Annotated in this window: 46 protein-coding genes, 1 tRNA gene and 1 pseudogene (1 of these 48 running past the window's edge); 13 read left to right on the forward strand and 35 right to left on the reverse strand. The window is 62.7% G+C overall.

Translation table 11 applies throughout. From position 1 onward, the window contains the following. Positions 1-793 (reverse strand): pitrilysin family protein (locus K0M74_RS10570; protein WP_293971632.1); only part of this gene is annotated, 793 nt, incomplete at its 3' end. A gap of 101 nt (positions 794-894) precedes the next feature. Then, positions 895-3051 (reverse strand): acylase, encoded by a 2157-nt coding sequence (locus K0M74_RS10575; RefSeq protein WP_293971635.1) that lies wholly within the window; start codon positions 3049-3051, stop codon positions 895-897. 144 nt (positions 3052-3195) lie between these two features. Here K0M74_RS10575 and K0M74_RS10580 point away from each other — a divergent pair, with 144 nt between their 5' ends. Beyond that, positions 3196-4770 (forward strand): leucyl aminopeptidase, encoded by a 1575-nt coding sequence (locus tag K0M74_RS10580; RefSeq protein WP_293971638.1) that lies wholly within the window; start codon positions 3196-3198, stop codon positions 4768-4770. 170 nt (positions 4771-4940) lie between these two features. After that, entirely contained in the window at positions 4941-7520 is a 2580-nt protein-coding gene (gene clpB, locus K0M74_RS10585) for an ATP-dependent chaperone ClpB (RefSeq protein WP_293971641.1), read from the forward strand. Between the two features lie 54 nt (positions 7521-7574). Here the strand turns inward: clpB and K0M74_RS10590 are convergent, their stop codons facing one another. From K0M74_RS10590 to K0M74_RS10605, 4 genes are read right to left on the reverse strand one after another with little or no spacing between them, the layout of a single operon-like run. After that, positions 7575-7889, reverse strand: coding sequence for a hypothetical protein (locus K0M74_RS10590; protein WP_293971643.1), 315 nt, complete (start codon positions 7887-7889; stop codon positions 7575-7577). A gap of 16 nt (positions 7890-7905) precedes the next feature. Further along, positions 7906-8256 carry a hypothetical protein gene (locus K0M74_RS10595; RefSeq protein ID WP_293971646.1) on the reverse strand — a complete coding sequence of 117 codons (351 nt, stop codon included), beginning with the start codon at positions 8254-8256 and terminating at the stop codon, positions 7906-7908. A 16-nt stretch (positions 8257-8272) separates the two neighbouring features. Then, positions 8273-8599, reverse strand: a complete 327-nt coding sequence (locus K0M74_RS10600) for a hypothetical protein (RefSeq protein ID WP_293971649.1) — start codon at positions 8597-8599, stop codon at positions 8273-8275. Positions 8600-8644: 45 nt separating this feature from the next. Next, positions 8645-9652, reverse strand: a complete 1008-nt coding sequence (locus K0M74_RS10605) for an aspartyl/asparaginyl beta-hydroxylase domain-containing protein (RefSeq protein ID WP_293971652.1) — start codon at positions 9650-9652, stop codon at positions 8645-8647. A gap of 39 nt (positions 9653-9691) precedes the next feature. Here K0M74_RS10605 and K0M74_RS10610 point away from each other — a divergent pair, with 39 nt between their 5' ends. Then, complete coding sequence (locus K0M74_RS10610; protein ID WP_293971655.1) at positions 9692-10693, forward strand: hypothetical protein; 1002 nt, start codon at positions 9692-9694, stop codon at positions 10691-10693. Between the two features lie 80 nt (positions 10694-10773). Here K0M74_RS10610 and K0M74_RS10615 read toward each other — a convergent pair whose 3' ends face one another. The 4 genes from K0M74_RS10615 to xseA all read right to left on the reverse strand — a co-directional run bounded on the left by K0M74_RS10615 (position 10774) and on the right by xseA (position 16724). After that, on the reverse strand, positions 10774-13809 hold the full coding sequence (locus K0M74_RS10615; protein ID WP_293971658.1) for a TonB-dependent receptor: 3036 nt from the start codon (positions 13807-13809) through the stop codon (positions 10774-10776). A 266-nt stretch (positions 13810-14075) separates the two neighbouring features. Further along, entirely contained in the window at positions 14076-14987 is a 912-nt protein-coding gene (locus K0M74_RS10620; RefSeq protein WP_293971661.1) for a M23 family metallopeptidase, read from the reverse strand. 23 nt (positions 14988-15010) lie between these two features. Then, on the reverse strand, positions 15011-15223 hold the full coding sequence (locus K0M74_RS10625; protein ID WP_293971664.1) for a DUF2093 domain-containing protein: 213 nt from the start codon (positions 15221-15223) through the stop codon (positions 15011-15013). 76 nt (positions 15224-15299) lie between these two features. Further along, positions 15300-16724 carry an exodeoxyribonuclease VII large subunit gene (gene xseA / locus K0M74_RS10630; RefSeq protein ID WP_293971667.1) on the reverse strand — a complete coding sequence of 475 codons (1425 nt, stop codon included), beginning with the start codon at positions 16722-16724 and terminating at the stop codon, positions 15300-15302. Here xseA and purD point away from each other — a divergent pair. Next, positions 16723-18000 carry a phosphoribosylamine--glycine ligase gene (gene purD / locus K0M74_RS10635; protein ID WP_293971669.1) on the forward strand — a complete coding sequence of 426 codons (1278 nt, stop codon included), beginning with the start codon at positions 16723-16725 and terminating at the stop codon, positions 17998-18000. The genes xseA and purD overlap by 2 nt on opposite strands. A 62-nt stretch (positions 18001-18062) precedes the next feature. After that, complete coding sequence (locus K0M74_RS10640) at positions 18063-18764, forward strand: hypothetical protein (RefSeq protein ID WP_293971671.1); 702 nt, start codon at positions 18063-18065, stop codon at positions 18762-18764. Between the two features lie 146 nt (positions 18765-18910). Here the strand turns inward: K0M74_RS10640 and K0M74_RS10645 are convergent, their stop codons facing one another. Next, complete coding sequence (locus K0M74_RS10645; RefSeq protein WP_293971674.1) at positions 18911-20236, reverse strand: hemolysin family protein; 1326 nt, start codon at positions 20234-20236, stop codon at positions 18911-18913. 213 nt (positions 20237-20449) lie between these two features. Between K0M74_RS10645 and K0M74_RS10650 the strand changes: the two are divergent. Then, positions 20450-21139: pseudogene (locus tag K0M74_RS10650) on the forward strand (OmpA family protein). Between the two features lie 52 nt (positions 21140-21191). On the opposite strand, the gene K0M74_RS10655 reads toward K0M74_RS10650, so the two are convergent. The 6 genes from K0M74_RS10655 to K0M74_RS10680 are packed head-to-tail and all read right to left on the reverse strand — an operon-like array spanning position 21192 to position 25323. Beyond that, the gene (locus K0M74_RS10655; RefSeq protein WP_088443293.1) at positions 21192-21821 is read right to left on the reverse strand and encodes a MarC family protein; all 630 of its coding nucleotides are present in this window, start codon (positions 21819-21821) and stop codon (positions 21192-21194) included. Beyond that, positions 21818-22492 (reverse strand): hypothetical protein, encoded by a 675-nt coding sequence (locus tag K0M74_RS10660; protein ID WP_293971679.1) that lies wholly within the window; start codon positions 22490-22492, stop codon positions 21818-21820. Before K0M74_RS10660 ends, K0M74_RS10655 begins: the two co-directional genes overlap by 4 nt. Then, positions 22492-23397 carry a bifunctional methylenetetrahydrofolate dehydrogenase/methenyltetrahydrofolate cyclohydrolase FolD gene (gene folD, locus K0M74_RS10665; RefSeq protein WP_293971682.1) on the reverse strand — a complete coding sequence of 302 codons (906 nt, stop codon included), beginning with the start codon at positions 23395-23397 and terminating at the stop codon, positions 22492-22494. Before folD ends, K0M74_RS10660 begins: the two co-directional genes overlap by 1 nt. Further along, positions 23397-23696 (reverse strand): YggT family protein, encoded by a 300-nt coding sequence (locus K0M74_RS10670; RefSeq protein ID WP_088443299.1) that lies wholly within the window; start codon positions 23694-23696, stop codon positions 23397-23399. The genes folD and K0M74_RS10670 overlap by 1 nt, the downstream gene beginning before the upstream one ends. Before the next feature lie 44 nt (positions 23697-23740). Then, positions 23741-24640, reverse strand: coding sequence for an acetylglutamate kinase (gene argB, locus K0M74_RS10675; RefSeq protein WP_293971684.1), 900 nt, complete (start codon positions 24638-24640; stop codon positions 23741-23743). A gap of 5 nt (positions 24641-24645) precedes the next feature. After that, positions 24646-25323 carry a queuosine precursor transporter gene (locus tag K0M74_RS10680; protein WP_293971687.1) on the reverse strand — a complete coding sequence of 226 codons (678 nt, stop codon included), beginning with the start codon at positions 25321-25323 and terminating at the stop codon, positions 24646-24648. 115 nt (positions 25324-25438) lie between these two features. On the opposite strand from K0M74_RS10680, the gene K0M74_RS10685 reads away from it, so the two are divergent. From K0M74_RS10685 to K0M74_RS10695, 3 genes are all read left to right on the forward strand, one after another. Continuing rightward, the gene (locus tag K0M74_RS10685) at positions 25439-26791 is read left to right on the forward strand and encodes a NupC/NupG family nucleoside CNT transporter (RefSeq protein ID WP_293971690.1); all 1353 of its coding nucleotides are present in this window, start codon (positions 25439-25441) and stop codon (positions 26789-26791) included. A 105-nt stretch (positions 26792-26896) separates the two neighbouring features. After that, positions 26897-27508, forward strand: coding sequence for a beta/gamma crystallin-related protein (locus tag K0M74_RS10690; protein ID WP_293971694.1), 612 nt, complete (start codon positions 26897-26899; stop codon positions 27506-27508). Positions 27509-27519: 11 nt separating this feature from the next. Further along, complete coding sequence (locus K0M74_RS10695; protein ID WP_293971697.1) at positions 27520-27840, forward strand: MliC family protein; 321 nt, start codon at positions 27520-27522, stop codon at positions 27838-27840. Between the two features lie 7 nt (positions 27841-27847). Here K0M74_RS10695 and K0M74_RS10700 read toward each other — a convergent pair whose 3' ends face one another. The 8 genes from K0M74_RS10700 to gluQRS form a co-directional block, all read right to left on the reverse strand. Further along, positions 27848-29005 carry an epoxide hydrolase family protein gene (locus tag K0M74_RS10700; RefSeq protein ID WP_366932650.1) on the reverse strand — a complete coding sequence of 386 codons (1158 nt, stop codon included), beginning with the start codon at positions 29003-29005 and terminating at the stop codon, positions 27848-27850. A 10-nt stretch (positions 29006-29015) separates the two neighbouring features. After that, entirely contained in the window at positions 29016-29516 is a 501-nt protein-coding gene (locus K0M74_RS10705) for a hypothetical protein (RefSeq protein WP_293971700.1), read from the reverse strand. 37 nt (positions 29517-29553) lie between these two features. Beyond that, the gene (locus tag K0M74_RS10710) at positions 29554-30420 is read right to left on the reverse strand and encodes a 3-hydroxyacyl-CoA dehydrogenase NAD-binding domain-containing protein (RefSeq protein WP_293971702.1); all 867 of its coding nucleotides are present in this window, start codon (positions 30418-30420) and stop codon (positions 29554-29556) included. Between the two features lie 55 nt (positions 30421-30475). Continuing rightward, the gene (gene egtD / locus K0M74_RS10715) at positions 30476-31462 is read right to left on the reverse strand and encodes an L-histidine N(alpha)-methyltransferase (protein WP_293971704.1); all 987 of its coding nucleotides are present in this window, start codon (positions 31460-31462) and stop codon (positions 30476-30478) included. Between the two features lies 1 nt (position 31463). Further along, the gene (egtB, locus tag K0M74_RS10720) at positions 31464-32741 is read right to left on the reverse strand and encodes an ergothioneine biosynthesis protein EgtB (protein ID WP_293971707.1); all 1278 of its coding nucleotides are present in this window, start codon (positions 32739-32741) and stop codon (positions 31464-31466) included. A gap of 215 nt (positions 32742-32956) precedes the next feature. Next, on the reverse strand, positions 32957-33538 hold the full coding sequence (locus tag K0M74_RS10725; RefSeq protein WP_293971710.1) for a cob(I)yrinic acid a,c-diamide adenosyltransferase: 582 nt from the start codon (positions 33536-33538) through the stop codon (positions 32957-32959). A gap of 26 nt (positions 33539-33564) precedes the next feature. After that, positions 33565-33789 carry an HIG1 domain-containing protein gene (locus K0M74_RS10730; RefSeq protein WP_088443329.1) on the reverse strand — a complete coding sequence of 75 codons (225 nt, stop codon included), beginning with the start codon at positions 33787-33789 and terminating at the stop codon, positions 33565-33567. Between the two features lie 9 nt (positions 33790-33798). Further along, positions 33799-34650 carry a tRNA glutamyl-Q(34) synthetase GluQRS gene (gluQRS, locus tag K0M74_RS10735; protein WP_293971717.1) on the reverse strand — a complete coding sequence of 284 codons (852 nt, stop codon included), beginning with the start codon at positions 34648-34650 and terminating at the stop codon, positions 33799-33801. A 169-nt stretch (positions 34651-34819) separates the two neighbouring features. Between gluQRS and K0M74_RS10740 the strand changes: the two genes are divergently transcribed. Beyond that, positions 34820-35386, forward strand: coding sequence for an HNH endonuclease (locus tag K0M74_RS10740; RefSeq protein ID WP_088443334.1), 567 nt, complete (start codon positions 34820-34822; stop codon positions 35384-35386). A gap of 63 nt (positions 35387-35449) precedes the next feature. Here K0M74_RS10740 and K0M74_RS10745 read toward each other — a convergent pair whose 3' ends face one another. Further along, complete coding sequence (locus tag K0M74_RS10745; protein WP_293971756.1) at positions 35450-35701, reverse strand: excalibur calcium-binding domain-containing protein; 252 nt, start codon at positions 35699-35701, stop codon at positions 35450-35452. A gap of 139 nt (positions 35702-35840) precedes the next feature. Here K0M74_RS10745 and K0M74_RS10750 point away from each other — a divergent pair. Then, positions 35841-35967: transfer RNA gene (locus K0M74_RS10750), tRNA-OTHER, on the forward strand. A gap of 148 nt (positions 35968-36115) precedes the next feature. On the opposite strand, the gene K0M74_RS10755 is transcribed toward K0M74_RS10750, so the two are convergent. Beyond that, the gene (locus K0M74_RS10755) at positions 36116-41242 is read right to left on the reverse strand and encodes a RecQ family ATP-dependent DNA helicase (protein ID WP_293971720.1); all 5127 of its coding nucleotides are present in this window, start codon (positions 41240-41242) and stop codon (positions 36116-36118) included. Positions 41243-41622: 380 nt separating this feature from the next. Between K0M74_RS10755 and K0M74_RS10760 the strand changes: the two genes are divergently transcribed. Together K0M74_RS10760 and K0M74_RS10765 are read left to right on the forward strand one after the other, a co-directional pair. Further along, the gene (locus K0M74_RS10760) at positions 41623-41946 is read left to right on the forward strand and encodes a hypothetical protein (RefSeq protein ID WP_293971723.1); all 324 of its coding nucleotides are present in this window, start codon (positions 41623-41625) and stop codon (positions 41944-41946) included. Positions 41947-41976: 30 nt separating this feature from the next. After that, entirely contained in the window at positions 41977-42582 is a 606-nt protein-coding gene (locus K0M74_RS10765; protein WP_293971726.1) for a hypothetical protein, read from the forward strand. A gap of 2 nt (positions 42583-42584) precedes the next feature. On the opposite strand, the gene K0M74_RS10770 is transcribed toward K0M74_RS10765, so the two are convergent. The 8 genes in view from K0M74_RS10770 to K0M74_RS10805 are tightly spaced (at most 50 nt apart) and all read right to left on the reverse strand, a layout consistent with a single transcriptional unit that may run on beyond the window. Further along, positions 42585-43487 (reverse strand): DUF429 domain-containing protein, encoded by a 903-nt coding sequence (locus K0M74_RS10770; RefSeq protein ID WP_293971729.1) that lies wholly within the window; start codon positions 43485-43487, stop codon positions 42585-42587. After that, complete coding sequence (locus K0M74_RS10775; RefSeq protein WP_293971732.1) at positions 43423-45846, reverse strand: hypothetical protein; 2424 nt, start codon at positions 45844-45846, stop codon at positions 43423-43425. The genes K0M74_RS10770 and K0M74_RS10775 overlap by 65 nt, the downstream gene beginning before the upstream one ends. Beyond that, positions 45843-47363, reverse strand: coding sequence for a hypothetical protein (locus K0M74_RS10780; protein WP_293971735.1), 1521 nt, complete (start codon positions 47361-47363; stop codon positions 45843-45845). The genes K0M74_RS10775 and K0M74_RS10780 overlap by 4 nt, the downstream gene beginning before the upstream one ends. A gap of 50 nt (positions 47364-47413) precedes the next feature. Continuing rightward, the gene (locus tag K0M74_RS10785) at positions 47414-48208 is read right to left on the reverse strand and encodes an HNH endonuclease (protein WP_293971738.1); all 795 of its coding nucleotides are present in this window, start codon (positions 48206-48208) and stop codon (positions 47414-47416) included. After that, entirely contained in the window at positions 48205-48720 is a 516-nt protein-coding gene (locus K0M74_RS10790) for a hypothetical protein (protein ID WP_293971741.1), read from the reverse strand. The genes K0M74_RS10785 and K0M74_RS10790 overlap by 4 nt, the downstream gene beginning before the upstream one ends. A gap of 18 nt (positions 48721-48738) precedes the next feature. Continuing rightward, the gene (locus K0M74_RS10795) at positions 48739-52776 is read right to left on the reverse strand and encodes an N-6 DNA methylase (protein ID WP_293971744.1); all 4038 of its coding nucleotides are present in this window, start codon (positions 52774-52776) and stop codon (positions 48739-48741) included. Continuing rightward, positions 52776-55574, reverse strand: a complete 2799-nt coding sequence (locus tag K0M74_RS10800) for a DEAD/DEAH box helicase (protein WP_293971747.1) — start codon at positions 55572-55574, stop codon at positions 52776-52778. The genes K0M74_RS10795 and K0M74_RS10800 overlap by 1 nt, the downstream gene beginning before the upstream one ends. Next, positions 55571-57671, reverse strand: partial view of a DEAD/DEAH box helicase gene (locus K0M74_RS10805; protein WP_293971750.1) — the 3' portion only. The gene runs 2987 nt beyond the window's last position; 2101 of the gene's 5088 nt are visible here — the last part of the coding sequence; its start codon lies beyond the right edge, outside the window; the stop codon is at positions 55571-55573. The genes K0M74_RS10800 and K0M74_RS10805 overlap by 4 nt, the downstream gene beginning before the upstream one ends.

Genomic DNA, 57671 nt, shown 5'->3' on the forward strand with positions numbered 1-57671 from the left:
GGGGGGGTTGGTTGGCGGCCCCGCGCGGGATGCCGCCTACCCACTCGTCCCCCTGGGCGTGGGCGGTGCCCCCGCCGACGGCCCCCGCCAGCACCAGCACCGCATTGTTCGGGCCGTAATTATCGGTGAACCACTTCTTCACATCGTCGAGGCTCGCCGAATTGAGGTCGGCCATCGAACCGATGGTGCTGTGGTGATAGGGATGCCCCTTGGGGAACAGGTTCTCGAAAATCTCGTAGCGCAGCAGGCCATAGGGGTTGTTGTCGCCCTGGCGCTTTTCGTTCTGGACGACGCCGCGCTGGTTATCGAGCTTTTCCTGCGTCACCGCGCCGAGCAGATGCCCCATGCGGTCGCTTTCGAGGAAAAGCGCGCGGTCGAGCGCGCCGGTCGGCACCGTCTCGAAATAATTGGTGCGGTCGACGTTGGTCGTGCCGTTGCTGTCGGTTGCGCCGACCTGTTGCAGCGGTTCAAAGAAATCGCCGGGGGCGTTCTCCGACCCGTTGAACATCAGATGTTCGAACAGGTGGGCAAAGCCCGTCTTGCCCTTGGGTTCATGCTTCGACCCGACGCGGTACCATACCGACACCGCGACGACGGGCGCCTTGCGATCCTCGTGCACGATCACGCGCAGGCCGTTGTTGAGGGTGAAGGCCTCGTAGGGAATGTCGACCGCCTTCACCAGATCGGCGATCGGCGCCGGATCGGCGGCCTTGGCCTTGGCGAGCGCGGGGCCGGCGGCGACGAGCGAGGTGGTCACCGCCAGAGCAAGGGCGAAACGATGGAAACGTGGCATGGGCATCCTCTGGGATAATTGCGGCAGACGCGGGATGGCCTGCTTACGACCGGGTACCGGACGGCACTGTATCAACGGTCTAGGACAGGCTTTCGCAGCTTTCAAGGCCGATAGAAGCGCGCCCCGCTGGCTTTCAGCGCCGCTGGATCGAACAGCACGGGTTTCAGCTGATGGCGCACGAACAGCGGCGCCTGATCGTTATAATGCGGGCTTTCGGGCCGCGTCGTCGCCGAACCAAAGGGCTGGATCGATTTCGAGCGGACCCGCCCCTGTTTGTCCCAGGTCATGAACATGATGAAACTGTCGCCGTGGCGCACCTTCAACCGTCCGTCGGGTTCGGCATCCCACAGGGTCGACGCGCGCACTGTATCATTGCCGCCATCAAGCGGTAGGTCGATTCGGTAGGCGCCTTCCCCATGGCGCAGCCGCAGGACGGTACCAAGTTTGGGGTCGAGCCCGCCAAAATGTGTCTGCAAATGCGTCACGGTCTCGGCCAGCACTGTGCGGGGATCGGGACCGGCCCGGCGCTGGTAATGGCGGCCGTTCGCGGGGCGCAGCACCATCAGCGCCAGCGCATCGCCCTTCCCCTTGCCGTCGAGGTTCCAGTCCCAGCGGCGCAGCAGGTTCTGCGCGTCGACCAGGGCCGGGTCGTTCTTGACGTTCAGCGCCAGCAAGCGATCCATCCACGCCTTGGCGTAACCGGTCTTTGCATAGGCCGTGTCATATTTGATCGCCTTTAGTCGCGCCTCGTCGATCTGGCCCGATGCTTCGAACAGGTCGATCAGCCGCGTCGCGCGATTGGTCATGTCATCCTCGACCCCGAGCAGCGGCGAGAAGGCCGCCGCGTCGAGTTCGTCGCCCGGTCCCGCTGCGACCCACGGCGTGTTGTTGGCGTTCATCACATAGCCCGAGCGCGGATTGACCAGCGCCGGGCCGCGGTCGAACGGCAGCGTTTTTGTCCATAGCGCCGCCGATGTGTCACCCGGCAGTAAGCCGCGCCAGTTGAACCCGTCGGGTCGATCGGGGAACATCGCGTTATAGAACAGGGCGATATTGCCCTTGGCATCGGCGTAGATGAAATTGGTCGCGGGCACGCCCTGACCCGCCATCGCAGCGCGCCATTCGGTGAAATTCTTTGCCTTGTTCAGCCGGTAATATTGGGTGACCATCGCCGACTGGTCGATGCCTGCGTAACGGATCGCAAAGGCACCCTTCTCATTCTTGACCACCGGGCCATGGACCGAGCGATAGATGGTGCGCGGGATCGGCAGCACGAACGGACCGAACTTTACCTTCAGCCAGACGCTCTTTTCTTCCAGCGGCCGCCACGCGCCGTCGTAGCGATATTGGTCTCTGTTCTCATTCAGCACGAGCTTGTACACATCGATCAGGTCGGGTCGATTGACCGTATTGGTCCAGCCGAGATATTTGTTATGCCCCAGGAAAGGATAGGGCGAGCCGGGAAAGTTCGCGCCCGCGAAATCCCAGCCTTCCTCGCTATGGACCACCAGCTCGTACCAGGCGACGCCGCCGGTCCACGGCTGGTGCGAGTTCGACACCAGCCGGGTCTCGCCATCGGTCGAGCGCGCTGGCGCCACTGCCATCGCGTTCGATCCGTTCGACGCCGGGTCGCTGCCCACCGGCGTGTCAGCTCGCGGCACGATCTTGCCCGTCGCGTCGAGCGCCGGACCGCCCTCGCGATTCAGCGGCTTGCCCTCGACCAGCGATCCGAGCACCGAGTCGAGCCCGAAGAAAAAGGGCGAGCGCAGCACAAAGCCCGCGACGACATCTTCGCCGGTCACCGGGAACAGCCCCGACAGTCGCACTTCACCGGGATGCTTGTCGGCGTAACGGTTGAGTCCCGCCGCATAAGCGGTGAACAGCGCTTTCACATCGGCGGGCAGGCGCGGCCAGTCGCGCGCGGTCGTCGCGCGGACATCGAGCAGCGCCGCGGCATAATCGACCTTCGCACCATCCTCACCCAGCATCGCCCCGGCGCGCCCGCGCGTCATCGCGAGCACTTCCTGCAAGGTCGCAAAATCATCCTCGGCGTGGGCGTAGGCGACGCCATAGGCGACGTCGGCGTCGGTTTTGCCAAAGACATGCGGCACCCCGAACTTGTCGCGCGCGATGCGGACATCCTGCGGCTTGAATGCTGGCGCAGCAGGCGCCTCGGCGATCAGCGGCTCCCAAAGCGCCAGCGACGCGGCGGTGACGATCAGCAACAGCAGAAATCCGAGCAAAATCCGTCGCAGCATCTCTGGTCCTCTTCATGCGCCCGATCCGCGCCTGTCTGACCGCCATGTCGTCCGATGGCAAGCGACTGTCGTTCGTCGAGCAGAATTTGCGAACTGTCGTCGGCAGGCTATGCAACATGTCATAGTATTAATCGGGGAATTTCCATGAATCACAAAAGCCTGCTTCTTGCCGCGTGCCTTTCGTTCGCTTTCGTTCCGCCCGCCTTTGCGCAGACGGTGACGGGATCGGGCGTCGTTCCCGCGACCGCCGCCAACAGCGCCGAACGCGCGATCGGCTTTGCGGCCAACGCGCCAGCGAGCGGCGCGCTCGTCATCATCATGACCGACGCGACGTTGCCGCCGCTCGATGGCGTCGCGTTCAGCGCCCCCGAGCGTCAGGCCGTGGCCGCAGCCATTGCGGCAGCGACGTTTGATGGCAAGGCCGGATCGACGCTGTCGCTGCGCGGAATCGGCGCGCATTCGCGCATCCTGCTCGTCGGCGCTGGCGCCACCCCGACATCGCTCGCCCTCGCCGAAGCAGGCGGCAAAGCGGCGCAGGAACTGAAAAGCGAAGCCCAGCCGGTCGTGATCGCGGGAGCGTTCGGCGACACGTCAGCAGCCGACGTCGCTTATGGCTTCGCGCTTGGTCAGTATCGCTTCGACCGGTACAAGACCGTTGACAAAAAGGCACCGCCGACCGGTGCGGTCACCCTGGTCGGCGCCGATCCGGCTGCGGCCGAAGCCGCCTTTACGTCGCGGTGGAAACCGCTGGCCGACGGCGTCCGCCTGTCGCGCGACCTTGCTAACGAGCCCGCCAACGTCATCTACCCCGAAAGCTTTGTCGCCCGGGTGCGCGAGGCCTTCGCCAGCACCCCCGGGGTCAGCATCGAAGTGCTCGACGAAGCCGCGATGCGCAAGCTCGGGATGGGGACGCTGGTCGGTGTCGGCCAGGGCAGCCCGCGCGGATCACGGCTTATGCTGGTCCGCTATCGCGGCGCAAACGCTCCTGCAGCGCCCATGGCGTTCGTCGGCAAAGGCATTACCTTCGATTCGGGCGGCATTTCGCTGAAACCCGGCGCGGGCATGTGGGATATGAAAGGTGACATGTCGGGCGCCGCTTCGGTGATGGGCGCGGTGCTCTCGCTCGCCAAATCGCGCACATCGACGCATGTCGTCGGCGTCGCGGCGCTCGCCGAGAATATGCCCGACGGCAATGCTCAGCGCCCCGGCGACGTCACCCGCACGATGTCGGGCAAGACGATCGAGATGCTCAACAGCGATGCCGAGGGACGCCTCGTTCTTGCCGACGCCAACGAATATGTCGCGCAAGCGTACAAACCGCGTGTGATCATCAATATCGCAACGCTGACCGGTGCGATCGTCGGTGCGCTCGACGATCAATATGCCGGACTGTTCGCGCGTGATGAGACGCTGGCGGCTAACCTGCTCGCTGCCGGGAAGGTCAGCGGTGAGGAATTGTGGCGGATGCCGCTGCACAAAAACTACGCCGAAAAGATCAAGTCGGACATCGCCGACATCCGCAACATCGCGCCCGGCCAGGGGCCGGGCGCCAGCATCGGCGCGCATGTCATCGGCTATTTCGTCGATGAAGCGACCCCTTGGGCGCACCTGGACATAGCCGGGGTGAATCAGGCGGACAAGGCGACATCGCTGGTCCCGAAAGGCATGACGGGCTTTGGCGTGCGCTTGCTCGATCAACTGGCGCGCAGCGGGGAATAGCGAACTCCGATCCCGTTCGGGTCGAGCGACATCGAGACACCCTGAAGGCGCGCGCGTCCGATGGACATCTTGATGTCGGTCAATGCGAACGGGAACGCGAACGGGTAACAACCCCTTGTGTTGCCAAATAGCAACACTATCTTGTCAGACAAGAAAGGGGCTGATCCTCCATGAACCTCGAAAAATTCACCGACCGCGCCAAGGGCTTCCTGCAAGCCGCGCAGACGATCGCGATCCGCATGAACCATCAGCGGATTTCGCCCGAACATATTGCGAAGGCACTGCTCGAAGACAGCGAAGGCATGGCTGCGGGTCTGATCACCAAGAGTGGCGGCGACGCCGCGCGCGCAGTCCAAGGCATTGACGCGCTGCTCGCCAAGGTACCCGCGGTGTCGGGATCGGGCGCACAAGCGACCCCCGGCCTCGACAATGACGCAGTGCGCCTGCTCGACCAGGCCGAACAGGTCGCGACCAAGGCGGGCGACGGCTATGTCACCGTCGAGCGGCTGCTGCTCGCAATGGTGCTGTCGGCGGCGACACCCGTCGGCAAAGCCTTTGCCGACGCGGGGCTCAAGGCCGACGCGCTCAATGCCGCGATAAACGACCTGCGCGGCGGCCGCGCCGCCGACACCGCAACCTCCGAAGACCGCTACGAAGCGCTCAAGAAATTCGCTCGCGACCTCACCGAAGTCGCGCGCGAGGGCAAGCTCGACCCGGTGATCGGCCGCGACGAAGAAATCCGCCGCACAATCCAGATCCTCGCGCGCCGGACCAAGAACAATCCGGTGCTGATTGGCGAACCCGGGGTCGGCAAGACCGCGATCGCCGAAGGACTCGCGCTGCGCATCGTCAATGGCGACGTCCCCGACAGCCTGAAGGATCGCCGCCTGCTCTCGCTCGACATGGGGTCGCTGATTGCAGGGGCCAAATACCGCGGCGAGTTCGAAGAGCGCCTGAAGGGCGTGCTCGACGATGTGAAGGCCGCCGAGGGCGAGATCATCCTGTTCATCGACGAGATGCACACGCTCGTCGGCGCCGGCAAGGGCGAGGGCGCAATGGACGCGTCGAACCTGCTCAAGCCCGCACTGGCGCGCGGTGAGCTGCATTGCATCGGCGCAACCACGCTCGACGAATATCGCAAGCATGTCGAAAAAGACCCCGCGCTTCAGCGGCGCTTCCAGCCGGTGTTCGTCGGCGAGCCGACGGTCGAGGATTCGATCTCGATCCTGCGCGGCCTCAAGGAAAAATACGAACTGCACCATGGAGTGCGGATCACCGACGGCGCGATCGTCGCCGCGGCAACCCTGTCGAACCGCTATATCTCCGACCGCTTCCTCCCCGACAAGGCGATCGACCTGATGGACGAGGCCGCGAGCCGCATCCGCATGGAGGTGGAATCGAAGCCCGAAGAGATTGAGACGCTCGACCGCCGGATCATCCAGATGAAGATCGAGGAATCGGCGCTGAGCAAGGAAACCGACGCCGCGTCGAAAGACCGGCTGGCAACCTTGCGCGCCGACCTCGCCAACCTCGAACAACAGTCGGCGGAAGTCACCCAGAAATGGCAGGCCGAGAAGGACAAGATCCACGCCGAGGCGAAAATCAAGGAAGAGCTCGATGCCGCGCGCAGCGCGCTCGAGCAGGCGCAGCGCGCCGGCGATCTCGCGAAAGCAGGCGAGCTTTCCTATGGCACCATTCCCGGCCTCGAAAAGCAGCTCGCCGACGCTGAAGCCGCGGCGGGCAATGCGATGCTGCGTGAGGAAGTCACCGCCGACGACATTGCCGCGGTGGTCAGCAAATGGACGGGCATTCCTGTCGATCGCATGCTGGCAGGCGAGCGCGAGAAATTGCTCGCGATGGAAAGCACGATCGCGAAGCAGGTGATCGGCCAGGACCATGCCGTCCATGCCGTCTCAACTGCAGTGCGTCGCTCGCGTGCGGGCTTGCAGGATCCCAACCGCCCGCTCGGCAGCTTCCTCTTCCTCGGCCCCACCGGGGTCGGCAAGACCGAGCTGACCAAGGCGCTCGCTCGGTTCCTGTTCGACGACGACAATGCGATGGTCCGCATCGACATGTCCGAATTCATGGAAAAGCACAGCGTGGCGCGGCTCGTCGGTGCGCCCCCGGGCTATGTCGGTTATGAAGAGGGCGGCACCCTTACCGAAGCGGTGCGCCGCCGCCCCTATCAGGTCGTGTTGTTCGACGAGGTCGAAAAGGCGCATCCCGACGTCTTCAACCTATTGCTCCAGGTGCTCGACGACGGGCGGCTGACCGACGGGCAGGGCCGCACGGTCGATTTCACCAATACGCTCATCATCCTGACCTCGAACCTCGGCAGCCAGGCGATCGCCGCGCTACCCGACGACGCGTCCGTCGAACAGGCCGAACCTGCGGTGATGGAAGTCGTTCGCGCGCATTTTCGGCCTGAGTTTCTCAACCGGCTCGACGAGATCGTGCTCTTCAACCGCCTCGCCCAGCAACATATGGGCGGCATCGTCGATATCCAGGTCGCGCGGGTTCAAAAACTCCTCACCGACCGCAAGGTCACGCTCGAACTGACCGATGCCGCGCGCGCGTGGCTCGGCCGCGTCGGCTATGACCCGGTCTATGGCGCCCGGCCGCTGAAACGCGCGGTGCAGAAATATCTGCAGGACCCGCTCGCCGACCTGATCCTGAAGGGCGAAGTGAAGGACGGTTCGACGATCAAGGTCGATGAAGGCGACGGCGCACTGGTGCTGATCGCAGAATAACCATCCGTCCCGGCCGACTGAAAAGTCAGCCGGGGCGCGGTTCAGCAAGTCGGGTCAGTTGCTCGAATTGACGGGGGCCCGCGTCATCGCTTCGGCGGTGTCGCGCGCATTCTGGTTGCCCTGCGCCCAGGCCTGCTTCCACTGCTCGTTGGTGCGGCACACGCGCGCCTTTTTCACCCATGAGCCGCTTTCCTCGATCTTGCGGCACTTTATGTAGTAGGGGTGGGTCATCGCCAGCCCCTCGTTATACGTCTTGATCTCGCTGTTCGTCATCGACGACGGCGCCTTGTCGGGCGGCGTGCGATCGTCGGCCGGGACGGCGGCCGCCGGAGTGGCGGCGAGCGCGAGTAGGGTAAGGATATGCAGCATCGGGAAAGGTCTTTCGTTATTGCGGCTGGTTTGCCGGCATCAGTTGTTCCTGGGGTTCCTGCGAATTGCTCCAGCCGCGCGCCAGCGTCTCCATCGAATCGCGCGCGTCCTGGTTGCCCTTGTCGGCAATCCGCTTCCACTGGAGGTTGGTGTTGCACACGCGCAACTTCCTGACGAGCGAGCCGATCTGCTCGATCCGGCGGCACCGGATATAGCCGGGGTCGGACATTGCAAGGCCGCTGTTATGCGCGTCGATTTCGTCGCCCGTCATCTCCGACGGCGTGCGCGCGAGCGGCATATCGTCGCGCGCCAGCACGGGAGTCACGACCAGCCCCGCCAACACCAAAAGCATCACCGTCTTGCGCATCGCTTCCCTCCCCGGCTCAGTTCGAATTGCCCGCCTTGCTCGTCATCGCCTCGGCAGTATCGCGGGCGCTCTGGTTGCCCTTTTCGGTCACCACCTTCCACTGCTGGTTGGTGTGGCAGACGCGGTTCTTCTTCACCAGCGACCCGATCTCGAGCGTCTTGCGGCATTTGATATAATAGGGATGGGTCTGCGCCAGCCCCTCGTTATACGCCTTGATCTCTGTCGGCGTCATCGCCGACGGCGGCTGGGTCGGCGGCGCGCGATCGATGGCCGCGCCCTCGTCGGCGGCCGCGGGGGCGGCGATCAGGGCGGCGGCGATCAACGCCGGGAATAATCTGGCCATGGGGTTCCTCCATGCCACCCGGCACGGGGCGGCGACATGGCTGCATCATATGTCCTTCCGACCGCCTTCGCCAAGCGGAAAATCGGCCAATGGCCGATGGTTGCCGACCGGCGCGCGCGTGTTGGTGACCCCCGTGTGCGGCGGGATGCGCGTGCGCGGTTTCAGCATCGAGAAAAAGGCGCTCGGCGCCCGCCCCGGAATCCGCGCGCCGGGAACCGCCGCGAGTGCTGCGGCGGTTGCCGGGCAGCGGTCGAGCACCGGCTGGTTCGGCTCGCCATATTCCCAAGGGAAGCAGGCGCCCCAGTCGAGCTGGCCGTCGAGCGGCGCCCAGATCGTATCGGGGGTGCCCGCTTCCATGCGCACATAGGGGCGCAGCGCCTCGCCCGGATCGTCCACAAGCGCGAGCAGTTCGGCGCGGATCGCGTTGGTCTGCGCTTCGATCGCCGTCATCCACGGGAAGTGTTGCCGGTCGAAAAATTCGTCGCCAGGCAGGAAGGGGTAACAGACCCCGGCGCATTCGTTGCAATAGACTTGCCGGCACCCGAGCGCGCTCGCGACGAAGGCGTCGCCGCGGCGGACCTCGGTTTCGGGCAATGTGCTGCGCAGCGGCGAAAGAGCGTCGGTGACCGCGGCGAACATCGTTTCGGCGGCCCCGCCAACGAAGGCCTGACCGTGCGCGAGCAACGGCGCAAGCGGCGTCGGCAACGGATCGAGTTGCTGCCCGAGCGCCACCGCAGCGCTCCACGCGGCGAGCGCGGCGCCCTTTTCCTCCAGTGCTTCGTGGCGTTCGGCCTTGCGAATCCACGCGATGACGTCGCGGCGATCAGTCGCGAGCGCGGCGTCGCACGGCGCGCGCCATGCCGAGGCAAGGTTTCGCTGCAACACGCCCGACGCCGGATCGGCAGCGACAGCTGCGGCGAAATGCATGGTCGCGGCCGCCGGGTCGCCCGCCTCCAGCGCCGCCACCCGCGCCGGTTCTCTTCGAACACCGGCGCGGGTGGCGATGTGCTGGCCAAATGCCCGATGCTTGCCATTGCCCAGTGCAATGGGCAAGGTCGATCGGTGAGCGCAACCCCTTCCGTTTCCCGCATCATGAGTGACGCCGAATGGCTCGCGCACCGCTACGATCCGGGGCACGACGCCTTCCATTTTCGTCGCGTCTCCCGCGACCGCCGCGCCGCCGTCCCCTTCCTCACCGACCTCCATCTCGGCGAGGAAAATGCACCGGCCATCCTCCGCCGTTCCGACTGCCGGGCGGCCGCGAGCGACGCCCGCGCGCCGCTGCATTTCCTCTTCCACTCTGCCTATTGCGCCTCAACGATGCTCGCGCAATTGCTCGACCAGCCCGGGGTCGCGACCAGCCTCTCCGAACCCGTGCTGCTCAACGATATGGTCGGCTGGCGGCGGCGCGGCGCGGCGCTCGGCGATCATGCGCGCGCAATGGACGACGCGCTCGCGCTGCTCGGTCGCAGCTTCGCACCCGCCGAGGCCGTCGTGATCAAGCCGTCGAACGTCTTTAACCCTCTGGCGCGCGGCGCGATGACACTGCGCCCCGATTCGCGCGCGATCCTGCTCTATGCACCGTTGCGCACCTTCCTGCTGTCGGTGGCGCGCAAGGGCTTGTGGTGTCGCTTGTGGTGCCGCGAACTGCTCGAGGGTTATCTCGCCGACGGTTTCGTCCAATTGGGCTTCGAACCGCGCGACTATTTCCGCCAGTCGGATCTGCAGGTCGCGGCCATCGGCTGGCTGGCGCAGCAACAGGCCTTCGCGGCGTTGCTCGCTTGGGCACCCGATCGCATCGCGACGATCGACAGCGAAACGCTGACCCGCGACCTCGTCGCGGTAGCCGCGGCGGCAATGGAACATCTCCGGCTCACTGCCGACCCCAAAAAACTCGCTGCGCACCCCGCGATCGGTCGCAACAGCAAGTCAGGTTCGGACTTTGCGCCCGGCGAGCGCCAGCGCGACATGGCCGCCGCCGAGGCCTCCTATGGCGAAGAGATCGAGCAGGTCGTCGGTTGGGCCGAAGTCGTCGGCGAGCAGGCGGGCATCCCGCTTACCCTGTCGCAGCCACTGCTGCCGCCAAAGCGCTGAGCCCGGCGAAGGGCAAAATGACATAGAAAAAGGGGCAGACATTGCTGTCCGCCCCCAATTCTTGCCGAAGCGCGAAGCGACTAGAACTTCAACTTCGCCGACACCGCATAGCGGCGTCCGAGCGCGTCGTACGTCGACGGGAAGGTATTGCCGCTGTTGAAGGTGGTCGAACCGATCGTATTGCCGACAACCTTGGGCTGGTTGTCGAGCAGATTCTGGACCGTCGCAGTGAACACCAGATTCTCGCTGACGTTGAAACGCGTCGTCAGGTCGAAATAATGCTCTGCCGGAATGCGGCGGAACAGCGGATCGACCGAAGCCGCATCGCCACCATCGTCGATGATCGCCTGCGGTTCATATTCGACGGCATCAATCCAGCGCCACAGCAACGACACATCGACCGCATCGAAGCCCAATGTGAAGCGGTTCGAGAACTGGAACTCGGGCTGGATCGAACCCGTGAACGAGCAGTTGATCGAGTAATAGCCGACGCATTCGCGGTTCAACGAAGCCGGATCGGCTGCGTTTGCCTTGAACTTCGAGCTGCGTGTCCAGTTACCAACGAACGACCAGTCGAGGCTCGCGAAGCCCAGATCGGTGTTGTAGTTCATCAGCAAGTCGACACCGTCAGTGAACAGACGACCGAGATTGTTGGTCGTACCGAACAAGCCGCCGGTGGTGGCCGGATCGCCGTCGAGACCGCCGGTGAGCGGGTTACGACTGATCACTGTACAGGCCGGGTCGCTTGCGCTCGACGCCGTTACATTGTCGAAACAGGCGTTGATGATGTCGCCCGGCAGCGGGGTGCCCAGCACGTCGTCGATCTTGATGTTGTAATAGTCAATCGACATGTTGAAGCGCGGCAGGAAGTCGGGCTGGAAGACCACACCCGCCGTCCAAGTGTTAGCCGTTTCCGGCTGCAGGTTCAGGTTGCCGCCCACAGTAATATTCGCCTGACCTGCCGTCGGCTGGGTGATCGAACCGATCTGGCCGGCGGTAGCACCTTGCGCAAGACAGATCGCACGGAAATCCGCATTCGCCAGATTGGCGTTGAAATCCGGACCGGCGGTCGTCGTCCCAGCGCAGGGATCGACGCCAAGGTTGGTCAGGCCGACCGTCTGCGGCGTGAACAGCTCACCGATGTTCGGTGCGCGAACCGCACGGCTGTAGTTACCACGGAACTTGACGCCTGCGCCCGGTTCCCAGCTGCCGCCGACTTTCCAGGTCCAAGTGTCATATCCGACAGCCCCTTCGATGCTGTAATCCGAATAGCGGACACCGGCTTCGAGGGTCAGACTTTCGAAGAACGGCTTGTCCTCGATCAGCGGCGCGACGATTTCGGCATAGGCCTCGTAAACGTCATACTTGCCGTCGATCGGCGGGGCCGCACCGCCCGCACCGCCGAGCTCGCCCGGGGTCTGGGCCAGCAAATCGGCAACCTGCTGCGCGCGATACTTGCGATATTCGGCGCCCAGCGCGAAGCCGATCGGGGTCACCGCGCCCGGCGAAGCAAAGCCGAGGTCACCCGAAATGATGCCGCGAACCTGAGCCAGCGACGTGCGGTTGGTCGTGCTACTGTCTGCCGAAAGGAAATCAGCCGCAGCGTCCGAAATCGAACCCTCCGGGCCGAAGATGTCAATCGGGACACAGCCGTTGGCAGCATTCTCGCAGACCGGGTTGGCCAGCGTGCCATTGACGAGCGAACCCTGGCGCCAGCGCGACTGCAGAGTGTAGTTCTTGATCGTCTGGATATTCTCGGACTCGCCATAGGCGCCTTCGATGTTCCAGTCGATCGTGTCGGTGATGCCGCCGCGGGCTCCGACGCGATAGTCGAAGAAGGTCGTCTGATAGTCGCTGATGCGCGGGCCGACTTCGGTCGTGCGCCGCGAAAGAGCCGTCGTCACAGTACGATAGTTCGGATCGCTGGCGTCGGTCGCTGCTGCGGCCGCGTCACACTCGGCTTCAGAGAAGCGCGGAGTATACAGGCCGGAGTCCGGCGTCGCCGTGTTGAACGCGCAGAACTGACGGCGCAGGGCTTCGGGCAGGAACGGGTTGTTGAGGTTGATGTCAACCGAACCGCCGAACGAACCCGACGGCGCGATGATCGTCGAAACGGTCTGTTTCGAGAACATGCCGCGCGCATAGACCTCGACTGCGTCCGACACTTCATAATTGGCCTGGCCATAGATATTGAAACGCTCGAACGGCGTCTGAAAGATGTTGAACGGGTTGAAGTTGAAGCTCGCGTAGGGCGCGACCGCCGAACCAGTTCCGTTGTCGATCTGACGCACGCCGCCGTTGCCGACAGTGGGATCAATGCTCGGCAGGCCGGTCAGTGGATCGATCGGGCGCGTACCCGAGAAACGCGACGGGATCGCGGTGCCCGAACCGAAAAAGGTGTTCGAATAGCTGTCAAGCGTGTTGTCCGAGAAAGGACGGGCGCCTTGATAAACCGGATCGGATTCCTGATAACCGATGCTCAGCACGGCGTTACCGCGGCCATCGTCGAAGTTGGCGCCGATGGTCGCGTCGATGCGGAAGACGTTGCCATCGCCCTGTTCGGTGATTTGCTGCGAAGCCGTGACTTCCAGACCCGCGAAATCGCGCTTGGTGATGAAGTTGACAACGCCGGTGATGGCGTCGGCACCATAAGTGGTCACCGCAGCGCCGGTCAGCGCATCAACGCGCTCGATCAGAGCCAGCGGAATGTTGTTAAGGTCGACACGGCCGTTGACGTCCGACGGAGCAACTCGATTGCCGTTCAGCAGCACAATGTTGCGGATCGAGCCAAGACCGCGAAGATCGACGTAAGAGGCGCCGCCGTTACCGTTATTGACGGCCGAACCGATATTCGGAACGACCCCAGGCAGTTCGCGCAGAACTTCTTCGGCGGTGTTCGACTGCTTGAGTTCGATTGCGTCCGACGTCGTCACGTTGACGGGCGTCGACTGCTCGAGGTTGGGGTTGCGGATCAGCGTACCGGTCACGACGATTTCGCCGCCGGTTGCCGCGCCATCTTCGGCGTCCTGCGCATAGGCAGGAGCAGAAACCAGGGCCACGCTCAGTACGAGCGGCGCGGCGCCTAGCTTCAGCTTGGAAAATTGGGTTTTCTTCACAGTGCAGTCCCTTGCTACTGGTGGATTGGATTACCCGAGCCCCTGCTTCGACGACACTTTGGCCGACGCGCAAACACCCTGATAGCGTGCGGAATGATCCTTCGCGGGTGGCGAGTAAAGGCAATTTGCCGACCAATCCGCCGTTTCAGGACGCATTGTGACGTATTTGCAACAGCCGTGACATTCGCTGAAATACTATATGGTTGAACGCCGCGTTGGCGACATATTGTTACACTGGAAACCAGGTGGTGCCGAGTGAAGTTCGCCTAGCCGCCAGTCGCCCCCGCCAGTTTTGCCGGGTCGAGACGCGCGTCGCGCCATTTAAGCCCCCAGTGCATGTGCGGCCCCGTCGCACGGCCGGTGCGCCCGACCGTGCCCAGCAGCTGTCCCTGCTTCACTCTGTCACCAACCTTCACGTCGAGCCGCTGACAATGGAGAAAAGCGCTGCTCAGACCCATGCCATGGTCGACGATCAGCAAATGGCCTTCGAGCGTAAAAGGGGTTTCTGCCGCCAGCGTGACGACGCCATCGGCGGGTGCGACGAAGGGGGTTCCTGCAGGCACCGCAACGTCGGTGCCGCTGTGATAGCTGCCAGGCTTGCCCTGATAGACGCGCTGCGATCCGAACACCCCAGACAGGCGCCCCGTTACCGGCCAGCGGAAACGCTGTTTCCAGCCGTCCGATTCGACCGGCATCTCGCGCGCTGCCGCGATTTGCGCTAGTTCGGCCGGGCGACGGCGCGCGAATTCAGCGTCGTTGGCGGCGCCACCGCGATAGGGCGCATTAATCCGCTCTATCCGCCACACTCCGGGTGCAACCGCGATGTCGCGGACAACTTTTGGCCCATCGGTAACCGTAGCCACCAGCCGCGCGACTGGCGCGGAATCACGATCGAAAGCGATCAGAAAGCCGCCACCCCGGTCCAGCGGGATCGCCTGCCCATCCAGCGTCAGCATTTGCGTCCCGCCCGGCGCCTGCCCGATCATCACGCCGCCCTGCTCAGCCGTGCCGCGCAGGACGAACTCGCGCGGCAGCGAGGGCGTGGGTGGCACGTGCGCCGCTGACGGCGCAGGCGCAGCCAGTTCGGGCGTGGCTATCGATGGGGTGGGCCGCGCGGGCGCTTCGCCCGGTGAAACGCAGCTTGCGGCAAGGGTCAGCAGAGGCAGGGCGGCGGCCAATCGCCTCCGGTATCGCCGACCCGTCATTCGCTGCGCGCGGCGTCCAGTGCGGCCTGCACCGAAATCGCAGCGGTGGCATAGGGTTCCTGCCGCGCGACCGACCAGTATCGCAGCTCGTCGAGCCCGATTGCCGCGTGCGTCACCGCGCACAGCACATGATCGCCGGGTTCGAGCACGCGAAAACCATTGGGGCCATATTGCAGGCGGGCAAGGCGGTTGCGGCTGGCGATCAACATGATTCAGTGTCCATTTGAGGGTCGGCAATTGCGGCCACTATAGCAGCCGAGCGCGACGGGACCAGCCCCGGCAACGTCAGAACAGCTCTCCCTGCCCTCTTTTGGTCGGTGGCGGCTTACGCGCCGGAGGTGGCGTGGACGGGGCAGGCGGCGGGACCTCGCTGCCCGCGATAGCCACTGGAACCTCACCATCGGCGAATTGCAATCGCAGGTGCCCGGCGTCGTGCGCACGGGCGGCGGTGGTGACGATCGCCCCACTCGCATCGCGCACCATCGCATAGCCGCGCGAGAGCAAGGCGCGCGGGTCGAGGCTGTCGAGCAGCCGCCCCAGCCCTTCGAGCCGGGCGCGGTCGCGATCCCATCGCCGCGCCAGCAATGATGGCCGCAGCGACCCGCCGCGCGTCGCCAGCCGCTCGGCAACCACCGCCAGGCGCTGGCGCTGACTGCGGTCGAGCCGGTCGCCGCAGTCGTCGAGCCGCTGGCGCTGCGGCGCATAGAGCGCCTCGCGCTTCGGCAAATGGCGCGCGAGCGCGATCAGTCGTTCGCCCGCCAGTGCCTGGTGCCGGTTCGCGGCGCCGATCATCCGGCCGTTCCACGTCGCGAGCAGTTCCTGAAGCTCGGCCCGCACCGGCACCGCCATTTCCGCAGCCGCGGTCGGCGTTGGCGCGCGCCTGTCGGCGGCATGGTCGGCGAGCGTCACGTCGGTTTCATGCCCGACCGCGCTGATCGTCGGGATGCGGCACTCGGCGATCGCGCGTACGACCACTTCCTCGTTGAACGCCCACAAATCCTCGATCGAGCCGCCGCCGCGCGCGACGATGACCAGGTCAGGCCGTGGCACCGCGCCGCCCGGTTCGATCGCATCGAAACCGCGAATGGCGTTGGCGACCTGCGCCGCGGCGCCGTCGCCCTGCACCAGCACCGGCCAGACGATCACATTTGTGGGAAACCGATCGGCAAGGCGGTGGAGAATGTCACGGATCACCGCGCCCGTCGGCGAGGTCACGACCCCGATGATCCGCGGCAGGCGCGGCAGTTCCTGCTTGCGCGCGACGTCGAACAGCCCCTCGGCGCCAAGCCGCGCCTTGAGCTTTTCGAACAGGAGCATCAACGCGCCCTCGCCCGCCACCTCGAGCGTATCGACGACAAGCTGGTACTTCGAGCGCCCCGGATAGGTGGTGAGCTTGCCGGTCGCGATCACCTCGATCCCGTCCTCGGGCCGGAAAGCCAGCCGTGCCGCCTGCCCCTTCCACATCACCATGTCGATGAGCGCATTATCGTCTTTCAGCGCCGCGTAGAAATGCCCCGACGCCGCGCGCTTTGCGCCCGACAGCTCGCCGCGCACGCGAACGCGGGCAAAGCCGTCCTCGACCGTCCGCTTGATCGCCGCCGACAATTGGCTGACCGAAAGCGGCGGGACATTGTCGCCCGGCGCCGCCTCGGCTAACAGGCGCGCCGCGGGGTCGGTTTCGGACGCCGGATCGGGAAAAGGGACTGCCATGAATATCCTGCTGGTCGGATCGGGGGGCCGCGAACATGCGCTCAGCTGGCAGTTGGCACAATCACCAAGCTGCGCCAAGCTCTATGCCGCACCCGGCAATCCGGGGATCGAGGCGCATGCCGAATGTGTCGCAATTGCCGCCGACGATCTCGATGGCATCATCGCCTTTTGCACCGAACGCGGCATTGATTTTGTCGTCGTCGGCCCCGAGGCGCCGCTCGTCGCCGGACTCGCCGACCGCCTGCGCGCACTCGGCATCGCGACCTTCGGCCCCGGCGCTGCCGCGGCGCGGCTCGAAGGGTCGAAAGGGTTTACCAAGGATCTGTGTGCGCGCGCGGGGATCCCGACGGCCGCTTATGTCCGCTGCACCTCGGCCGACGAAGCGCTTGCCGTCCTCGACGGCTTTAGCATCCCCGTCGTGATCAAGGCGGACGGGCTTGCCGCGGGCAAGGGTGTCGTGATTGCCGAAACGCGCGAGGACGCCGACGCCGCAATAGCGGACATGTTTGACGGTGCGTTCGGCAGCGCGGGCGCCGAGGTGGTGATCGAGGAATTTATGACGGGCGAGGAAGCGAGCTTCTTTGCGCTCTCCGACGGCAGCAACGTCATGGCATTCGGCAGCGCGCAAGATCATAAGCGCGTCGGCGACGGCGATGTCGGTCCGAACACCGGCGGCATGGGCGCCTACAGCCCGGCGCCCGTGCTGACGCCCGACCTCGAAGCGCAGGTGATGGACCGCATCATCCGTCCGACCGTCGCGACTCTCGCTGCCGAAGGCACGCCCTACGTCGGGGTGTTGTTCGCCGGGCTGATGCTGACCGACGCGGGGCCGAAACTGATCGAATATAATGCGCGCTTCGGCGATCCCGAGTGCCAGGTGCTGATGATGCGCTACGCAGGCGACCTCGCCGCGCTGCTTTATGCGGCATCGACCGGAGCGCTGGCGAGAGCAACCCCGCCGGCCTTCGCCAGTGACTATGCGCTCACCGTCGTCATGGCCGCCAATGGCTATCCAGCCACTCCCGAAAAGGGCGGCGCGATCCATGGCATCGCCGATGCCGAAAACGGCGGCGTGCGGGTTTTCCATGCTGGCACAGCGCGCAACGGCGACCAGATCGTCGCCGCGGGCGGGCGGGTGCTCAATGTCACCGCCACCGGCCGCTCCGTCAGCGAAGCGCAGATGCGCGCCTATGCCGCGGTCGACAAGCTCGATTTCCCTACCGGCTTTTGTCGCCGTGACATTGGCTGGAGGGAAGTCGCGCGCGAAGCTGAGTGAGCCGACAAGCTTGAGGTCGGCTGCGAGCCCGAATAGGCTGACAGGAAATCAGGGAGACAATCATGACGTGGCTTCAGGAAAATTGGATCATCGCGGTTGTCGGGCTGGTGATCGCGGTCGTTCTGCTTTGGTGGCTGTTCGGACGCGCCAAGCCCGAAGAGATCGCGCCCCCATCGATCGAACCGGCCAAGCCCGCCAAGCCGCTCGAACCCATCAAACCCGAGATTGTCGCTGCTGAACCCGCGCGCTTCAAACCGATCGAACCGGCGCCGACGCCTGTTGTCACGCCGACGCCGCCACCAATAGCAAAAACCCCGCCCCCGCCACCCGTCGTCGCCCCGGTTGCCGAGCCCGAACCGGCCCCGGAACCCGCGCCGCCGCCCGAGCCGATAGCGCCCGCGCCGGTCGAGCCTGTTGCCGCCGAACCGATTGCGCCGGTAGCAGCGCCCGAACCTGCACCCGCGCCGCAGCCTGTGCCAACACCCACACCGACTCCCGAAGTCACCAAACTCAAAGCCGACAATCTGCAGTTGCTGAAAGGCGTTGGGCCAAAGATGGTCGCGCTGCTGGGCGGCCTCGGCGTCACCAGCTTTCAGCAGATCGCCAATTGGACCGACGCCGACATCGCTCGCATCGACCCCCAGCTCGGCGCCTTCCAGGGCCGCATCGCGCGCGACAATATCGTCGATCAGGCTGGTTATCTGGCGCGCGGCGACAAGGCGGGCTTCGAAGCGAAATATGGCGCGCTTGGCGGCGAACTCTGAGCGGTCAGCGACGACCAGAAGCGGTTATCAACAGGCTCGTTATCCCGGCGAAGGCCAGGATGACGCACTGAAAAACATGCGCTAACCACCCCAAAGTCGGCACTGGCCAGCTATCCAAAACCTGTTGCTTTACACCGCCGCGCGCCTCAGCCGGCGTCCGCATCAACCTTCGGTCGGCTGATCTCGGTCACCAGCAGTTTGTCGATCTTGCGCCCGTCCATGTCGACGATCTCGAATCGCCAGCCCTTGTCGGTGAATTTCTCGCCGAGTTTCGGCAGATGCTTCAGGACCGCCAGAACATGGCCGGCCGCGGTCGCATAGTCGCGGTCGTCGTCGAGATCGATCCCCAGCCGCTCGGCCATCTGGTCGGCGGGCATCGATCCCGCGATCAGCAGACTGCCGTCGTCGCGCTCGACGACGAACGGCTCGCTGCCGATATCCTGATCGGATGCAAATTCTCCCGCGATCGCCGCCAGCAGGTCGGCGGGGGTGACCAGGCCTTCGAAATGACCATATTCGTCGTGGACAAACAGCATCGGCACGTCGGCGACACGCAAGGCTTCCAGCGCGTCCATCGCATCGATCTGGTCGTGGATAACCTTGGCGGATCGCATCAGTTGCGCAAGGTCGAGCGCTTCGCCGCGGAACAGCGCCGCGGCAATGTCGCGCGCCTGCACCACGCCAACAATGTCGTCGACCGACCCGCGCGCCACCGGCAAGCGGCTGTGTGGCGATTCGACCAGTTTGTCGCGTACCCCCTGCGCGTCGAGCGATACGTCGATCCAGTCGACGTCCTTGCGCGGCGTCATCACCTCGCGCACCGGGCGGTCGGCGAGGCGCACCACGCCCGAAATGATCGCGCGCTCGCTTTCCTCGATCAGCCCCGATTTCGACGCCTCGGCGACGATCAGGTGAAGCTCCTCGGCGGTCACCCGGTCCTCGGATTCGCGGTTGAGGCCAAGGATGCGGAACACCAGTGCCGAACTGCGGTCGAGCAGCCACACCAATGGCGCGCCGATTTTCGACAGCCACAGCATCGGCAGCGCGATGAAGATCGCGATCGGTTCGGGCGCGCGCAACGCAAATTGCTTCGGCACCAGCTCGCCGACGATCAGCGAGAAATAGGTGGTTACCGCGATCACCACCGCAAACCCGATCGTAAGCGCGGTTTCATCGTCGAAACCGAATAACAGTTGCAATCGCTCGCCCACTGGGCCGCCCAGGCTGGCCCCCGAATAGGCACCGGCCAGAATGCTGATCAGCGTGATCCCGACCTGTACGGTCGACAGGAAGCGCCCTGGATCGGCGGTCAATTGGCGTGCGACGGCAGCGCCGCGGCTGCCGCGCTTTTCGGCGGCCTGCAAGCGCGGCGCGCGCGCCGACACGATCGCCAGTTCGGACATGGCGAAGACGCCATTCAAAAGGATCAGGACGGCGATGATCGCCACGTCGGACCATGGGAAAGGGGTCATTGGGCGGTCGTGCGGCGCGTCGGCGCCCGGCCCCTGTCAGCGTCGGTCATAGGGCGCTTATAGGACAAAGCCGCGGCATTGCACAATGGCGGCTGAATAAGCGCCTCAGCGAGCGTTCAGCCGGAATCGGGAACTAGATCGCCAGCCAAATGTTATCGGCAGGAACGGCGGTGCGCGCACGACCCATGCGGCCGCCCACCAAGGGAGCGACCAATGAATATCAAAACCATCAAACTCGCAACGCTTGCCACGATCAGCGCTATGGCGCTGACCGGCTGTGTGACCGACCCCAACACCGGCGAGAAGCGCATTTCGAATGCCGCTATCGGCGGTCTCGGCGGCGCGCTCGGCGGTTATCTGCTAGGCGACCTGATCGGCGGCAAGAACAGCCGCACCGAGGAAATCGTCGGCGCAGGCATCGGCGCGGTCGCGGGCGCCGGCGTCGGATATTACATGGACTAGCAGTAAAAGACGCTGCGCCAGCGCACGGCCGGCACCGGCATCGACGTCGAGCGTCAGGGCGACCAGCTGGTGCTCAACATGCCCGGCGACGTGACCTTCGATTACAACAGCGCGCTGGTGAAATCGCAGTTCCGCAGCGCACTCGACAATGTCGCCTCGACGCTGGCCGAATATCCCAGCACCTATATCGATGTATACGGTCACACCGATTCGACCGGCAGCGACAGCTATAATCAGGGCTTGTCCGAACGCCGTGCGTCGTCGGTCGCCGATTACCTCGGCGGCCGCGGCATCCAGCGCGCGCGTATGGCCACGAGGGGTTATGGCGAATCGCAGCTGAAATGCTCGCCCGAGCGCGGCGAGGCCGATTATCAGTGCAACCGCCGCGTCGAGATCCGCATCGCGCCGGTGACACAGGCGGACGTTAACGCCGCCCGCTAAATTCCATTCCCGTGGAACAGGAAAGGGCGTCGCCGACAGGCGGCGCCCTTTTCTATGTCAGGCTGGGGAAGCTCGCCTTGAGTCCGTCGATGACGAACTGCGCGGCGAGCGCGGCGAGCAACACGCCCAGCAGGCGGGTGATCACAGCCTCGCCCTTGTTGCCGATAAAGCGCATCAACGGCCCTGCCGCGAGCAACGCGCCGAGCGTCATCAGCAGCACCAGCAGCAGCGCGCCGAAGATCACGAACGCGCGGTCGAGCCCGTTATTCTGCGCGACCAGTAGCATCACCGACGCGATCGACCCCGGTCCGGCCAGCATCGGCATCGCCATCGGGAACACCGAAACATCCTCAATCTCGGGGGTCGCCATCACCTTTTCGGCGCGCTGTTCGCGGCGCTCGGTGCGCTTTTCGAACACCATATCGATCGCGATGATGAACAGCATGATGCCGCCCGCGATGCGGAAACTGTCGAGGTCGATGTGCAGGAAGCTGAGCAAAGCTTCACCGAACATCGCGAAAAAGACGAGGATGCACCCCGCAATCACCGTCGCGCGGATCGCCATCGACCGGCGCTGCTGCGCGCTCGCGCCGGTGGTCAGGCTGGCATAGATCGGCGCGCAACCCGGGGGGTCGATGACCACGAACAACGTTACGAAGGCCGAGATGAACAGGTCAATCATGGCTGTTTCGGCGCCGCGACCTGATCGTCGATCACGGTCACCATCTGGCTGCCGTCCCACAACCGGATCGTCACACGGCGCGACTGATCGGCCCGAACGGTCGAAGTCCAGCTCAAGGTCTGGTCGGGCGACAGACCGACCGCCATATCGTCACCCTCGGCGGCCGCTTCGATCGGAACGGCGGGGCGCGATCCGCACACCGCCTGCTTCGATTCGATAAATTCGGGCGCCTCACGTGGGGTGGCGAGGCCATCACCATGATCGAGGATCCAGTCGGTCTTGCCGCTCTTGGGATCGCGCATCCAGACGGTGGTGAAAAATCCATGCGCCGGCCCCTTTTGCCACGCGCCGGTCGTCGCACCGCTGTTGCCGTCGCAGCTGACATAAACCGCGTGTGGCTCCCACTTCACCGCTTCGGCGGGGTCTTTCTGCGTCCTGAGCCAGTCGCGCGCTTTTACCCGCTGCGGCACAAACATCACCGCGTCGGGATGTGATGTTTCGCGAAACGCGGTCCACTGCCCCTTTTCCTGCGCCAGCCGGGAAAAGCCGATTTCGGCAGCGACAAAGGCGCTGGGGTTCGGCCCCAGCGGGCGATTTCGGACGTCGTTGGGGTCACCGGCACAACCGGCGAGCAGCGAAAGAGCGAGCGAAGCGGTGAACAGGATGCGCATCAAAAGCCTTCCGGATCGGCCAGACCCGCACGGCGGTGCGCGGCGACGAGGGTGTTGCGGAGCAGGCAGGCGATCGTCATCGGTCCGACCCCGCCCGGAACCGGGGTGATCGCATCGGCGACCGCCGCGACCTCGGCATAGTCGACGTCGCCGACCAGTCGCCCCTTTGCCGCGCCGTCGGCGGGCGGCAGGCGGTTGATCCCCACGTCGATGACGATCGCGCCAGGCTTGATCCAGTCGCCCTTGACCATCTCGGCGCGCCCGACCGCAGCAACCACAATATCGGCGCGGCGGACCAGCGCGGGCAGGTCTTTGGTCCGGCTGTGCGCCATCGTCACGGTCGCGTTGGCGCCGAGCAGCAATTGTCCCATCGGCTTGCCGACCAGGATCGAGCGCCCCACCACAATCGCATCCTTGCCCGACAGGTCGCCGAGCCGGTCCTGCAGCAACAGTAGACAACCATAGGGGGTGCACGGCACCATGCCGGGGATGCCGAGCGCCAGCCGCCCGGCGCTGACCGGGGTCAGCCCGTCGACATCCTTGTCGGGGTCGATCGCCGCAACCGCCGCCTGTTCGTCGAGGTGACCGGGGAGCGGCAATTGCAGCAGGATGCCATCGACCGCATCGTCGGCGTTCAGTCGCGCGAGGAGTGTCTCGACCTCGTCCTGCGTCGCGGTGGCGGGCAAGCGATGCTCGAAACTTGCCATACCCGCGGCAACGGTGGCCTTGCCCTTCGACCCGACATAGACCGCGCTCGCCGGATCATCGCCGACCAGCACGACCGCAAGCCCGGGCGCGCGCCCGGTTGCGGCGACAAAGGCGGGGACAGCGTCGGCAATCCGGCCGCGCAGACCAGCGGCAAAAGCCTTGCCGTCGATCACCTGCGCGGCGGTCTCAACCGTCATCACGCCATGCCGTTCGCATAAGCGAGGCGCCCGAGATAATTGAGCACCGGCCCGTCGAGAATGATGATGATGATCAGCACCAGCATCGGGGTCAGGTCGAGCCCGCCGAAATCGGGCATGATGCGGCGAAACGGCCGGTACAGCGGCTCGGTAATCCGGTCGAGCACGGTCCACAGCTGATTGACGAAATCATTGTGCGTGTTGATCACATTGAACGCGATCAGCCACGACATCACCGCCTGCGCGATGATGAACCACCACAGGACCGTCAGGATGATGTGGACGATCTGGAGGAGCATGAGAACCAAGGCGATTTCTCCGAAATAGGGTCTTGCCGCGTCTCTTAGCGATGAATGAGCGTGCCTGCACCCCTTGCGGTGAAAATTTCCAGCAGCATCGCGTGCGGAATGCGCCCGTCGAGGATGACCGCCGCCTCGACCCCGGCCTCGACCGCGGCGACGCAGGTTTCGACCTTGGGGATCATGCCGCCGGTGATCGTGCCGTCGGCCTTCAGGGCATCGATCGCCGGCTGGTCGAGGTCGGTGAGCAGTGCTCCCGCCTTGTCGAGCACCCCGGCGACGTCGGTGAGCAGGAAAAAGCGCTTGGCACCGAGCGCCCCGGCGATCGCGCCCGCCATCGTGTCGGCATTGATATTGTACGTTGCCCCATCGGCGCCCAGCGCGACGGGCGCCACGATGGGGATGAAATTGTCCTTGGTCAGGTTGATCAGGATCGTCGGATCCACCGCCACCGGCTCGCCGACAAAGCCCAGGTCGACATGGCGCTCGATCCCCGAATTGGGGTCAGGCTGAGTCCGCCGCACCTTTTCGGCAAGCACCAGATTGGCATCCTTGCCCGAAATGCCGACCGCACGCCCGCCGAGCGCGGCGAGCCAGCCGACGATTTCCTTGTTGATCTTGCCCGCCAGCACCATCTCGGCGACCTCGGCAGTCGCGGCGTCGGTGACGCGCAGTCCCCCGACAAAGGAGGATTCGATCCCGAGCTTTTTCAGCATCGCGCCGATCTGCGGCCCGCCACCGTGAACGACCACCGGGTTGATCCCGACGGCTTTGAGCAGCACGATATCCTCGGCGAAATCGCGCTGCGCCTCGGCATCGCCCATCGCGTGGCCGCCATATTTGATCACGAACGTCTCGCCGGCGTAACGCTGCAGATAGGGCAGCGCCTCAACGAGCGTTTCGGCCTTGGCGAGCAGGTCGGGCATTTTCGACGGGTCGGTCATCGTCATCATCCGTCGTTCTTGGCGTCGAGATTGCGGCCGAGCGCGACGAGGCCGGTGATCACAAAGGGGATGACCAGGATCGACAGCGCGACCTTCGCCAGCATCTGTCCGCCCATCAGGTTGGCGATCGGGAAAACGCCGTAAAAGGCGATGGTGACGAACAGCAAGGTGTCGACGATCTGGCTGAGCGCGCTGGCGATCGCGCCACGGATGGCGAGCCAGGTCGTCCCTGTCCCGCCGCCTTCGCGCCCGCGCAGCTTGCTAAAGATCGTAACGTTCAAAAATTGCGAGGTGCCATAGGCGACGATCCCCGCCGCCATCAGCCGCGGGGTCTGGCCCAGGATCATTTCGAACGACGCCAGCCGCGCCGGATCCATCTCGGGTGCTGCCGGGAGCGCATAGACCAGCGATGTCAGCATGATCGACATCACCAGCGGGACAAAGCCCCACAGCACCAGTTTGTTTGCGGTCGATTGGCCCTGCAATTCGGACACGGCGCTCGACAGCGCGACAAGGATCAGGAACGGAAAAATCCCGGCCTCGACTGCCAGCCCACCGAACAGGGCGACCTGCTTGTTCCCCAGCACCCCGGCGAGCACGACCATCCCGCCATAAATGATGGTGAAAAGGAACAGGGAAGGCGAGAGCGTGCGCGGCAGCGCCGTCGATGTGGTGTCGGTCATGCCGCCCGATAGTCGCTTTTGCGCAGCGTGGAAAGATGCGTGCGGCGGCAACACTTGCCCCCCCGCCAAAGCCCGCTAGACAAGGCGCAACAATTTGCGGGGGACGCACAGGAATATGGAACGACTGATTGGTTTGGTTGGCATCGTCGCGCTGCTCGCGATCGCCGTTTTATTCTCTTCCAACCGCCGGTGGATTCGCCTGCGCGTCGTCATTCCCGCTTTCCTGCTCCAGGCCGGGTTTGCCTTGCTGGTGATCGGCACCCCGTGGGGGCGCAATATCATTCAGGCGATGTCGAACGGGGTGTCGAACCTGCTGGGCTATGCCAAGGCGGGGACCGATTTCATCTTTGGCCCGCTCGCCTCGCCCGAAATCGGCGCCAACAGTTTTGCGATTGCGGCGCTGCCGGTGATCGTCTTTTTTGCCTCGCTGATTTCGATCCTCTACTACCTCGGCATCATGCAGCTGGTGATCAAATGGGTTGGCGGCGGCATCCAGAAAATCACCGGCATCACCAAGGTCGAAAGCCTGGGCGCTGCGGCGAACATCTTTGTCGGCCAGTCGGAATCGCCGCTCGTCATCCGTCCCTATCTCGCCGGGCTGACCCCGCCGCAGCTGTTCACGATCATGACGGTCGGCATGGCCGGGGTCGCGGGCACCATATTGGGCGCCTATGCCAGCATGATCGGCGAACAATTGCTGCCCTATCTGCTCGCCGCCAGCTTCATGTCGGCACCCGGCGGCATCTTGATGGCCAAGATCATGATGCCCGACGATCCCAAGGATCTGGGCATTGAACCCGTGATCATGCCCGAGGCGAGCCATGACGACGAAAAGCCCGCCAATATCATCATGGCCGCCGCGCAGGGCGCCCAGACCGGCGTCAAGCTCGCGGTCGCGGTCGGCGCGATGGTGCTCGCTTTCGTGGCGCTTGTCGCGCTCGCCAACGGCCTGCTCGGCGGGATCGGTGGCTGGCTGGGCTATCCCGACCTGTCGTTCCAGGCGATCATCGGCACCTTGTTCCGCCCGGTGATGTGGCTGATGGGGGTGCCGTGGGACGAAAGCGCAGTCGTCGGCGGGCTGTTCGGCAGCAAGATCGTGCTCAACGAATTCGTCGCCTTCATCGACCTCGGCAAGGTGCAGGGCGACATGTCGCTGGCCGCGGTCGCCATCGCCACCTTTGCCCTGTGCGGTTTCGCCAATTTCAGCTCGATCGCGATCCAGATGGCGGTGACCGGCGGACTTGCCCCCAACCAGCGCCCGATGATCGCCAAGCTGGGGCTGAAGGCGCTGCTCGCGGGCAGCCTCTCGAACCTGATGTCGGCGGCACTGGCCGGACTGATGCTGGGGATCGCACCGCCTGTCGCGGCGCCGCCTGCTGCGCCCGCAGTCGAGGCGGTTGCGGCCCCTGTCGACGCGCCCGTAGCGATCCCCGACCCGGCCCCGGCCGAAGCAACCAAAGCCCCCTGACCGGCCCGACGCGGCGCTCGGGAGAATTTGCAAGCCGGTCTGAAGCGGCGTAATCTATTGGACGATAACGAACCCCGGGTCGCATTTGCCAATAGGGAGTTTGCCATGAAAATCGCCTATCGTCTGTCGATCCTCGCCGCCGCTGCCGTATCGATGGGGGCGGCTATGCTCGCCACCTCCAGCGCACAGCCTCCAGAAGACCGGATGGCCAGGCCTCCAGAGGCGACGATCTACCGCGACGCCGCCTATCGCGGCCCCGCGGTGTTCATCGGCGAAGCGAAACCCAATCTGGGCCTCGCATGGCCGGTCAATTCGGTGCGCGTCGCCAGCGGCCGCTGGGAATTGTGCCAGAAGACGCGCTTTCGCGGCACCTGCCGCACGGTCGAGCGCGACACGCCGATGCTCAACAACGTCCTGCGCGGCCTGACCATCCAGTCGATCCGTCCGGTCGGCAGCGGCGGCGGCTGGGATCCCGCGCCCCCCGCCAACGACCAGGTCGCGCGCGGCAATTTTGCCGAATTCCACACCCAGCCGGCGCAAGGCAACCGCCGCGTCCTCGCCTGCGAATATGGATCGGCGACGGCGAACTGCGCGGCGCGGACGGCGGACAAATATTGCCGCTCGATCGGCTGGAACGGATCGGCGCGCGAGCATATGGAAACGGTCAGCAACCGCGTCTATCTGGCCGACGTGCTGTGCGTCCGCTCGGGCTATTGAGGGAGGTTGCGATGCACGGGATAAAATTCGTCGCCCTTGGCGGCGCCGCGCTGGCGCTGCCCGCCTGCATGTCGGTCGGCGGGCCGGGGGTCAGCACCTATTATGAATGCGACCGCGGCACGCGGCTGAAGGTCGATTTCATCGGCGACCGCGCCTTGGTGAGCGTCAATGGCGGCCGCGCCGAAGCGATGCGTTCCACGCCCGCGGCCAGCGGCGCGATCTATGAAAATCGTGCGGGCTGGCGCCTGCATACCAAGGGCAATGAGGCGATGTGGAACACCGCGCTGCGCTCGTCGCCCGAAACCTGTCGCCAGGTGGTGGTGCCGCGCTAGGGCCGGGTCAAAGGTCCATCTTCGCCAGCGCGGCGCGAACCTCGCTGGCGAACAGCTCGGGCTGCTCCCATGCGGCGAAATGGCCGCCGCGCGGCAGCTCGTTCCAGTGGACGATATTCTTGTAGCGCCGCTCGGCCCAGCGCCGCGACAGCCGCATGATCTCGTTCGGAAACAGGCTGCACCCGGTCGGCACCAATATCTCGCCCGCGGCGAAATTGCGGAAGCTGTGCCAATAGAGCCGCGCCGACGAGGCGGCACTCGCGGTCAGCCAATACAGGCTGATCGTGTCGAGCATGGCCTCCTTCGACAACGCCTTTTCGGGATGCCCGCCGATCGACTGACCGCCCGGCTGGTGCCCGCAATCGGTCCAGCCATGGAATTTTTCGGCGATCCACGCCATCTGCCCGACGGGTGAATCGGTCAGCGCATAGCCGATCGTCTGCGGCCGGGTGGCATGCTGGGTCGAATAGCCGCTATCCTTCGCCTGATACCAGCCGAAGCGCGCCAAATAGAGCTGCTCGGCATCGGTGAGGTCGTTCATCAGGTCCGGCGGCGGCGCACCCACGACCATGTTGACGTGGATGCCGGCGCAATGATCGGCGTGGTTCATCCCGATCGCACAGGTCACCGCGCTGCCCCAGTCGCCGCCCTGCGCGAAATAGCGCTCGTAACCGAGCGCAACCATCAGCGCGTCCCACGCCGCGCCGATATGCTCGACGCTCCACTTGGCGGCGGTCGGTTTGCCTGAAAACCCATAGCCCGGCAGCGACGGGATCACGAGGTGATAGTCGCGCGACAGTGGTTCGATAACGTCAAGGAATTCGAGCACCGACCCCGGCCAGCCGTGGGTCAGGACCAGGGGTCGTGCCGCCGGATTGACCGAACGGATATGGAGGAAATGCACGTCGAGCCCATCGATCGTCGCGAGATAATTGGGCAGCGCATTCAGCCGCGCTTCGACGGTGCGCCAATCATATTCGCCGCGCCAATAGGCCGCGAGTTCCTGCGCATAGGCGAGCGGGACGCCCTGATCCCAGTCGCCCACCGTTTCCTTCTCGGGCCAGCGCGTCCGCGCCAGGCGGTCTTGCAGGTCATCAAGCGCCGATTGCGGCACATCGATGACGAACGCACGGATATTCTCGACGTCCATGAAAATCCCCCCCACTATCAGCTTATCAGGGCCGCGCGGGCGCCTTGCAACCGCGTTCGAGCCCGACGCCTTTCAGGAAGCCGCGGCGCACCGTTCCTGCATAGACCGCTTCGGCATAGCGGCGACGTTCGGCATTGGCGCCGGTGATTTCGCCGATCAGACTGCGGAACGGAATGATCGACCCGGCCACGCTGCCAGCCACGCGGCCCACGGTGCGCTCGCGCTTTTTCGCCACGCTTTGTTCTTCGGTTTCGTTGACGTCGGGGCCGAGCACCTCGTCGAGTTCGACGATTTCCTGCTGGATCGCGGCGCATTTGCGCATGCCCGCCAGGGAATAAGGATCGCCCTGAATCGCGACCAGCTTGGCGGGCGCCTCCTTGCCGTCAAATGGTTCGGTCACCTTGTTGGCGGTGTCCTTGATGGTCGGATCTTCCCGCGACCCGGACTGCGCCTGCGACGGGACCGAGAGAATGAGCGCGGCGGCCATTGCGGTGGCCGACAATCCGACGATAAATCTGTTTTGCATATGACGCCTCCTCTGCTGCCCCCTGACAGCCAATAGACTAACGCGTCGGGACCGGTTCGGCTCCCGTCCAGTCATAAAAGCCGCGGCCCGCCTTTTTGCCGACCCAGCCCGCCTCGACATATTGCACCAGCAGCGGGGCGGGACGGAATTTGGGATCGCCGGTGCCGCTGTGCAGGACGCGGATGATTTCGAGGCAGGTGTCGAGCCCGATGAAGTCGGCGAGCGTGATCGGACCCATTGGATGGTTGAGGCCCAGACGGCAACCGGCGTCGATGTCCTGCATCGTCGCGACGCCCTCACCCAGCGCGAACACGGCTTCGTTGATGAGCGGCATCAGGACGCGATTGACGATGAAGCCCGGCGCGTCGTTGGCGTGGACGATTTCCTTACCGAGGCCGCGGCCGAAGGCTTCGACGGATTGCAGCGTCGCGTCGCTGGTCGCGAGGCCGCGGATCAGTTCGATCAGCCCCATCACCGGCACCGGGTTGAAGAAATGCACGCCGATGAAGCGCGCCGGATCGGGCGAGGCTTGGGCGAGACGGGTGATCGGAATCGAGCTGGTGTTGCTGGCGAGGATCGCGGTGGACGAGAGGTGCGGGCCAACGCTGGCAAAGATCGCGCGCTTGATCTCTTCGCGCTCGGTCGCTGCCTCGATGACGAGGTCGGCGGGGGCGAAGGCGCTGTGGTCGGCGACGGGGGTGATGCGGGCGAGCAGCGCGTCGGCATCGCCCTGCGTCATCTTTTCCTTGGCGACGAGACGGCCGAGCGCCTTGGCGATCCCCGCCTTGCCGGCTTCGGCGCGCGCAAGGTCGATGTCAGACAGCAACACGTCATGGCCGGCGCCCGCCGATACCTGCGCGATGCCCGCGCCCATTTGCCCTGCCCCGATGACGCCGACGATCATAAACTGCCCTTTCGCTGGAAACCCTGCCCGTGCCCTACGGGCTCGGTCCCATGCGTCAAGGGGCGGAACGGAAGGCGGTCGCTTCGGCAAGGATCAGGGCAAAGGCGGGGTCGGTGTCGTCCCACGTCGCCACCGGCGTCCAGCCGCTGGCGCGGAGCAGCAGGTTGGCGTCGCGCGCGCCATATTTATGGCTGTTCTCGCTGTGAATCGTTTCGCCCGCTGCCATATGATAGTCATGCCCATCGACGGTGAAATCCATGTCGCACGCCGCGACAAGGTGCATTTCGATGCGCGCATGGACATCATTCCAGATCGCGCGGTGGGTGAAATTCTCGACCGGGATATCACCGCCGAGTTCGCGGTTGATCCGCTCGAGCAGGTTGAGGTTGAACGCCGCGGTGACCCCCGCCGGATCGTCATAGGCGCGCTCGAGCACCGCAATATCCTTGATCCGGTCGATCCCGATCAGCAGCAGCGCTTCTTCGCCAAGCGCCTCGCGCCAGTTGCGGAGCAAATCGACCGCGGTGCGCGCGACCATGTTGCCGATCGTCGAGCCGGGGAAAAAGCCGAGCTTGGGTAGCGGGCAAATCTCGCGCGGCATTGCGACGCGCTGGGTGAAATCGGCCTCGACCGGATAGATGGGCAGGCCGGGGAAGCGCGCGGCGAGCGCCGCGGCGCTGTCGCGCAGAAAATCGCCCGAGATGTCGACCGGCACATAAGCGGCAGGCGCGATCGCGCCAAGCAGCAACGGGGTTTTGGTCGAGCTGCCCGAGCCAAGCTCGACGACTGCGCGGCCCGGGCCGACCGCCGCGGCAATGTCGGCGGCGTGGCGGGTGAGCAGGTCGGTTTCGCTGCGCGTCGGATAATATTCGGGGAGCGCGGTTATGTCTTCGAACAGCGCCGAGCCCGTCGCATCGTAGAACCAGCGCGCCGGGATCGCCTTTTGCGCCTGCGCCAGCCCGGCGTGGACGTCGGCGCGAAACGCGATATCGACCCCCGCGGCGTCGGCGTCGACCTGTCTAAGATTGCGAACAACGCCCATGTCAGAGATCCTTGGCTAAACGAACGCCGGTGAACTGCCAGCGCTGATGGGGGTAGAAGAAATTGCGGTAAGACGCGCGCAGATGGCCGCGCGGGGTCGCGCAGCTGCCGCCGCGCAGCACGAACTGGCCGCTCATGAACTTGCCATTATATTCGCCCACCGCGCCGGGCGCGGCGCGAAAGCCGGGATAGGGGCGATAGGCGCTGCCGGTCCATTCCCACACGCTGCCGAACATCTGTTGCAGTCCGGCGTCATCGGCGGCGGCGGCAGGCTGCACCGGCCCGGCGCTGTCGAGCTGCTGCCCCGATGCCGGATCGAGGCGCGCCGCGGCGGCTTCCCATTCGAACTCGGTCGGCAGGCGGGCACCGGCCCAGCTCGCGAACGCGTCGGCTTCGAAAAAGCTGATGTGGGTGACGGGAGCGGCGGGGTCGATGTCCTGCCAACCCGACAGCGTGAACTGACCCTCGCCGTCCCAATAGGCGGGTGCGGCGATACCCTCGGCCTGCACCCACGCCCAGCCATCGCTGAGCCACAGCGAGGGCGTATGATAACCGCCGTCGGCAATAAATTGCTGCCATTCGCCATTGCTGACCGGGCGGCTGGCGAGCGCATGCGGGGTGAGCAGCGTATCGTGGCGCGGGCCTTCACAGTCGAAGGCAAAGCCGTCGCCGCCGTGGCCGGCCGCCGCAATGCCCGCCCTGCCCTCGATCCATTTCATGGCGGAAAATGGCGCAACGTCACGCGAGATTGCCGTTTTTTCCCACACCGCTGGGCCGAGCGGGTTCTGCGCGAAGAGATGCTTGAGGTCGGTGAGCAGCAATTCCTGATGCTGCTGCTCATGATGGATGCCGAGTTCGGTCAGCGTTTGCGCCGCCGGCGGCAGGCCGGGTAGCGCGCCGAGCAGCGCGGCATCGACATGCGCGCGCCAGCGAAGGATTTCGTCCAAGGACGGGCGGGTCAACAACCCGCGCTGCGGCCGCGCATGACGCGGTCCCTCGGCCTCATAATAGCTGTTGAACAGATAGGCGTAGCGATCGTCGAACAGGCGATAGCCCGGCACATGGTCGCGCAGGACGAAGGTTTCGAAGAACCATGTCGTGTGCGCCAGATGCCATTTGGCAGGCGACGCGTCGGGCATCGACTGCGCGCTGGCGTCGGCGTCAGACAGCGTCGCGACAAGATCGAGCGACAGCTGGCGCGTTGCGGCGAAACGCTGCGCGAGCAGGTGTGCCGGGTTGGCGGTTTGCGCGATGGGTGAAGCGTCGGTTTGGCTGGCCATGATGAGACAATCCCCCGCGGTGCGATTCGGTTTCGCATGAAGATCGAATATGGTTACGCGGCGGCGAAATGTCTAGAACATTTGGGGAACACAGCCTGTCGCCGCCGCGAAGACGGGGCCGCTAGCGGTTTACGCAGCAGCGAAGAGCAAGGACGAGGGTGGCCGCGTTCCGAGGCACGTGACTCTGGAACGCCCTTCGCGGGGGCGTCGATAGGCTAGCGCGTCGCGCCGGGTTTCCACAACACGTCGCCGCCCGCCGCGGCATTGAGGTGCCGGGTAAGCACGAACAGATGATCGGACAGGCGGTTGAGATAGGTGAGCGCCAGCGGGTTGAGGTCGCGATCCGAACCTGCCGCGACCGCCGCCCGTTCCGCCCGCCGCGTCACCGCGCGGGCAAGGTGAAGCCGCGCGGCGGCGTCGGTGCCGCCGGGCAGGATGAAACTGCGCAGCGCTTCCAGATCGTCGTTCATCCGGTCGATCTCGTCCTCCAGCCGCGCGATCTGGCTGGGGACGATGCGCAGCGCCATATCGTGCGGGCCGAAACCATGCGCCGGGTCGGCGGGGGTGGCGAGGTCGGCGCCAAGATCGAACATCTCATTCTGGATCCGCACCAGCATCGCGGTGGCGTCGCTGTTCGGATGGAGCGCGGCGACCGCGATCCCGATCGCGCTATTCGCTTCGTCGACATCGCCGATCGCCGCCATCAGCGGCGCCGATTTGGCGATCCGCGAGCCGTCGACCAGCCCGGTGGTGCCGTCATCGCCGGTGCGCGTGTAGATTTTGTTCAGTTTGACCATTTATCGGGGCTTGCGCAGCGGCGGGATCAGCCGCCCGCGGCGAGCAAGCCGATCAGCACGATCAGGATGATGGTGATCGCCTGCCATTTGACGCGCGACATCATCATCTTGTTCTGCATCACCTGATTTTCTTCGACTTTTCCGTCGATCACCGCCTGGTGGCCTTGCGAAAAATAGAAGAGCCCCCGCGCGAGCGAGAAGAGGACGAAGCCGGCCGCCACGACGACGCCGATGATCAGCAAGATGTTCATGGCCCCTATTTAGGGCATTTGCAGCGAATAACCAGTGGGAAGGCGTCCGGCGAGCAGATCGGCGGCGAGCGCGCGGCCATCGACGCCGGTGGCGCGCAGCGCGGCGAGTGATGCCGCGGCGTCGCGTTTCGCCAGCCGCTTGCCATCGGAACCACAAACCAGCGCGTGATGGTGGTAAAGCGGGGTCGGCAGGTCGAGCAGCGCCTGGAGCAGGCGGTGGACGTCGGTCGCGGCGATCAGGTCGGCGCCGCGGATGACGTGCGTGACTCCCATCGCGGCGTCGTCGAGGGTGCTGGCGAGATGATAGCTGGCGGGGGCATCCTTGCGCGCGAGGACGATGTCGCCATGCGCCAGCGGATCGGCGGGGCGCGGTCCTTCCCCTTGCTCCTCCCAGGTCAGCCCGCCGACATTTGTGACCGCGCGGGCCATATCGAGGCGCCAGCAATGCGGCTCAGCCGCCATCCGCCGCTGCTGCTCGGTCTTAGAAAGAGTGCGGCAGGTGCCGGGATAGACCGCCCCCGACGGTCCGTGCGGCGCGCTCAGGCTCGCGGCGATATCGGCGCGGGTGCAGAAGCAGGGATAGACGAGATCGCGGGCGCGCAGCGTGCCGAGCGCCGCGGCATAATCGCCGAGCCGCGCCGACTGGCGCACCGGCTCGCTATCCCAGCCGAGCCCGAGCCATGCGAGATCGGCGAGCGACGCGCCGACATATTCCTCGCGCGAGCGGCTGCCGTCGATATCGTCGATGCGGATCAGATATTGGCCGCCCGCCGCGCGCGCCGCGTCGTGCGCCAGCACGGCGCTATAGGCGTGGCCAAGGTGGAGGTCGCCGGTCGGGCTGGGCGCGAAACGGGTCAGCATCGCCGTGGTAAAAACTCCATATACTGTGCTGGCGCCATCAGAATCCTTCCATATCTTGCGGCAGATGCCCCCTTGACGTCAGATTCTGATGCGGCATGTAATAGGCTTGTCACTTGAGGAAGGCAGTGGCGCGCCATCTGATCAGCAATGGGGGCAATGTCCAACCGCCATGTTCCATCCCGATCTCGCCCGGCATCCCGACAGCTGTCCCGCGCTTGTCCTGAATGCCGATTATACGCCGCTCAGCTATTATCCGCTCAGCCTGTGGCCATGGCAGACCGCGGTCAAGGCGGTTTTCCTCGACCGCGTCACCATCGTCGAAAATTACGAGCGCGAGATTCATTCGCCGACGCGGACGATGCCGATCCCCAGCGTCATCGCGCTGCGCCAATATGTGAAACCGTCGCAGCATCCGGCGTTCACCCGATTCAACCTGTTCCTGCGCGACCGTTTCTCGTGCCAATATTGCGGTTCGGGCAAAGACCTGACCTTTGACCATGTCGTACCGCGCCGGCTGGGCGGGCGGACGACGTGGGAAAATGTCACCACCGCCTGCGCGCCGTGCAACCTCAAAAAAGGCGGGCGGACGCCGCAACAGGCGCGCATGCCGATCTATCGCCAGCCGTGGCGTCCGACGAGCTGGCAGCTACAGGACAATGGCCGCGCCTTCCCGCCGGGCTATCTGCATACGAGCTGGATCGACTGGCTGTATTGGGATGTCGAACTGGAAGGCTGACCGACGGGCAACAATACTGACAGGGTGGCCGATCTTAGCGTATTTGGTCACGGTTCCTATAAATCATTCGCATCCAATTCCGTCATTGTCGCGGTCGAGGTGCTGCCCGTAGCCGGGATCGCCGCGGCGTACCGTCGCCGCTCCCGCAGCGCGCACTGCGGTACAGTCGGAGAATGCCCGCGATTGATCGGTGAGGCGTTGCGGTCGATCTTCTGAGGACACTGAGCCGCCCGACGCGCGGTGGCAGTGTCGACGACCATTCTTGCGATCATTATGGCAGCCGTCTGCCGCGAGCCCGCCCGGATGAGCGTCCACGACGGCAGGCAATGACAATGCGGCCAACGCTGAAGCGATCAGATAACATGCATACCCCCGTCCCCACCGGGCAGCTGCCTCGTAATGGACCGACTGTCGAATCCTGTATTCGAAATAGTCGACTAATTGGCTGTCCAATTTCGGGATGGAAGTTGGGCATCGGGGGGGCCAAGGTCGCGATCTTCAAACTCACGACGCCTGATTGTGTGTGGGCGTGGCTCCTCATAACCTGAAGGTCGTAGGTTCAAATCCTACTCCCGCAACCAACAACCCCCTGAATTCCATGATAAAATTTCCCCTCGGGGAACGCTGGAAGCACGTGCGCGTAGATTCTGTAAGCATATAGGAAGCACGTGGATTGTAATTTCATTACAATCTGGAAGCACTGGCCCGGTTCGGCGGACGCCGTCCACTTCAGGCATTCGTGCGGGTATAGATAATGTCGGGAAGTATCGTTTCCCACTCATCTCGCACGATAGCCTCTCGATACTCTTCAGCGTTATCCGAACGACGCCAGCGAACGACGGCTCCAACCTCGGCATGGCTAATTTCGCATCCGGCCGGAGGCGCAAAGGATCGGCTCATTCTTCCAATGATTCTACCAGTCGCGTCCTTGATCATCCAAGCTTTGTCCCCTCTTTCCAAGCTGATCCGATCACCCACCTGGCATTGCCCGATGCCCCCAAGCGCAGGATTGTAAGACATCAATCGGCCGGCAAATGAAAGATCCACCAAAGCCATGTCCGGCGGCTGGTAGCTCCTTGCCTCGAGCGGGCCTTGAGTTGGATGGTGCGGAACCGTCCTAGTAAGAATGGCTTCTGTTTCGCTGATTACAAAAGGGTGCACGCCCTGAGTCACAATTGACAGGCTACGCCTTGCCCGCGTCATCGCCACATAAAACAGCCGGCGAGGCGCATCGCGATCTTCATTCCGTGAGGTGCTGTGCCAGTCGCCATCCAGGATCACGACATCGTTAAACTCAAGGCCCTTTGCTCGGTGAGCAGTTAGAAGAAGCAGGCCCTGCTGCTCGCCTCGCGCGTCATGGCTCCATTCGGCAATCCATTCGACAAGGTCAGGCACTGCCATGCGGCTGGCGCCGGTTTCCCGTCTGAGTGCTTCAACCCCTCTTTCGATGAGCCGGGTCCAGCGATTGGGTGGCAAGAGATCAAGAAACTCAGCCAAGTCGTCCGCGCTCAATACTTGGCGCTCGTCCTCCCGACACATAGTGACCAGCTGCTGCACCTCGCGAAGACGCCAGATGCTAGGCAGCCTTTCATTGGCCATCTCGACCGGAACACCCAACTTCTCCGCATAACTGCGAACAGCTTCGAGACGCTGCCAATTTCGCGAAATGATCGCCGTCTTTTTCCAGTCCCAATCTGTTGTTAGACGTGACAGGCGCAACAGTTCGTCAACTGCGATGCAAGCACCTTGCCATGGTTCTCCCGCATAGCTGAGCAGCTGGACGCGGCCGTGGGCAACGGGATCAAGATTTGCTAGAGTTCCGCCTCCTGGTTCCTTGCGCCGGCCGCTGTTGACGACAATTTCTCGGTCCGACTTCATACGATGACCCGCAGAAACCATCACCCCGTTCGCGGCGTTGATGATGTGCCGGGTCGAGCGGTAGTTCTCGACCAGATATTCCGGCTTCGCCTTGTAGTCTTCCTCAAATGCGCGAATGAAATTCACTGAGGCACCATCGAAGGCGTAGATATTCTGGTCATCATCGCCCACGGCAAACAGGCTAAGGCGTAAATCAGAGTCATCCAGCGATCGGCCGGCCACAGCGGAAATGAACCGGTAGGCATCTGATCCGATATCCTGATACTCGTCGACAAGGATCCAACGATAACCCTGGATCAAGGCTTCACGCTGGATCTCGGCCTCGTTTTTACTCAGGCCCTCTCCCTCCAGCTGGCGGACCGCCTCGCGCAGAACGTCATCAAAGTCCGCATTCTGGGCTGACGAACCAACAAAGCTCGCCCCGACAAGCCGCATGGCCATCGCGTGACACGTCGATACGGTAACCCCTTGCGCATCTTCGCCGATAAGATCCCGCAAACGAGTCCTAATCTCGGTAACGGCATGTCTGTTGTAACTCAGAACAAGAATGCCTTTCGGATTTTCTCGTTTGACGCGGACGAGGTAGGCAATTCTGTGCACCAATGTCCTTGTCTTGCCGGCCCCCGGCCCGGCCAAAACAAGTACGTTTGTTTGCTCGCGATCATCGCTCACAATCCTTTGCTGGACGGGGTCCTTGAGGCGTTCGACAATTGCTTCCCAAGAGGCGGAAGACGTTTGTCTCCGGATCGTCATTGCCTGGTCAGGAAGCCATCTTCGCGTGAAGTCATCGCGATCCAGAACAAAATAGTCCTCGGACATCTCCAGCGCGGCATCGATCGAGGAAAGCCCCTTCGCAGCGTAGGCTGCCATCACATGCGTCTGGAAAGTCTGCTCGCCGTAATGCTCCTCGAGCGGTTTAAAATGCTGGTGCGTGAATTGTCCAGCGCCCTGCTTCAGTTGGATGGTCATGGCAGATCGAAAAACTGTGATTCCCTTGCCAAGGACGATAATCTCTTGCTCGTGCAGCCAGAGAATAGCGCGATTGAGCAATTTTGTATGGTCGGTGATTTCGAAGCTCAGAAAGGCATCGGACGTCAGGGCCGCGGTCAAGTCGCCCAAAGTCGTCTCGACTAGGAGATCCTTGCCGCGTTTCCCCTTTTCGACCTTACCCACTAGGTGGTTGAGGAGATTTTGCGCAGCTTCGCGCCTAAAGGCTGCTGTTCGCGCCACCGCGCCCCAGGTCCGCTGCAATCGTACGAACAATGTGTTTCGCGATTGCTTGCGAATATGCAGGTTGCCTTTGCCCCCATCGAGATCTCGTCCATCCTGCGCCAAACCTCGAAGCAGCTTTTCGATTATGTTAGGGCGGGCGTTGTCGAAGCCCTCGTCACGTAGCTTCTGGCAAAGCTGTGACAGCTGCAGCGGAAAAGCTTCCTCTGCATTGGCATCCGGCTCTGCCTCGCGAAGTACGTCGACCAGCATTGCCTCCAGGCTTGAGGCGACCCGCAAGCGATCGCTCGACTGCCCTTCAACTCCGACATGGATGAAGGCAGTCAGCGCCATATCGTTCTTCGCAAGGCCTAGGACCTCTAGGTCGTGCATAGCTTTCGGAAGCCCCCCACTGGTGAGGCCGCTGACGCCAATGAGCTCGTCTGTAGTAACGCCTTCGTCAGGGGCCGCACTCATCAGGTGCCTTACGATGCTCAAGAGCTGCTTTCGTCGAGAGCCCGTAATCTTTGCTTTCTCGAGGATGGCATCAGCATCGGTCAGGCTGCGCACAGTCAGACATGCAGGGAAGATGCTCACCCGGTTTTCTTCTCGAGCGAGCAGTGTTGCCTCCTCGAGCCATGAAACTGCCGTCTTTACGCGGGTATCATCCGTCAGCAGATCTCGCTCGAACTCATGGTCACGTTCGGCGCGAACAATCTCGCCAGACGTGGCGACAACATCCCCCTTCTTGGATGTTTTTTCGTCCAGGCGGCGGAGCGCCTTGAGGATTGCCGCGATTTCGTGCCGGGCCAACCGCGCTCGTGCGGACAATGTAAATTGTCGCTCTACGTCGTCTTCCGCAAATAGGAGGACACATTCGGCCGGATCGCGATCTCTCCCGGCGCGTCCTGATTCCTGCAAATAGTTCTCTAGCGAACCAGGAACGTCGCCGTGGATCACCAGCCGAATGTCCGGCTTGTCGATCCCCATGCCAAAGGCATTGGTTGCAGCGATGATGCGCAGTTCGCCAATCCGAAACCGCTCCTGGACATCCTTCTTCTGGTCGGGCGTCAGCCCTGCATGGAAGTAATCCGCCATCAACCCCTGCTGCTGAAGGAATTCGGCTACCAGCTCAGTCTGCTTTCGAGATGAGCAATAAACAATGGCACCTGCAGCTCCCTCACTCGGCAACTTCGCTTCAATGACATCGAGTATGTCGGCGAGCTTGGTGCTGCGACCCGTAGGTCTGACCTCAAAGGCGAGATTGGTCCGCACAGCCCCGCCGTCATAGAGCTCGAGATCTGCTCCAACCCGTTCGCTAAAATGCTTGCGAATATCCTCAACAACTTCAGGCTTGGCCGTGGCGGTAAGACATAGGATCGGCGCAGAGACACGATCGCCGGAATGTTCCTTCACAAACCGGGCGACATACCGGTAATCTGGCCGGAAATCATGGCCCCACTTGGACACGCAATGCGCTTCATCCAGAACCCAGAGGCCGACCTCTCGTTGTGCAAGAACAGAGCGAACAGAGACGCTTCGCAACTGCTCCGGCGAGATCAAGAGAATGCTCGCATCGCCCATACGAACCAGATCGAGTACATTCTGCCGCTCTGGCATCGAGAGCATGCCGTTGATCGTAACGGCCGAGGAAATCCCCGCGCGTTCCATACCTTGAACCTGATCGCTCATTAGAGCCACCAGCGGCGAGATGACTACGGTTAGCGAACCGACTTTCTCGAAATTGGTGAGGGCGGGGATCTGATAGCAAACCGATTTACCCGTGCCCGTCGGCAAGATCCCAAGGAGACTTTTGCCTCGCATCGCCTCCCTAACGATGCGTTCCTGAAGAGGATTGCCTTGCTCATCCGCCGGCTTCGCCCGAAATGCTTCATAGCCGAACCAGCGCAGCAAGGCTGCTTTCGGGTCATTCACCCGCTGGCACCAGCCGCAAGCGGAGCTACCACAATCTCGGCCTCGCAATTGCTTCACGATTTCGGCAGCGTCGGGATATCGCTTGCGAACCCAGGGCGGCATCACCGAGTCCCCGCCCGCCACCGATATCCACGAAAGTGCGTAGGCTGTAGCCCACCCCTTTGACGGACTGGATATCTTGTTCAGCAGCTCCTCAATGCTAGCCTCGCAAGCGCCATCTCGAAGTAAGTTTCGAATGGCGTCTTCGACTTCATCTGTTCGTGGGGCTTCAGCCATTCGCGCAGCGCAAAAGACGGCATCGAAGCCGTCCATACCCTCTCCAAGTGTTGTCAAATAATGGAACACGGAAAGCATGAGGGGCTTACTTGCCCTGAGTTCGGAAAAGGCTAGCAGCTGATCCTGGATTAGCTCGAACACGAGCTTCGCGTCTTTTTCTGGATCGTTGAGGTGTCCGGCCTGCAAGCGGCCATCGACATGATGCTTGACGAGGTGATGATAGGGGTTGCGAGGAAAGGCGAGCGGATTAAGCCACAACGTATCAATCGGAGCCCGGAATAGCTTTGTCAGATTTGTTCGATGGGCGGCGAGATGCGGGAGGTCGTGGTGAATGATATTGTGACCGATGCAATGCGAACAATGGTCAAGGCTCGCTTCAAGCCGGTCAAGGGTTCGCCCAAAATCATTCGCTCCTGAGAGGATAGAAGCTTCATTTTCAAAGCGGACGGCTGCGAATGCGAATATCTGCGCTGTCTTCGGATTGACCTCGATATCGAGCGAGACGCACCTTGCGAGAAGTTCAGTTTCCGAAGGAGAAAGAGTGGTTGAGATCGTCAATTGGTATCCTCAACCTTTAGCGAGTAGTGGCGTTACGAGCTCGGTCATATCTCAAAGTACCTGAATTTTACCTAATTTCGTGCCCGAGCAAAGAGATAAGCTGAGGCGGATCAACGCGCGAGGAACTGTCTCGGCAAAAACGTTGTCCGCTTCATTTGAGCACGACATCGAAACGCGGTCAGTATGCTCTGCCACCTGAATTCTGGAATAGTTGCTGTTAGAGTTGTCCGCCGTAGATATCCTTGGCTGGGCGAGGAGTTACGGCAGGAAGGCATCGAAGTTTCGGAAGCGCAGAAGGCATTCGTCATCAAGCGGGGGAGGAGGGCAAGCGAGGGACCATGGGATGGTTTGATCCACCAGCAATAACGTTGCGGAAGCGCATGCCTGCCGCCATGGTTGGCCGATTCAACGCCGTGGAGGAATTTGCGCTGTATCATCTGAAAGGCTCGCCAGAGCAGCACCGACGTTATCAGCTTGGCGTCATATTAGCGCTGTGGATCAAGGCTGGCGAATTGAATGGCGCAATCAGTCTCCCAAGTGGCGATTCCCGCAAGGTTCAGGCCATTTATGTGAGTTGCATGAACGTGTTGATGAAAGAGTCGCTTGATTGCTTTCACATCCTCGCGGCCATTGCCGAGCAGGGAGGCTCCTTCGGAGTACCCGCGGACTTTTACCGCGAATTGGCGGCTAGCGTCGCTTCATAAATATAAGCCAGCGCAAGGCAGAGGGGTAGTATGGCAGACGATTTGATGACCACTGCGGCGACGATCCTGCTTTCGGGTGGCGTCGGCGCGGGAGGAATGTGGCTCAAGCAGCATCTGTCTGATCGAAAGGCGGATCGTAAGCTTGATAGGGAGACGACGCTTCTTGCCTTGAAGGTTGCGGGCATTCTTGAAAAGTTCGCGAATTCATCAACGTCTGCTGCCAGCGTTATTTCCGAGCATGTCAACGACGGTGAAGAAGGCTATTTGATCCACATCGCGAACCTGCCGGAATTTCCCGAGCAGCATGAGAGGTGGAACGACCTGAATTTGAAGGTCGCTGCCGATATCATCCAATTGAAGGATACGCGCGCGGCCTTCGAAACGCGCCTAGATGGCGCATTCCAATTCAATGATGCCGACGACGTGCAGGAAGAAGCTCGTATCCTGAACATCCTCTTGGCGGTCGAGGCGTGGAGGCTCGCAGAGAGCATTCGCAAGCGCTACAAACATGGCAAGCCCGTCACCGCTGCATATTGGCCCGTGTACCTTCGGGAACAGTATGCGAAGATTCCGAAGGAACGTCAGATGCTGGTGTTTAACTCCTTCCGAAAGCCTTGGTGGCAATTCTGGTCGTGACGTCAATTTCTCAACGGAATCCATATTGCCGCTTCTTCATCGCCAAAAGGTTTGCATTGTCCGCGCAGCGCCTCGATCGCTACCCAGGCACAAACCATCGCATCGAGGCAGTCCTCGGTTGCCTTTAATTCGAAGCCGGCAGATGAGGGATGGACTCGAGCTAGTTGATGTGCGGAACCCGGCACAGGTTCGTCCAAGGCATTGGCAATCTTCGCCCACATTGCGATCAGCTGCTTCTTTCGATCGATCGGGTTGAGATTCTTCCAATAAGTTCGGGTCTTGGCCAGCTTGTAAGGGAGTCGTTCGCTGGCCTCGGTGAGCTCCACCAAAGCGGGGTGCGGATAGACCTCGATCAGGCCTGGTTCTTCTATCACGGTCGTTCGGAGGGGGAAGCCGGCCGCCTCAAACCCCTCGCGCAGATTGTCGCTTATGGCGCCCGGCCGGGTGGTGCTCGGGGTATGCGTGCTACATTTCCGTGCGCCATAGGCACGGGAAACTTCATTGTCTGCCGTCCGCCGAGATACGATCGCAGTTCTCGACAGAGGCATATCGATTGCGACGAGCACGACACGGGCCCCCGTGAAATCCTCTGCCGCACGAACCAGCTGCGCTGCATCGGGCGCACTTCCGCTCGGTCTCGTGTCCAAGCTGATCGAGTGGTCCGCTTGCGCCAGGAAGTGGTCGTACGACGGCTCGGCTGCGACCATCCGCCAACCGGCATTCATTTCGACTGCAAGCGCCACGCCACTTGGTTGCGTCAGCGTCCACGCTGCATCGATGCCCAAAACGGCGCGCGGCCTGCGCGTCATGTTTTTGGCTCTGAAGGGAAGTCCATTTTCGTCATTGGCTGTGCATACCTTGCCCAAGTTGCGGCTGTATTCCGCTGCTGGCGCTTCGAGCGGCAACCCTCCACGATCCTTCGCGTGGCAAGAGTGCTGGAAACGCGGAGCTCAGTCGGGCTCCAATTCCCTCGTCGAGCCTGTCCTTGACGCCACGCATTGTCGTGCTGTCGAGCTCCGCTTGAGTCAGCGAGATGCCGGTGATGATTGCAGCCCGGAGTTTCGGTATCGATTTTGCGAGATCGGAGAGCGACTTCTTACTCTGCAGCGTCTTCTCGACAAACCCCAGCGCCCAAAGTGACGTAGCCCATGCTTCGAGGAAGTCGACGGGCATGTCGCGATCCTCGGCATTGACCGAAAGATGTCTGATTGGCGCGCGGGCCCCGAAGAAAAATGCCGACAGCACGCGTATGATGTGCCGCGGCCAATCTTCTTCGTCGCCCCCACAAGGAAGGCCGCCCCGAAAGTCCGGCCGCCATGCGGCATGCAGAATTAGCAGGAGCCAGAACCTTAGGCGCAAAACGTCATTGTTGCTGAACCGACCAGGCGCATCTTCTCGGCTTAGAGATTTTATGTACGACTGCCGCGCGCGTAGAAACGCCGCCCGATCGATGGGAGGCCGTTGTTCACGTTCTGGCGCATCGCGACCACTACTGTTCTCGCCTTTGCTTTTACCGGGCGCGCCACGCGATGGATCGCTATTCTCGTTTTCCCCGTCTGTTCCTTCGGGCGGCTGTGACAGCTCATTTGGATCGATCTCCGATTGACCCCAGTCGCCCCCTGATAGTCGATTGAGGAGCGCACGGACGGGGTCAATGTTCGTGGCCTGCGTGCTGCTTTCGCCCCCAAGAGGATTACGCGCTTCGGGCTTCGTCTTGACAAACTCCTCGTAGCTCAGCTCGCGAGGAGGGGCTTCTGCGGCGGGTGCCGTTTGGTCATTATTCGCCGGCCGGCGCTGCCTAAGCTCTCGCTCGACACCATCTGCTCTATCGAGCTCATCGAAGGCTTGGAGGAGCAAGAGGTCAATTTCGTCATAGCTATTGAATTTGTCTGTGGCCTCCCGCACCGTCTTACTGGCCACCTCGCGTCTCAGCTTCCGGAGGAGGTCGCGATGAATGAGCGGGGCCGGCGATGAGCCTGCCAGTGCATCATCTACTCGGACAAAATACACCCTGTTGAGGTCTTCGATATGAATGCGACGCCGAACACCATCGGGCACCATAGCGCTGATAGCGACTTCGCCGACCTGCTCGCCGTTCAGATCGAGCAAGATGAGGCGGCCTCCCCACCCCGCGCGACTAGGAGTCCAAACTAACTCTCCGCGCTCCGCTTCAAATCGGCCGGGCATTTTTTCTCGTGCAGCGGTAAGCGGTATTGGAGAATTGCGCGTGGGTGGAGCTAGTTGGTCGGCAGAGATTGGAGTCTCGCCAATCACCTTTTCGAGGCCGAGGCTCTCGAGCGCGATGTTCCTGGTTACGCGTCGATACACGGAGGCCTCGGCATTGTGCCCGGCGAAGCCGTTGCCCCCGAGCGCGGCGCCGGTGCAGTTTGCGCTGCCCGTCAAGACGTGGTCGAAGTCGGCCGTTTGCGCGATGATGAGCTTGGCATGTTTGAACCGCCGGGCCTGGAAGTCCGTAACATCGACTAGCTTCGTGGCCGGCGTGAGCTCTTGCTCCAGCGGAAACTCGTGCGTGTCACGGTCTATAAGGATCGTTGATTCTGGCGATCCCATTGCGCTCTGAAGCATTCTCAATGCACTCAGGTCGTCCCAGTAGGGGCTTAACACGATGAGCCGCTCGACCGGAGACTGGATTTGCGTGGCATAGCGTTCGGCAATTCCGCTGGGACCTGGATTGGCAAAGAATCCTAAGAGCGAGCCATCGTCCAGCTCGACAAGGGTCTCTCGCGCTGCGGTATGAAGCCAGGGCGATTTTTGATCCGCCCATACTAACGCGTCGTGCGCGGCGCCTGCGGCGCCCGCGCTGACCTCTCGGACATAATCCCAAATTGAAGCGATAAGCGATTGTTCCGGAGACGGGCTAGCGGTGCACTGTAACTCCGTCACCAGTTCGAGATTGCCACCAATGCCAGCTGCCGTTGCATTCGCCGATCCTACGAATGCGCGCGCCCCATCGCGACTGAGTTGAAGCAGGATCTTCGGGTGAAAAACGCCAGAAGTATGCGCGGGGCCATGCAGCACATAATTGCGCCCCAGCTGCTGAGGTAGAGCCGTGCCGTCGGCAAGGGCGATCGCCGACATCCGCTCGTCGGCAATCAGCATGATGTTGGTTGAGCCGGCAGCTGCGAGCTGCGGAAGCACCAGTTCTTCAAATCCGTTGAACTCTATCGAGAAGCTCGTGACGAATGCGCTATGGTATCCCTGCTTGACCTGATGCCGTTTGGCGATCTGCTCGGCAAACTTCATTGGAAGGCCTCAAGCAAACCGCGACCGCGATCGGTGAGGCCTTTTTCGCCGATGAGATCGATATCGACGAGAAATTGGATCGCTGGATCCAGCCGAGGGGTAGTCGGAACTGGATCATATTGGGCTCGATAGACCAGCCGCCCATCGCGTGCTTCGAACAAGAAGGTGTAGTCGCCCTGACGGCGGAGCTTCTGCATCGCGATCTGATTGTGGCGGCTTACCACGCGCTGAGTGACGTAGTTGGCCAAAACCGTGGCTAGGTCGCCTTCGTTCTGGCGCGCAAGCCATAGCGCTTCTGTTCGAATGGACCTGCCTCCACTTTGCAGGCCGAAGGACCGGTCAACCTCGGCCTGGAGATCCGGCCTGGTGTTCAATCGCTTGGCGAGCGCGGCCATCACTTCGATGGCGATGACGGCTTTGGCATCGCGACTTTCTCGCTTGCCGCCGATGGTTCGAACATTCTCCTCGAGCTCCGTATCTTCCATTGCGCTGCTCGCAACCAAGCCGTTCCAGTCCAGGCTCATTCGGTCAGGCCAATGTCCACGGATCCGGCCTGCGACCTCGAAATGGATCTCAGTGATGGATCTGCCGTCGACGAAATCATTCGTCATATCGATCGCCCAGCTCAATAGGGCTGCGGCCGCCATTTGCCACATATCTTGAACTTGATATGCCTCCCAGCGGAGCCGCTGCGGCTCAAGGCTGGTGGGCAACTTGCCGACGCCTTCAAACAGATGCTGACGAACATCGTCCGACCTCGGCCGGCGTCCGAGCAATTTCGACACATGTAGGACTAGCAGCAGCGTGTCTCGCCGGCTGGCGTCTGAGACGCGCGGTTCCGCGGACTGTGCGAACAGCAGATTTTCGTAGTGATCGCGCTCCACCCCGACCGAAATGCGGGCAGGCAGGGCGAGAGCTAGCTGCTCGAGTTCGGCGCGTGTTACCACGGGAGTGTCGAGGCATCTGATTAGGAGAGCTTCGACGTTGGAGCCGATCGCGACGGCAAAGGCGCGTGCGAGGGGGAGTCCCGCTTCGACCGTGCGCAATGGAAGCATATGGTTTTGGGCACTTACGGTGTCGAACAGTTGCAGTTCATCCATTTGCGAAAGATAGGCTTGTCCGAAGACGCCGACCCGCTGTTTCAAATAGCGCCGGGCCTCGGTGTTCGTAGAAGCGCCTTCTTCGAAATCTATTGGGTCGGCACCCGCGGCTAGAATCTCTGTCGACCATTGGACGCCGGCAACGCCGCTTTCTCCGCCCTGATGTTCGGCGATCAAAGCATATAGCGCCTCGAGACGGCGGATCCATTCGACCCATTTTTCCTGATCGGTCGTATGGCGGTGGCGTGCGAAGGCTTCGCTCGCCCAGCAATAAAGGCCGTAGTAGCGGACCCGTAACGTGACGTTGCTCACGCCGGGCAGGAGCGATTGATAAAGCTGCACGCCACTGTTCTGCATGCCCAGTGGATCGAGGCCCCGCTTTTCCGCTCTTTCGGTCCAGACGGGCAGAAAGTTCATACCATTTGTCTCCACGAGTATATTGATACCGATGAGGGAACGAAGGCTAGCTACTCAAACCCATGCTTCGTTCGGTGTTTACGTAGCTGAGTGCGATGACCCTGTTCGAAGGGAACTCGAGGTGTTTCGCTCGGTCTTAGAATCGCCAAAGCGGCTGAATCCATACGTGGACCGAGCAGAGCACCGCCGTCGTCTGAAAAGCTTATGAGGCCGGCATCGAAGGCTGCATCCCAGTGCGCCGAGAGCAACAACCCGTTGAACACGTCCAACCTCTCGGCATCGCTCTCGCAATCGGACCATGCAACGATGTGACTGGCGCGCAGCAGGGCAGGTTCGGTAACGTCGGTCAGTGGGCAACGCCCCCAATAGTCGAGAAGAGCGCGGCGAAAGACGTCTTGGCCAATGCGTTGCCGAACTATTCGATCGATCTCGGTGTCGCCTAAGCTGCGTATTTTATCCTCGAACTGGGATAATGGGAAAGATGGAAGGCTACGGGCCAAATGGAAGGCGCGGCTCAGTGCGATCCGCATCTGGACTTGTTCCTCAAACGCGAATGCACCGGTGAATGCGGAAGGTATAGGGCCAAACTTCGCTCCGGGAAATTCCAGCTCTAGCGAGCGGGCGACGCCGGCATGCTCGACCGCGAGGAACCACGGGCCGCCGTCGTCGCCCGACCCGGATGCTAGCGCCAGCTCTCCCGGAATACCCTCGTCGGACCGGAACCAGAGCCACCCGTCGGCATCTCCGTTCGGCCGCCGGAACCCGTGGTTGAATGCTGCCTGTTCCAGTTCGAGCCGATAGAGAGGATGGGGGGAGCGTAGCCGCAGGTCGGGGGTTATCGTCAAACCAGCTCCTCCTCATCCTCAGTCGCCTCATCGAGCGTGTCGGTGATCGGCTCGCGTTCGCCGCGGGCACCCGCTTCGGAAAGGGTTTCGATAATGCGGTTGAGCCGCCCCAGCGCAAAGCGATCGAATTCGTCGCCGAGCTTCATCGCTCGCCCTTGAATATTGCACATCGGCGGTTTGCCGAACTTCTGGCGAAAGGCTAGGATCAATGCGCGTTCGAGCTTCACCCACGATTTAAAGCCCTGGCGGGGTCTACAGGTGACGATGCGGACGTCGAGCGATTGCACGCCATGCGACCATAATACGTCCCAAGACCTGTATGCGGCGCTTTCCGCCACCCGCGAAATGCCGTTTCGTGTCGTGCCGATATAGGCGATTTGCGAGTAACCATTGGGGTAGCGAAGCTTTCGGTCAGCGCAGATCACGTAAACGAGCCTCTCATGATCCAGCGCAACCCGCCGCATGGTCAGCGCGGGTTTTGGCTTCAGAGAAATTTTCAGGCGCTGCGACATTTCTGCCCCCAGTAGTGATTAACGATAACCTTCGACGCGAGGCCGGTGTCCGTCGGAGATCATCGCGTCATAGGCTGCGAGGACGAGGCGGCGGGTACGGTATTCGCCAAATTTGGCGATCTCGTTCTTTTGAAGGACGCGGAAGGTTTCGGACGGGTAGTCGGCACCCATCACGTCCTTGGGATCGAGCACGTAACGCAGCTCGTCACGGGTCAGGCCATAGGCGAGCGCATACCAGGCATCGAGCTCGGCGCGCAGCTGCGCGCGGGCGTCATCGTCCCAGGCGAAGGGCGCGCCATCATAGCCCAAATCGCGCGCGAACGGAGCCATGGCGTGGCTGGTATAGGTCAGCTCCAGCACGCGCGGGACGATGAAGGCGAGGTCGGCTGCGGTGTAGGCCGTGGGGGGGAGGATAGGGAATTGCTTGAGGTAACCGTAAGTGAGATGGAGGCCTGCGACCTTGGAGCGCGCCATGTTATCGAGCGCGAGTGAGTTAAGGTTGGCGAGCAGCGCCGCTTGACGCGGCGCTGACTGGTCACTGAACATCAGCGGCGACGTGTGTCCGACGGCCACCCTCGGGATCGCGGACATGATCACTGTCCGCTCGTTAGTCGGGGCGGTGACGTCCTTGAAGGTCAACAACCATCCCCGATTCGAAAAGCGGCCGAGACGTTCATCTGCATCGCGCTCCGGTGCCCAATAGAATGGCTCCGGCTCAAAGGTAGGGTCCTGATACCGTTCGATTGGCGTCTCTGGCATGACGCGATAGCCTCGATCGTCCCCGCGCGACCCGTAGTCGCCGAAACGATGATCGAACTGGTGGACCATCTTGGCTTCGTAGAGCGGCACGTAGCGCGCCTTGGGCGGCGCGTTGCTGCCGGTCGAGAGGTCGAGATTGTTCGCGTCGCGACCGCCGGTCAGCGTCAGCCCCGGCGCACGCGGCTGCGCCGCGCCGGGGCGGACCCAGTCGGCCCCATTGCGCACCCAGCCGTCGGTGGCGAGCTGCACGGCGGTGCGGAACAGGCCGCTGTCGCTCGTCATGTTGAACAGGCCCTGGCGGAAATCGACGCCCCATGGATTGCCCGCCCCGCCTTTCGTCTCGTCGATCAGCACCGGCACGCGGTCGTAAAGCACGGCGGTCAGCCGGGCGTCCTCGCGCGTGCGGAAGACGGGGGCGGTCTTCGTATTGGGGTTGATCCGTGCGATCTCGTGCGGCGATAGGGTGAAGCGGCGGCGATCGTCCTCAAGCTGCGCGGGATCGGTGAGGAAGAAGGCAAACCCTGCCTCGCGCACGTCGCTGCCGATCGTGAGCAGGCAGAACTTCATGCGGCTATCGACTGCCGGGAATAGCTTCTCGCGGTTCTCGAAATCGAACAGCCGCGCCAGCCGCGCCTCGCTCACCAAGTGGCCAAAAAACGGTGCGGTGGTCGCGTCGGTGGCGATGCCGGTCGGCACGATGATCCCCGCGCGGCCCCGCTCGCGCGTCAGGTTAAGGAAATGCTCGGCGAACAGGCCATAGGTGTTCACCTTGCCACGCGCGGTCAGATCGAAGCGACCGCTAGCGCGCGCGAAATCGTTCATCGCCTCGAACTGGCGCTTGTCACGCGCGAACTCCGCGAATAGTTCCGGACGCTCGGTTTCCAGCGCGGCGATGGCGCGCTTGCGGGTCTCGCCCTTCATTTCGGCAATCTCGGGCGCTCGGCTCTCGAAATATTCCTCCTCGCCGAGCTGTACCACCTCCCACGGCGGATTGCCCAGCACCACGTCGAAGCCGCCACGTTCGATCATCACGTCGGGAAAGGCGAGCGGCCAGTGGAGCACGCGCGCCGCCCCGGCCACGTCGATTGCGGCGCCTTCCATCGGGCCATAGACCTGCCGGCCGCCGAGCTTCGCACGAACCTCCGCGGTGGTCGGCACCATGTTACGCCCGTGGTTGAGCGGCACCTCGGTCTTGGGCAGCAGGAAGGCGGCAACGAAGAGATCGCAGGCGACGCGGGTGGCGTAACGCGCGGGATCGCGGCGCCATGCCTCGAATGCTTCGCGCTTCTTCTCGACCTGTCCCACCGTATCCTCAGGCATGCGGCGGATGGAGGACAGGTTGGCGGCCAGCTTTCGTGGCGGCATCGCGCCGGTGCCGCCGGCCCAGTCGAACTGGCCCTGGCCCTTTTTCGCGGCTTTGTTCTGTTGCAGATAATATTTGGCCGCCGTCTTGTCGTCGCCGGTGAGCGGCTTGTAGGCCGCGTCGGGAACGCCCTCCTCGAGCGCGTCGAGGCTGAACACGCCCAGCAGCGCGTCGCCGCAGCGGATGTTGGCGTCGAGAAAACCGAGCGGTTGTCCCGGGGAAACGCTTTCGATCCACAGCGCGACCTTGGCGAGCTCGACCGCCATCGGGTTGCGGTCGACCCCGTGGATACAGCGGCTGACGACATCGCGCAGCGCGGCTTGTGTCTCGGCCTTGCCCGCGTCTTCGTCGCGCAGCCTGGCCACGCGGTCGGCCATGCGCCGCGCCGCGCCGAGCAAGAAATGCCCCGACCCGCAGGCCGGGTCGATGACTCTGAGCTTCAGGATAGCGGCGACCTTGCCGTCCGCGGTATCGGCGCTCGCATCGGCCTGATCGAGGACCGGGTCGAGCGCGGAATCGAGCAGCGTTTCAACGAGGGTGTCGGGTGTGTAATAGCTGCCGCTGGTTTTGCGCGCGTTCCCCTTGGCGCCCGTGTCGAGTTCGAACTGCCCCGATGGTGTGAGCCGCGGCCGGATTTCCAGCAGGCTTTCGTAAACGCTGCCCAGCTCTTCGGTTTTCAGGTCGCGCCAATTGATCCGGTGGGTAACCTTGTCCTTGATCAGGAAGCCGAGGTTGAACATCGCCTCCAGAAAGCGGCGGTTCGGTATCCCTGCGGCATTCAGCGTCGGCGTCGCACCGCTTGCGAACAAGCCGCCGAGCGCGGGGAGGCCCAGCAGCTCTTCTCCTCGATCGAGCGCGGCGAATGTGATTTTCATCGCCTCCCACGCGTCATGATGATTGTCGCGCGCGGCGCGGCGCCGCGATCGTTTGCGCCAGAAGCTGAACGAATAGCTGCTCGCGTAAAGTGCGCGGGCGTCCTGCCCCGTGCGGCGCGGATGCAACAGGTCGCGATCTTCGGCAACGGCAAGAAAAATCAGGCGATAGACGGTCCGAAGCAGCTCTTCGAATAGACCTGTCAAAGCGCCTTGATCCTGCAATCGATCGCGCAGTTCTGGATTGGCCTCGATTACCCCTTGGCCGAGTTTGGCGAGCGCAGTTTCGACGCCCCCGCGCAACATCTCGCGCGCGGCTGTTCCTTGCTTCAAACCTTCTGCGCGCCATTCCTCGAGCGCGCAGTCCGATGCCGGCGCATGCGCCGCGCCGAAGCGGGTGGCGTGCGTCAGCAGCCACCAGATCGTGAAATCGGCAAACATCTCGTCGCGAAACATCGCGCCCAGATCTGCCTCGATCCACGCCGGACGGGTGAGGCTGTCATTGTCGCGCATCAGCCGGACGCGGTCGCCGGCGAACACGAGGCCCCAATAGTAGGAGGGATTCGCGTTCAGCCAGTCCTGTAGAAGCGATGCTGGGCTGCGTCGGAGGCGGCTTCCGGCCGCGCCGTCGCCGAACTCGGGGAGGGCGACATTGAACGCGTCGCGATCGTCGGCAGATGGCGCGACCACGATGGGCACCCGGCCCTGCCTTGCTTCGCGCGCAATGCGATACCGGCGATTTCCCTGTTCGTGGTCGACCGGGCCGACGAGGTCGTCGAAGCCGAAGCATTGCGTCAAAAGATCGTGAGCAAATTCTGCGGTGCGCGTGATGGTCGGCGACGATATCGCCGAATAGTCCTTCCAGAGCGCCTGCCCGATGCGGAAGTATCGAGCGATCTCGTCGCCGAGGTTGGTTCCCTTAGGGCTTTCATAGCTCGCGGCCAATTTGGCGTTTCGCTCCGCCGACGCGATTTTTTGTACCTGTTCGGGGGCGATCAGGCCGCCTTCGATAGTGACGGCGACCAACCCAAGTTCGGCGGCGCGTGTTGTCCGGCCGGCCATCAGTTTGCCTCCGGAACGAGCACATATAGTCCCACTATATCGGCCGGAAGAACTGGCTCCACTTGCGTGGTGACGCCTTCGCCTCTCGTTGCAGCTTTCACGCGGTCGTGGTCTTCAGACAATTGGGCGGCACGGGACGCGGCATATGACGAAATTGCACCTTCGTAATCTGATAGGCGCCCCTGCGCCTGCTCGACTTGCCGGGCGATCGCCATCGGTTCGATATTCGACGCGGCAGCCGGTTCGAGAAGAGCCAGGGCTTCTGGCCCGCTTGAAACAACGTCGCTTGATCCGGGTATGAAGGCGAGGGCGGTTGCTTCTTCCGCCAGCAATGTTCGCCGACCGCTCGTGACAAGCTTGAAGCGGAGACGGATCAGCAAAACCGTCGTGAGGCGATCGACTGCGGTGGTGCGCCATGCTCCTGCTCGACCGAGCGCAGTTTTGCCTTCCGCTGCCGCTGGATCAAGCGCGCCCTCTGTCATTGCCTCCGCAAGCGTTGAGACGAGGGGATGTGTTCTCCCCACATGCGCGACATTGGGCTGTAGCGAGTCCGTGAAGCCGATAACTTTCGTGCCGGATAGTCCGCGCGCGCCTAATCGTTCGCCGAGTTGTTGCGGGAGGTCTTCGTAACGCATCCGCCAGTTGGCCCCCTGCTGCCCCAGTGGCGTATCGATGCGTGCTAGCGCCCGACGCGTGAATCGCTCAATCTCGTCGGGCGTGCCGAGAAGCTCGCGCATGCGATGCCATTCGGGAAGCACCTCATCGGGCTTCAGGGCAGTCTGCGCGTATCTGGTCTGGCTCTTGCGTGCATCCTCTTCCGCATTTCGCCATTCGACCTCGAGGCGCTCCTCGGCATCGCCGAAATCAAAGAAGCCTTGTGCCCTTGGTGTACTCGAACGGAGCAGCATGGCCTGCATAAGCGCGTTCGTTACGCTTGCGGAATCTTCGGGAACCGGGACCGTCACGCCCGTCTCCTTCTGAATCCGCTTCATCTTCTCGGTAATGACGCGGATGACGGCTCCGTCGATGATCGAGTTCGATCCAAACATCATGAGTGACCAGACCTCAGCCGCATGCTGGCCGAAGCGATCGACCCGGCCGTCTCGCTGCTGATGGCGCGTCGGGTTCCAATTAAGGTCGTAGTGCACGACCGCATTAAAGAGCGACTGCAGATTTATGCCTTCGGACAGACAGTCCGTAGCAACGAGTATGCGATCGGCGTGATCACCCATTGCGTCAACTCGGACGCGTCGCTCTTCCGGTGTCAGGCGGCCGGTGACGACCTCGACATGGTGTTTTTTGAACTGCTTTCGGAGCGCCTCGCCAACCGCCTCAGCGGTGCTGATGAAGCGGCAGAAAACGACTGGCCGTGCGCCATTCTTGTCGATGAGCCCTTTAAGCTGGCGGATCAGCTCTCGGAGTTTGGGATCTTCTTCGAACCTGGCGACCAAAACGGCAGCTTGGTCAATCAGCTTGCGAAGCTCGGTCGTCTCTTCGCGTTCTGGAGCGGTTGCGGGTTCGACATCGGTGTTGACGAATTCGCCTTCGTCGCTGTCGAGCAGCATGGGCGCGAGAGTTTCTGCCTCCGCCATGCCGCTGAGGCGATTACGCAGGGCGCTAAGCGCCGCCGCAGGCGACGAGCCGACGCAGCGCATCAGCGCGAGCGTGCCCCAAAAGGCCAGCCGTCGTGCCTTCTCGCCATCGGCGCGGGACGCGACGCCGAGGCAATATTCGAGTACATCCTCCTGAAGGTTCAGGAAGTCGCCGGACAAAGTGTAGGGGATGTCGGCTTTCATCGGTTTCGCAAACGCTCGATCCTCGCCCCATTGACCTGCGATATCAGGTCTACGACGCTGCACGAAATGTTGGGCGAGACGACGACGATAGCGCTCTAAGGCGTTAGTGTCAGGCGTGTCCGGGCCCGACCTCAGGTCGATATGTAGAAGGGCAAGCAGGCGCTCGTAGGCGTCCTGGTTACCACTATGCGGCGTGGCAGTGAGGAGGAGCAAATGGCGCTCGGCCTTTTCGGCGAGACGCTCGAGGAGGGCATATCGTTGATGCGTGCCTCGTTCGCCCCCTCCCACACAGCTATGCGCTTCGTCAACAATAACGAAGTCAGGACAGGCCTGAGCGAAGCTCTCGCGCCGACTATCGGCCTTGATATAGTCGAGGCTGACAACCGTATAGGGATGGACGCCGAATACCGTGTCGCCAAGCGGCAAGCCGCGTTCGAGCGAGCGAACGCGTGCCGAAGTCACTGCAACTGCATCGATGTCGAATTTTTCGGAAAGTTCGCTGACCCACTGATCAACAAGGTGCGGCGGGCATAACACCGTAAATCTATCAACTTCGCCGCGGTCGATCAGCTCGCGGAGAATCATACCCGCTTCGATTGTTTTGCCGATGCCGACATCGTCCGCGATAAGCAGGCGCTTCACATCGAGGCGCATCGCCATAAGGAGTGGGACGAGCTGATAGGCGCGCGGTTCAACGCCGAGATGGGCTGCGCTGCGAAAGGGGCCAGCGCCTCGGCGGAGCGAGAGCCTTAGGGCGTCTGCAAGCATGCGGGCAGCATCTTGGGTATCGAGTTGATCCGCGGTCGGTGGCGAGAAACTGGAGACGTGTACGGGAAGGTGCTCGAGGCGGGGAGCAATGACGACCGCGTCCTCTTCCGAGCCCGAGAGCGGGCGTACGCGTACTAAGCCATCGCCGGGCTTGCCGAGAATGATCCATTCGCGTCCTCGAGCGGTAATCAAATCGCCCGTCTGGAATTGATCGGTTGAAACAGGCGCGTTCATTGCGTCACTCCAAGGGCCGCCGCGAGCTCAGGCGGCATTTCTGCTCCCGGAGATTCGGGAAGTTCGATGAGGTGGTCGCCATTGTTTTCACAGCGGCTCACGAGCGTGGGAGGCGCGCCTCCAATTACGGCGAGCACGAGATGACTGCTCCAATAGAGCGCGCCAGGCACGGATACGGTCGAGGGCTTGGGAGCCCCCCAACTTTCGAGTGCCGAGAGCCATGGTCCCGCGGGTCCAGTGCCACTGTCAGACGGAACCGGTTTGTCACGCTCGCATTTGCTCAGGCGGCGGAGCACTTCGAGGACCGTCTCGTCGCGCCGGTCGATCAGCTCATGGTCTGGCTGATTGTAATATGACAGCACGCAGCGATAGCATCCTGCTACGCATGGCTCATCGCCATCCTGTAGTTCGTCACCAACCCATTTGTAATGCATTAGCTCGAGTGATGCTTCGGCGAGGCGCCGCCAGTGGGCCGGATCGTCGATGAGACGTTTGAGAACACCGGCTCCGCCTTCTGTTGCTTCATAGAACAAAATGGCGTTGCGGTTATCGCGTGTCGGTAGCGGTTCACCGAGAAGCTCTCCCGTTTCCAGAACGTGTTCCGTCTCGATTGCTCGAATGAGAATATGTTGGAGCGTAGCCAATTGCGCGGTCGACAGCCCTAGTTTCTCGTCGAACTGTACAAGCAAAGCGTTTTTGGTGTCTTCGACGACCGGTACAATCGACTGGCGTCGCGGCGATCGCGGATCTTCCCCGAACTTTTCATCATCGTCAGGGTTGGTGAGCCACCGGCCAGTCAATGTGTCGATGTCAAAGCCAATTTGCGCCTTTTCTTTACGACGCCTCAGACCCAAATTGACCCGCGATAGCTTGGTTTGCGGTCCGTAGCGCAACATGGCTAGCGGGCTTTCGCCCGACTTGAGAAGCAGCTCTTCTCGCCGTCCGGCTTCCCATTCGAAAATAGTCCGCAGCTCGAAGCCGCGGCGTTGGCGGTCTTCGTCGTTGGCAGTGATGCGCGCCCCGGGTACCGCGTCGACATTCTCGATACGGTAGAGCTTGGCGAGCCGACCCTCGTCTGTGAGTAGGTCGCCGCAGACCGAGCACCGCTCTTGGGTGTCCTCGCGATGCGCCGCGCCGCAGGTTTGACAACATTTGAGTGTGTCGGTGGTCAGCGATTGGTCATCGTTTCGTGACCCGGAGCGCAGCTTCGCGCGGTTGCACCTGTAAGCTTTCCCCTCATGATATACGAGACTGTTCGGGCCGAACTCGGAGATCGCCAAAAATCTAGGGCGTTGAAGCACGGTCGACGACTTTTCGGCGTCGATGAAGGCATAGAGCGGCAACCGCGGGAAGTTGTAGCCCGGCAAGAAGCCTTCCGTCGCCAGATAGCGGTAGACGTAAAAATCGGAGCTCTGAGATGAGGTTCCTGTCTCGAGCAAGCCAATCTGCTTGTTGGCCGAAGCGGCTCGGGCGCCATAGGCGGCGCGCTCGGCTTTATCGAGGCCGGTCTTTTGGAGAATCTTCGACGCAAATGCCAAATCTTGGTGCGCGGAATCGTAGAGACCGCGCCAGCGATTGAGGGCGTTGCCGAACGACGCAGCTGCTTTGGGCCACAAGCCTTGCACAAAGACCGTGGGATCGCCGATTTGCTCAGAGCCAGTTCCGGGGAGCGCAGAGGCGACAATGCGAACGGCTCGGGCCTCCGAAGAAGCGTCAGAACTCGCTTGCTCAAATGCCGCCAGAATGTCGTGCTTTACCGGCGATCCTTCGACCTGCATTTCGAGATTGTCAGGGATTGAAGTGGCAAGGGCTATCTTTGCCGATGCTAGCCACTCCGCGTGAACATGCGCGGCGAGTAGGTCTGCGTTCTCGAGTTCGATAGCGGGCGCTCTGACAATGCCAGCGACGAGATCAATTCTTCGCTCGAAATAATATTGGTCGTGCGGGCTCTGCGCGGCGCAATAGGTGACTACGAGTGCAGCCTGGCCACTTCGGCCGGCGCGGCCGGCGCGTTGGGCATAGTTTGCCGGCGTCGGGGGTGCGTTTCGTAGGTAAACGACATTGAGCTGGGAGATGTCTACGCCGAGCTCCATCGTG

Origin of the sequence: Sphingopyxis sp. (assembly GCF_019459305.1) — a bacterium.
Classification (GTDB): domain Bacteria; phylum Pseudomonadota; class Alphaproteobacteria; order Sphingomonadales; family Sphingomonadaceae; genus Sphingopyxis.

Excerpts from the sequence above, each read along its gene's own strand:
- clpB (WP_293971641.1), top strand. The coding sequence starts at position 4,941 with ATGAACCTCGAAAAATTCACCGACCGCGCCAAGGGCTTCCTGCAAGCC.
- xseA (WP_293971667.1), bottom strand. The coding sequence starts at position 16,724 with ATGGCAGTCCCTTTTCCCGATCCGGCGTCCGAAACCGACCCCGCGGCG.
- argB (WP_293971684.1), bottom strand. The coding sequence starts at position 24,640 with ATGACCGACCCGTCGAAAATGCCCGACCTGCTCGCCAAGGCCGAAACG.
- K0M74_RS10680 (WP_293971687.1), bottom strand. The coding sequence starts at position 25,323 with ATGACCGACACCACATCGACGGCGCTGCCGCGCACGCTCTCGCCTTCC.
- K0M74_RS10725 (WP_293971710.1), bottom strand. The coding sequence starts at position 33,538 with ATGGTCAAACTGAACAAAATCTACACGCGCACCGGCGATGACGGCACC.
- K0M74_RS10670 (WP_088443299.1), bottom strand. The coding sequence starts at position 23,696 with ATGCTCCTCCAGATCGTCCACATCATCCTGACGGTCCTGTGGTGGTTC.
- gluQRS (WP_293971717.1), bottom strand. The coding sequence starts at position 34,650 with ATGCTGACCCGTTTCGCGCCCAGCCCGACCGGCGACCTCCACCTTGGC.
- K0M74_RS10685 (WP_293971690.1), top strand. The coding sequence starts at position 25,439 with ATGGAACGACTGATTGGTTTGGTTGGCATCGTCGCGCTGCTCGCGATC.
- K0M74_RS10595 (WP_293971646.1), bottom strand. The coding sequence starts at position 8,256 with ATGCGCAAGACGGTGATGCTTTTGGTGTTGGCGGGGCTGGTCGTGACT.
- K0M74_RS10625 (WP_293971664.1), bottom strand. The coding sequence starts at position 15,223 with ATGTTGATCGCCAGCCGCAACCGCCTTGCCCGCCTGCAATATGGCCCC.
- K0M74_RS10695 (WP_293971697.1), top strand. The coding sequence starts at position 27,520 with ATGCACGGGATAAAATTCGTCGCCCTTGGCGGCGCCGCGCTGGCGCTG.
- K0M74_RS10690 (WP_293971694.1), top strand. The coding sequence starts at position 26,897 with ATGAAAATCGCCTATCGTCTGTCGATCCTCGCCGCCGCTGCCGTATCG.
- K0M74_RS10765 (WP_293971726.1), top strand. The coding sequence starts at position 41,977 with ATGGCAGACGATTTGATGACCACTGCGGCGACGATCCTGCTTTCGGGT.
- K0M74_RS10655 (WP_088443293.1), bottom strand. The coding sequence starts at position 21,821 with ATGATTGACCTGTTCATCTCGGCCTTCGTAACGTTGTTCGTGGTCATC.
- K0M74_RS10580 (WP_293971638.1), top strand. The coding sequence starts at position 3,196 with ATGAATCACAAAAGCCTGCTTCTTGCCGCGTGCCTTTCGTTCGCTTTC.
- K0M74_RS10640 (WP_293971671.1), top strand. The coding sequence starts at position 18,063 with ATGACGTGGCTTCAGGAAAATTGGATCATCGCGGTTGTCGGGCTGGTG.
- purD (WP_293971669.1), top strand. The coding sequence starts at position 16,723 with ATGAATATCCTGCTGGTCGGATCGGGGGGCCGCGAACATGCGCTCAGC.
- K0M74_RS10790 (WP_293971741.1), bottom strand. The coding sequence starts at position 48,720 with ATGTCGCAGCGCCTGAAAATTTCTCTGAAGCCAAAACCCGCGCTGACC.
- K0M74_RS10795 (WP_293971744.1), bottom strand. The coding sequence starts at position 52,776 with ATGGCCGGCCGGACAACACGCGCCGCCGAACTTGGGTTGGTCGCCGTC.
- K0M74_RS10730 (WP_088443329.1), bottom strand. The coding sequence starts at position 33,789 with ATGAACATCTTGCTGATCATCGGCGTCGTCGTGGCGGCCGGCTTCGTC.
- K0M74_RS10760 (WP_293971723.1), top strand. The coding sequence starts at position 41,623 with ATGCCTGCCGCCATGGTTGGCCGATTCAACGCCGTGGAGGAATTTGCG.
- K0M74_RS10600 (WP_293971649.1), bottom strand. The coding sequence starts at position 8,599 with ATGGCCAGATTATTCCCGGCGTTGATCGCCGCCGCCCTGATCGCCGCC.
- K0M74_RS10705 (WP_293971700.1), bottom strand. The coding sequence starts at position 29,516 with ATGCAAAACAGATTTATCGTCGGATTGTCGGCCACCGCAATGGCCGCC.
- K0M74_RS10800 (WP_293971747.1), bottom strand. The coding sequence starts at position 55,574 with ATGAACGCGCCTGTTTCAACCGATCAATTCCAGACGGGCGATTTGATT.
- K0M74_RS10775 (WP_293971732.1), bottom strand. The coding sequence starts at position 45,846 with ATGAAGTTTGCCGAGCAGATCGCCAAACGGCATCAGGTCAAGCAGGGA.
- K0M74_RS10575 (WP_293971635.1), bottom strand. The coding sequence starts at position 3,051 with ATGCTGCGACGGATTTTGCTCGGATTTCTGCTGTTGCTGATCGTCACC.
- egtD (WP_293971704.1), bottom strand. The coding sequence starts at position 31,462 with ATGGGCGTTGTTCGCAATCTTAGACAGGTCGACGCCGACGCCGCGGGG.
- folD (WP_293971682.1), bottom strand. The coding sequence starts at position 23,397 with ATGACGGTTGAGACCGCCGCGCAGGTGATCGACGGCAAGGCTTTTGCC.
- K0M74_RS10610 (WP_293971655.1), top strand. The coding sequence starts at position 9,692 with ATGAGTGACGCCGAATGGCTCGCGCACCGCTACGATCCGGGGCACGAC.
- K0M74_RS10710 (WP_293971702.1), bottom strand. The coding sequence starts at position 30,420 with ATGATCGTCGGCGTCATCGGGGCAGGGCAAATGGGCGCGGGCATCGCG.
- egtB (WP_293971707.1), bottom strand. The coding sequence starts at position 32,741 with ATGGCCAGCCAAACCGACGCTTCACCCATCGCGCAAACCGCCAACCCG.
- K0M74_RS10645 (WP_293971674.1), bottom strand. The coding sequence starts at position 20,236 with ATGACCCCTTTCCCATGGTCCGACGTGGCGATCATCGCCGTCCTGATC.
- K0M74_RS10740 (WP_088443334.1), top strand. The coding sequence starts at position 34,820 with ATGTTCCATCCCGATCTCGCCCGGCATCCCGACAGCTGTCCCGCGCTT.
- K0M74_RS10590 (WP_293971643.1), bottom strand. The coding sequence starts at position 7,889 with ATGCTGCATATCCTTACCCTACTCGCGCTCGCCGCCACTCCGGCGGCC.
- K0M74_RS10660 (WP_293971679.1), bottom strand. The coding sequence starts at position 22,492 with ATGCGCATCCTGTTCACCGCTTCGCTCGCTCTTTCGCTGCTCGCCGGT.
- K0M74_RS10780 (WP_293971735.1), bottom strand. The coding sequence starts at position 47,363 with ATGAACTTTCTGCCCGTCTGGACCGAAAGAGCGGAAAAGCGGGGCCTC.